The organism is Actinomadura rupiterrae, assembly GCF_024172125.1.
In the GTDB taxonomy this organism is placed as follows: Bacteria; Actinomycetota; Actinomycetes; order Streptosporangiales; family Streptosporangiaceae; genus Spirillospora; species Spirillospora rupiterrae.
Window position 1 is genome coordinate 223,952 of sequence record NZ_JAMZEA010000014.1, and the last position, 54,093, is coordinate 278,044.

48 protein-coding genes and 1 pseudogene are annotated in these 54,093 nt (G+C 71.8%); 20 read left to right on the forward strand and 29 right to left on the reverse strand.

Annotated features, from left to right (window positions below):
- Positions 1-78: 78 nt before the first annotated feature.
- The 9 genes from FHU30_RS39220 to FHU30_RS39260 all read left to right on the forward strand — a co-directional run bounded on the left by FHU30_RS39220 (position 79) and on the right by FHU30_RS39260 (position 5,018).
- Positions 79-510, forward strand: a complete 432-nt coding sequence (locus FHU30_RS39220) for a hypothetical protein (RefSeq protein WP_253882746.1) — start codon at positions 79-81, stop codon at positions 508-510.
- Positions 510-869 carry a cupin domain-containing protein gene (locus FHU30_RS39225; RefSeq protein WP_253882748.1) on the forward strand — a complete coding sequence of 120 codons (360 nt, stop codon included), beginning with the start codon at positions 510-512 and terminating at the stop codon, positions 867-869. Before FHU30_RS39220 ends, FHU30_RS39225 begins: the two co-directional genes overlap by 1 nt.
- Before the next feature lie 180 nt (positions 870-1,049).
- Complete coding sequence (locus FHU30_RS47455; RefSeq protein ID WP_253882749.1) at positions 1,050-1,448, forward strand: hypothetical protein; 399 nt, start codon at positions 1,050-1,052, stop codon at positions 1,446-1,448.
- A gap of 140 nt (positions 1,449-1,588) precedes the next feature.
- Positions 1,589-2,167, forward strand: a complete 579-nt coding sequence (locus FHU30_RS47460) for an aminotransferase class V-fold PLP-dependent enzyme (RefSeq protein WP_253882750.1) — start codon at positions 1,589-1,591, stop codon at positions 2,165-2,167.
- The gene (locus FHU30_RS39240) at positions 2,160-2,606 is read left to right on the forward strand and encodes an aminotransferase class V-fold PLP-dependent enzyme (protein ID WP_253882752.1); all 447 of its coding nucleotides are present in this window, start codon (positions 2,160-2,162) and stop codon (positions 2,604-2,606) included. The genes FHU30_RS47460 and FHU30_RS39240 overlap by 8 nt, the downstream gene beginning before the upstream one ends.
- A 179-nt stretch (positions 2,607-2,785) precedes the next feature.
- The gene (locus tag FHU30_RS39245; protein WP_253882757.1) at positions 2,786-3,343 is read left to right on the forward strand and encodes an NADPH-dependent FMN reductase; all 558 of its coding nucleotides are present in this window, start codon (positions 2,786-2,788) and stop codon (positions 3,341-3,343) included.
- On the forward strand, positions 3,310-3,495 hold the full coding sequence (locus FHU30_RS39250) for a hypothetical protein (RefSeq protein ID WP_253882758.1): 186 nt from the start codon (positions 3,310-3,312) through the stop codon (positions 3,493-3,495). The genes FHU30_RS39245 and FHU30_RS39250 overlap by 34 nt, the downstream gene beginning before the upstream one ends.
- Positions 3,496-3,527: 32 nt before the next feature.
- On the forward strand, positions 3,528-3,926 hold the full coding sequence (locus tag FHU30_RS39255; RefSeq protein WP_253882759.1) for a winged helix-turn-helix transcriptional regulator: 399 nt from the start codon (positions 3,528-3,530) through the stop codon (positions 3,924-3,926).
- Between the two features lie 123 nt (positions 3,927-4,049).
- The gene (locus FHU30_RS39260; protein WP_253882763.1) at positions 4,050-5,018 is read left to right on the forward strand and encodes a TIGR03557 family F420-dependent LLM class oxidoreductase; all 969 of its coding nucleotides are present in this window, start codon (positions 4,050-4,052) and stop codon (positions 5,016-5,018) included.
- Here FHU30_RS39260 and FHU30_RS39265 read toward each other — a convergent pair.
- Together FHU30_RS39265 and FHU30_RS39270 are read right to left on the reverse strand one after the other, a co-directional pair.
- Entirely contained in the window at positions 4,970-5,719 is a 750-nt protein-coding gene (locus tag FHU30_RS39265; protein WP_253882765.1) for a TfuA-like protein, read from the reverse strand. The two genes, FHU30_RS39260 and FHU30_RS39265, sit on opposite strands and share 49 nt — an antisense overlap.
- Complete coding sequence (locus FHU30_RS39270; RefSeq protein ID WP_253882767.1) at positions 5,716-6,921, reverse strand: YcaO-like family protein; 1,206 nt, start codon at positions 6,919-6,921, stop codon at positions 5,716-5,718. The genes FHU30_RS39265 and FHU30_RS39270 overlap by 4 nt, the downstream gene beginning before the upstream one ends.
- Positions 6,922-7,096: 175 nt before the next feature.
- On the opposite strand from FHU30_RS39270, the gene FHU30_RS39275 reads away from it, so the two are divergent.
- Both FHU30_RS39275 and FHU30_RS39280 read left to right on the forward strand, forming a co-directional pair.
- On the forward strand, positions 7,097-7,273 hold the full coding sequence (locus tag FHU30_RS39275; protein ID WP_253882768.1) for a hypothetical protein: 177 nt from the start codon (positions 7,097-7,099) through the stop codon (positions 7,271-7,273).
- A gap of 374 nt (positions 7,274-7,647) precedes the next feature.
- Complete coding sequence (locus FHU30_RS39280; protein WP_253882770.1) at positions 7,648-8,367, forward strand: Crp/Fnr family transcriptional regulator; 720 nt, start codon at positions 7,648-7,650, stop codon at positions 8,365-8,367.
- Between the two features lie 42 nt (positions 8,368-8,409).
- Here the strand turns inward: FHU30_RS39280 and FHU30_RS39285 are convergent, their stop codons facing one another.
- The 8 genes from FHU30_RS39285 to FHU30_RS39320 form a co-directional block, all read right to left on the reverse strand.
- A complete protein-coding gene (locus tag FHU30_RS39285) occupies positions 8,410-9,054 on the reverse strand; it encodes a biliverdin-producing heme oxygenase (RefSeq protein WP_253882772.1) in 645 nt (214 codons plus the stop codon).
- Positions 9,055-9,151: 97 nt separating this feature from the next.
- Positions 9,152-10,114 (reverse strand): COG4705 family protein, encoded by a 963-nt coding sequence (locus tag FHU30_RS39290; RefSeq protein ID WP_253882773.1) that lies wholly within the window; start codon positions 10,112-10,114, stop codon positions 9,152-9,154.
- A gap of 157 nt (positions 10,115-10,271) precedes the next feature.
- Positions 10,272-13,037, reverse strand: coding sequence for a DEAD/DEAH box helicase (locus FHU30_RS39295; protein WP_253882774.1), 2,766 nt, complete (start codon positions 13,035-13,037; stop codon positions 10,272-10,274).
- A gap of 175 nt (positions 13,038-13,212) precedes the next feature.
- Positions 13,213-14,079 carry a twin-arginine translocase subunit TatC gene (tatC, locus tag FHU30_RS39300; RefSeq protein WP_253882776.1) on the reverse strand — a complete coding sequence of 289 codons (867 nt, stop codon included), beginning with the start codon at positions 14,077-14,079 and terminating at the stop codon, positions 13,213-13,215.
- 68 nt (positions 14,080-14,147) lie between these two features.
- Positions 14,148-14,498 carry a twin-arginine translocase TatA/TatE family subunit gene (locus FHU30_RS39305; protein ID WP_253882778.1) on the reverse strand — a complete coding sequence of 117 codons (351 nt, stop codon included), beginning with the start codon at positions 14,496-14,498 and terminating at the stop codon, positions 14,148-14,150.
- Between the two features lie 25 nt (positions 14,499-14,523).
- Positions 14,524-14,745, reverse strand: a complete 222-nt coding sequence (locus FHU30_RS39310) for a hypothetical protein (RefSeq protein WP_253882780.1) — start codon at positions 14,743-14,745, stop codon at positions 14,524-14,526.
- Positions 14,746-14,767: 22 nt separating this feature from the next.
- Positions 14,768-15,781: a helix-turn-helix transcriptional regulator gene (locus FHU30_RS39315; RefSeq protein WP_253882781.1), complete on the reverse strand. Its 1,014-nt coding sequence runs from the start codon at positions 15,779-15,781 to the stop codon at positions 14,768-14,770.
- Positions 15,778-16,797, reverse strand: coding sequence for a helix-turn-helix transcriptional regulator (locus FHU30_RS39320; protein WP_253882783.1), 1,020 nt, complete (start codon positions 16,795-16,797; stop codon positions 15,778-15,780). The genes FHU30_RS39315 and FHU30_RS39320 overlap by 4 nt, the downstream gene beginning before the upstream one ends.
- A gap of 151 nt (positions 16,798-16,948) precedes the next feature.
- Here FHU30_RS39320 and FHU30_RS39325 point away from each other — a divergent pair, with 151 nt between their 5' ends.
- Complete coding sequence (locus FHU30_RS39325) at positions 16,949-18,031, forward strand: DUF3866 family protein (RefSeq protein WP_253882785.1); 1,083 nt, start codon at positions 16,949-16,951, stop codon at positions 18,029-18,031.
- A 36-nt stretch (positions 18,032-18,067) separates the two neighbouring features.
- Here the strand turns inward: FHU30_RS39325 and FHU30_RS39330 are convergent, their stop codons facing one another.
- From FHU30_RS39330 to FHU30_RS39375, 10 genes are all read right to left on the reverse strand, one after another.
- Positions 18,068-19,000, reverse strand: coding sequence for an FKBP-type peptidyl-prolyl cis-trans isomerase (locus tag FHU30_RS39330; RefSeq protein WP_253882787.1), 933 nt, complete (start codon positions 18,998-19,000; stop codon positions 18,068-18,070).
- 234 nt (positions 19,001-19,234) lie between these two features.
- Positions 19,235-20,593 carry a Pup--protein ligase gene (gene pafA / locus FHU30_RS39335; protein WP_026412979.1) on the reverse strand — a complete coding sequence of 453 codons (1,359 nt, stop codon included), beginning with the start codon at positions 20,591-20,593 and terminating at the stop codon, positions 19,235-19,237.
- Between the two features lie 227 nt (positions 20,594-20,820).
- Positions 20,821-21,594, reverse strand: coding sequence for a proteasome subunit alpha (gene prcA / locus FHU30_RS39340; RefSeq protein WP_253882789.1), 774 nt, complete (start codon positions 21,592-21,594; stop codon positions 20,821-20,823).
- Between the two features lie 21 nt (positions 21,595-21,615).
- A complete protein-coding gene (gene prcB, locus FHU30_RS39345; protein ID WP_253882791.1) occupies positions 21,616-22,464 on the reverse strand; it encodes a proteasome subunit beta in 849 nt (282 codons plus the stop codon).
- Positions 22,465-22,726: 262 nt separating this feature from the next.
- Complete coding sequence (locus tag FHU30_RS39350) at positions 22,727-23,890, reverse strand: endonuclease domain-containing protein (protein WP_253882792.1); 1,164 nt, start codon at positions 23,888-23,890, stop codon at positions 22,727-22,729.
- A gap of 133 nt (positions 23,891-24,023) precedes the next feature.
- Complete coding sequence (locus FHU30_RS39355; RefSeq protein ID WP_253882794.1) at positions 24,024-24,233, reverse strand: ubiquitin-like protein Pup; 210 nt, start codon at positions 24,231-24,233, stop codon at positions 24,024-24,026.
- 271 nt (positions 24,234-24,504) lie between these two features.
- Positions 24,505-26,022 (reverse strand): depupylase/deamidase Dop, encoded by a 1,518-nt coding sequence (gene dop, locus FHU30_RS39360; RefSeq protein ID WP_253882795.1) that lies wholly within the window; start codon positions 26,020-26,022, stop codon positions 24,505-24,507.
- A 192-nt stretch (positions 26,023-26,214) separates the two neighbouring features.
- Positions 26,215-27,978, reverse strand: coding sequence for a proteasome ATPase (arc, locus tag FHU30_RS39365; RefSeq protein ID WP_253882802.1), 1,764 nt, complete (start codon positions 27,976-27,978; stop codon positions 26,215-26,217).
- Positions 27,979-28,255: 277 nt separating this feature from the next.
- Positions 28,256-29,251 carry a tRNA (adenine-N1)-methyltransferase gene (locus FHU30_RS39370; RefSeq protein WP_253882803.1) on the reverse strand — a complete coding sequence of 332 codons (996 nt, stop codon included), beginning with the start codon at positions 29,249-29,251 and terminating at the stop codon, positions 28,256-28,258.
- A gap of 90 nt (positions 29,252-29,341) precedes the next feature.
- On the reverse strand, positions 29,342-30,424 hold the full coding sequence (locus FHU30_RS39375) for a site-2 protease family protein (protein ID WP_253882805.1): 1,083 nt from the start codon (positions 30,422-30,424) through the stop codon (positions 29,342-29,344).
- 794 nt (positions 30,425-31,218) lie between these two features.
- On the opposite strand from FHU30_RS39375, the gene FHU30_RS39380 reads away from it, so the two are divergent.
- The 5 genes from FHU30_RS39380 (at position 31,219) to FHU30_RS39400 (ending at position 38,592) form a co-directional block, all read left to right on the forward strand.
- Positions 31,219-32,208, forward strand: coding sequence for a RecB family exonuclease (locus tag FHU30_RS39380; RefSeq protein WP_301324286.1), 990 nt, complete (start codon positions 31,219-31,221; stop codon positions 32,206-32,208).
- Between the two features lie 546 nt (positions 32,209-32,754).
- Complete coding sequence (locus tag FHU30_RS39385) at positions 32,755-33,933, forward strand: sensor histidine kinase (RefSeq protein ID WP_253882806.1); 1,179 nt, start codon at positions 32,755-32,757, stop codon at positions 33,931-33,933.
- Positions 33,934-34,090: 157 nt separating this feature from the next.
- On the forward strand, positions 34,091-34,771 hold the full coding sequence (locus tag FHU30_RS39390; protein ID WP_253882808.1) for a response regulator: 681 nt from the start codon (positions 34,091-34,093) through the stop codon (positions 34,769-34,771).
- 522 nt (positions 34,772-35,293) lie between these two features.
- On the forward strand, positions 35,294-36,088 hold the full coding sequence (locus FHU30_RS39395) for an ABC transporter ATP-binding protein (RefSeq protein ID WP_253882809.1): 795 nt from the start codon (positions 35,294-35,296) through the stop codon (positions 36,086-36,088).
- Positions 36,089-36,099: 11 nt separating this feature from the next.
- On the forward strand, positions 36,100-38,592 hold the full coding sequence (locus tag FHU30_RS39400) for an ABC transporter permease (RefSeq protein ID WP_253882811.1): 2,493 nt from the start codon (positions 36,100-36,102) through the stop codon (positions 38,590-38,592).
- Positions 38,593-39,041: 449 nt separating this feature from the next.
- On the opposite strand, the gene FHU30_RS39405 is transcribed toward FHU30_RS39400, so the two are convergent.
- From FHU30_RS39405 to metH, 8 genes are all read right to left on the reverse strand, one after another.
- Positions 39,042-40,133 carry an ABC transporter ATP-binding protein gene (locus tag FHU30_RS39405; protein WP_308211478.1) on the reverse strand — a complete coding sequence of 364 codons (1,092 nt, stop codon included), beginning with the start codon at positions 40,131-40,133 and terminating at the stop codon, positions 39,042-39,044.
- 109 nt (positions 40,134-40,242) lie between these two features.
- Positions 40,243-41,334, reverse strand: coding sequence for an ABC transporter ATP-binding protein (locus FHU30_RS39410; RefSeq protein ID WP_253882812.1), 1,092 nt, complete (start codon positions 41,332-41,334; stop codon positions 40,243-40,245).
- Positions 41,334-42,347, reverse strand: coding sequence for an ABC transporter permease (locus tag FHU30_RS39415; RefSeq protein ID WP_253882813.1), 1,014 nt, complete (start codon positions 42,345-42,347; stop codon positions 41,334-41,336). The genes FHU30_RS39410 and FHU30_RS39415 overlap by 1 nt, the downstream gene beginning before the upstream one ends.
- Positions 42,348-42,450: 103 nt before the next feature.
- Complete coding sequence (locus tag FHU30_RS39420) at positions 42,451-44,217, reverse strand: ABC transporter substrate-binding protein (protein WP_253882814.1); 1,767 nt, start codon at positions 44,215-44,217, stop codon at positions 42,451-42,453.
- Positions 44,218-44,256: 39 nt separating this feature from the next.
- Complete coding sequence (locus FHU30_RS39425; protein WP_253882815.1) at positions 44,257-45,255, reverse strand: ABC transporter permease; 999 nt, start codon at positions 45,253-45,255, stop codon at positions 44,257-44,259.
- 492 nt (positions 45,256-45,747) lie between these two features.
- Positions 45,748-46,179 (reverse strand): hypothetical protein, encoded by a 432-nt coding sequence (locus tag FHU30_RS39430; protein ID WP_253882816.1) that lies wholly within the window; start codon positions 46,177-46,179, stop codon positions 45,748-45,750.
- Between the two features lie 377 nt (positions 46,180-46,556).
- Positions 46,557-47,222: an HAD family hydrolase gene (locus FHU30_RS39435; protein WP_308211479.1), complete on the reverse strand. Its 666-nt coding sequence runs from the start codon at positions 47,220-47,222 to the stop codon at positions 46,557-46,559.
- 130 nt (positions 47,223-47,352) lie between these two features.
- Positions 47,353-50,832 (reverse strand): methionine synthase, encoded by a 3,480-nt coding sequence (gene metH, locus FHU30_RS39440; RefSeq protein ID WP_253882817.1) that lies wholly within the window; start codon positions 50,830-50,832, stop codon positions 47,353-47,355.
- 163 nt (positions 50,833-50,995) lie between these two features.
- On the opposite strand from metH, the gene FHU30_RS39445 reads away from it, so the two are divergent.
- The 3 genes from FHU30_RS39445 to FHU30_RS39455 all read left to right on the forward strand — a co-directional run bounded on the left by FHU30_RS39445 (position 50,996) and on the right by FHU30_RS39455 (position 53,631).
- Entirely contained in the window at positions 50,996-51,454 is a 459-nt protein-coding gene (locus FHU30_RS39445; protein WP_253882818.1) for a universal stress protein, read from the forward strand.
- 181 nt (positions 51,455-51,635) lie between these two features.
- Positions 51,636-52,478 carry a PAC2 family protein gene (locus FHU30_RS39450; protein WP_253882819.1) on the forward strand — a complete coding sequence of 281 codons (843 nt, stop codon included), beginning with the start codon at positions 51,636-51,638 and terminating at the stop codon, positions 52,476-52,478.
- 316 nt (positions 52,479-52,794) lie between these two features.
- On the forward strand, positions 52,795-53,631 hold the full coding sequence (locus FHU30_RS39455; protein ID WP_253882820.1) for an oxygenase MpaB family protein: 837 nt from the start codon (positions 52,795-52,797) through the stop codon (positions 53,629-53,631).
- 169 nt (positions 53,632-53,800) lie between these two features.
- Here FHU30_RS39455 and FHU30_RS39460 read toward each other — a convergent pair.
- A pseudogene (locus FHU30_RS39460) lies at positions 53,801-54,093 on the reverse strand (cysteine--1-D-myo-inosityl 2-amino-2-deoxy-alpha-D-glucopyranoside ligase); the annotation flags it as partial.

Below are 54,093 nucleotides of genomic sequence, written 5' to 3' on the forward strand. Positions count from 1 at the left end.
AGCGGGACCTCGGAACGGGGTGCGCTATTCCTTTGAGGGAATCGCCAAGCCGCCTCCTGCGGCAGCAAACTGCTCCGCGTGAGCAACGAACTTGATGTGAAAGAGCTGGCCGAACGCTATATCGCCCAATGGAACGAGCCCGACGCCGCGGCGCGCTCCGAGCTGATCCGGGAGCTGTGGGCCGTGGACGGCATCCAGGTGCTGACCGATCCGCCGCAGGAGATCCGCGACGCCGCCGCGAGCCTCAACTTCCCGGTGCCGCACCTGGAGGTCCGGGGGCACGACGCCATGAACGCGCGGGTGACGCGCGCCTACGAGATGTTCGTCGCGGAGGGCGAGTACGCCTTCCAGGCGGCCGGTGAGGTCTCCGTCCTGCTGCCGAACGTGATCGGCGTCCGATGGGCGATGGTGACACGCGGCGGCGAGACCGTCGGCGAGGGCCTGGACGTCCTGGAGCTCGACGCGGACGGCAAGATCAGCACCGACTGCCAGTTCATCGGGAGGAACTGATGCGGTACACCAGGATCGTCCGCGGCGATGACGGCGGGTCGGTGTTCGAGGACGACCGGATCCCCCTGGACGAGCGGCATGTCGCGGACGGCGTGCCGCCCATGGCGGTGGGCGGCCTGCCCTCGGCGGCCGGGGTGCTGTTCCTCCGCAGCGCGGAGTTCGACAGCGCGCCGCACCCGGCGCCGCGCCGGCAGTGGGTCGTGATGCTGCGCGGGACGATCGAGGTGGAGGTCACCGACGGCGGCCGGCGGCGCTTCGGCCCGGGTGACATGGTCTTCGTCGACGACACCACCGGGAAGGGCCACGTCACCACGGGCATCGGCCCGGCGCCTTTCGAGGCCCTCTTCATCCCGGTCTGATCGCGGCCGGAACGGTCGCGAGTTTCCCCCATGAGGGGCTCGGGGGAGGCCAAAGCGGGCTCGATCCACGGGCTCCGGCAGGGCCGCTTTCCATGCCCAACGTCACTGCGGCCCAAAGTTCCGGAATATTGCGAAGCCCCCGGAGGTCGGTCGGACCGGTCGGCGGGGAGGGACGAAAGCGTGAGATATCTACGCAGGAGCGGCATCGTCTGGCTGCTGGCGGGATGCGCCTTCCCCGCCCTGGCCGGCTGCAGCGACCAGGGCGTGCGCGGCGGGAGGTCCGCGACGTCCCACGACCGGAATCAGAAGGGGAAGCAGTTCCGAGATCCGTTAGCCACCGGGCCGCCCGCGGCGGCAGCGGCGCCCGCCGATCCCGTCATCGGGATCGACCGGGCGGGGAACCAGATCCGGCGCAGCCAGATCATCCAGCAGTCCGAGGAGTACCCGGAGCGCTCGTCCGGCGAGGCCGGCGCGGTCTGCCAAGCCCTGCTCGCGAAGTTCCGGCTCACGGGCGGACGGGTGAAGCACGGCGACGAGTACGTCACCGCCTGCGTCCTCGGCATGATCGACGGCCACTGACACCAGCGGCAGAAGGCCGGCCGCCGCCGGGGCGGACTGCACCACCCTGGCGGCGTCCGGCCCGTTCGCTCGCCGACCACCGCTCCCACCTGGCCACTCGGCAACGCGGGGCGGTTTGCCGGGCCGATAGGATCGCCAGAGTGGATCTTGAGGAAGCGGTGCGGCTGTGGGAGCCCGAGCCGGGCTGGTTGAACTCCGCCAGCTACGGCATCCCGCCGGGAACGGCGTTCGAGGCACTGCAGGACGCACTCGCCGAGTGGCGGCACGGGGTCACCGGATGGGACGAGTGGGACCGTTCCACCAACCGGGCGCGCGAGGCGTTCGCGCGGCTGGTCGGGGTCGCGGGCGAGGACGTGGCCGTGGGGGCGTCCGCCGCGCAGCTGCTGGCGCCGGTCGCGGCGTCGCTGCCGGCCGGGTCGCGCGTCGTCGTCCCCGACATCGAGCAGACGTCGAACCTGTTCCCCTGGCTCGTCAACGACCTCGACGTGGTGACGGTGCCTCCGGCGGAGGTCGCCGGCGCGATCGACGGGCGGACGGACGCGGTCGCCTTCAGCCTCGTCCAGTCCGCGACGGGCGAGGTCGCCGCCATCGATGAAGTCGTCGCGGCGGCGCGGGAGCATGGGGCGCTGCTGGTCGCCGACGCCACGCAGGCGGTCGGTGGCTGCCGGTCGACGCGTCCCGGTTCGTTGTGCTGGCGGTGTCGACCTACAAGTGGCTGATGTGCCGCGCGGCACCGCGTTCTGCTACGTGAGCCCGGCCGTGCGGGACCGCATCCGCCCGCTCGCCGCCAACTGGTACGCCGGTGAGGGCGACGCGTCGTACGGCCCGCCGCTGCGGCTGGCGAAGGACGCGCGGCGCTTCGACATCGCCGTCCCCTGGTTCTCCTACGTCGCGGCCGCGCCGACGCTGGAGCTGCTCCTGGAGATCGGCATCGAGCAGATCCACGAGCACGACGTCGGGATGGCCAACCGCTTCCGCGCCGGGCTCGGCATGCCGCCGAGCGACAGCGCGATCGTGAGCGTCAGCCGTCCGGGCGCGTCCGAGCGGCTCCAGGCGGCGGGCATCCGCGCTTCGGTCCGCAAGGGCGCCGCGCGCCTGGCCTTCCACCTCTACACCACCAAGGACGACGTCGACGCCGCCATCGCCGCCCTGAGCTGACCCGCGAGCCCTTTCCGCTCCCATCCGGCCACCTTTCCTCGGGCTGCGGTCATCCCTCCCCGGCGGCCATTCGGATAGAGGGAACATCGGTGTTACCAATGGAGCCGAAAGTGCCTTCTACCGCCGCCTGCGGAGCCGCTGAACAATGGTCGGGAAATCTCCGGAACAAAGGGGCGGATATGACGAAGATCGCTATCATCGTGGGCACCACGCGGCCGGGCCGGGTCGGGCACCGGGTCGCCGAGTGGGTGCACGGGATCGCCGGGAAGCGGCCCGAGGCCGAGTACGAGATCGTGGACCTCGCCGACCAGGGCCTGCCGCTGCTGGACGAGGCGGTCCCGCCCGCGGCCGGCCAGTACGCCGGCGACCACACCAAGCGCTGGGCGGACGTGGTGAGGGCCTTCGACGGGTACGTGGTGGTGACGCCGGAGTACAACCACGGAATCCCCGCGGCGCTGAAGAACGCCTTCGACTTCGTCCACGCCGAGTGGAACGACAAGGCGGTCGGGTTCGTCGGCTACGGCGCGGTCGGCGCGGCGCGCGCGGTGGAGCAGCTGAAGCAGGTCGCGGTGGAGCTGAGCATCGCGCCGGTGTCCGCGCAGGTCACCCTGCTGATCCCTGGCGACTTCCCGGCCTACCCCGACTTCGCCCCGCAGGAGTTCCGCGAGGCCGAGGTCGAGCGCGTGCTGGACCAGGTGGAGGCGTGGTCGAAGGCGCTGGCGACCGTCCGCTCCTGACCCCGCGGCGCGAGATCTTCGGGCACTCGCTCGCGGTGTTCGGCGTCGACCCGTCCGGGCTGGACGAGCGGGACCACCGGGCCTCGCTGGAGCTGTTCGCCACCGACGTCGCGCCCGTGCTGCGCACCGCGCCGCCCGTCCCGCCGGATTGACCCCTATTCCCTATCGGTTATACGGTGAATAGGTGGCCGAAGGGAGCGCGATGCACGCCGGATCTCGACTGCCCGACGACGTGGAGCCCGACACCTGCGCGGCGTTCCGCGACGCCCTGGACCGGGTCGGCAGCAAGTGGGGCATCGCCGTCATCGCCGCCGCGGGCGAGGGGCCGATCCGCTTCGGCGAGCTGCACCGGACCATTCCGGGCATCAGCCGCCGCATGCTGACCCTGACGCTGCGCACGCTGGAGCGCGACGGGCTGCTGACCCGGACCGTCCACCCGACCGTCCCGCCGCAGGTCGAGTACACCGCGACCGACCTGGCCCGGGACCTGTTCGCCTCGACCCGCGCCTTGTCGGCCTGGGCCGAGAACAACCACGAGAAGATCGCCGCCGCGCGCGCCGCCTACGACGACGCGGCCACCTGACGCCCCTCGGGGTGCGGCGGTCCGCCCCGCGCCGAGGGTCCGATCAGGCCAAGGAATGGCAAGCATCGGCGCGAGCGGCGCGCGCGGTGTATGGGCGGCCCGGGGCCGGGTAGGCGGGCCGATATGAAGCTGGGATACAAGCTCGCGTCCGAGGTGTTCGGTCCCCACGACCTGCTCGCGCAGGCGAAGATGGCCGAGCAGGCCGGGTTCGACTTCGTCGAGATCAGCGACCACTACCACCCGTGGGTGGAGGAGCAGGGGCACTCGCCGTTCGCCTGGTCGGTGCTCGGCGCGATCGCGGCCGGGACCACCACGCTCGAACTGGCCACGGGCGTGACCTGCCCGACCGTCCGCTACCACCCGGCGATCATCGCCCAGGCCGCCGCGACCGTCGCGGTCATGTCGGGCGGCCGGTTCACCCTCGGCGTCGGGTCGGGAGAGCGGCTGAACGAGCACGTCGTCGGGGCGGGCTTCGCCGAGTCGGTCGGGACGCGGCACGACATGCTCCGCGAGGCGCTGGACGTCATCCGGCTGCTGTGGGACGGCGGCTACCAGTCCTACCAGGGCGAGCACTACGAGCTGGCCGCCGCGCGGGTCTGGGACCTGCCGGACCGGCCGCCGAAGATCGTGGTCGCGGCGGGCGGCCCGCGCGCGGCGCGGCTGGCCGCCGAGCACGGCGACGGCATGTTCACCACCGAGCCCGGCGCGTCCCTGAACGAGACCTACCGCAAGCACGGCGGCACCGGCCCGCACTACGCCGAGATGCCGCTGTCGTGGGCGCCGGACGAGCAGACCGCCGTCACCGCCGCGCACAGGATGGCGCGCTGGTCGAACGGCGGCTGGCCGGTCATGGCGGAGCTGCCCAACCCGCCCGGGTTCGCCGCCGCCTCGCAGACCGTCACCGAGGACGACATGCGCAAGGCGATGCCGTGCGGGCCGGACGTGACGCGCTACGTGTCGTCCGCGCAGACCTACCTGGACGCGGGGGTCGACCATCTCGTCCTGCAGAACTGGGGTTCCGACCCCAAGGGGTTCATGGAGTTCTACCGCAGCGAACTTGAAGGACGGCTGCGCGCCCTGTCCCCGTCCTGAGCAGGCCGGGCCTCACGCCACGGCTTGGCGGTCATGAACCGGACGAGGTCGTCGGTCTTGGTCCGGAACGCGCCGATGCCGGCCAGTTCCGCATCGGCGTCGGCGGGCGCCAGAGCCGAGTGCCGCAACAGCAGTTCCTTCGCCAGGCGCAGGGTGCGTTCCCCGTACCAGCGGTGCTTCAACGCGGCCGTGACCGCCTCGGCGGACGCCGCGCTGATCCGTTCGCGTGCGGCGAGGCCCGCCAGCCAGCCGCGCAGGTGGATCAGCGGCTCCGACAGGGGCGCGTGGGGCGCGGCGGCGCCGTGCAGCAGCGCCACTTCGTCGTCGTCGAAGTCGGGGTCTTCGGCGTAGCGGCGGTAGACGGCCCCGAATCCGGTCATGCCCAGGTGGCGCATCTCCGCCGCGCGGATCGCGCCCATCGACGACAGCCCCCACACGCGCCAGCCGGCCTCAAGGGCGTCCCGGATCTCCATGTGGCCGACCGAGGGGTAGCTGTGGAACGTCCCGTCCACGATGGCCAGCGCGCCCGGTTCCCGCCCTTCGGCGAGCAGCGCCGCGACCCCGCCGCGCCGCACCGGCGGCCGAACCTCGACGGTCGCGGGGAACAGCCCGGCATGCTCCGGCCCTTGAGCGGACGGCCCGTCGTGCACCAGGCCGTGGGCGGACGGCCCGACGAACACGACCAGCTCCGTGGCGTTCACAGGACTCCTGCCGTCTCGGCGAACCGGGCCAGCCTCGGGCCGAGGCGGCGCTGGCGCGGATCGAAGTGCTCCAAACGCGGAACGACGACCTTCACCACTGCCAGCGGCGAGTCCGGGCCGGACAGCACGACCCGCAGCACTTGGCGCATGCCGTTGCGTTCCAGCGCCGCCAGCAGCACCCGCAGCGCATCGGCGATACCGCCGACGGCCTGTTCACCGACCGCCGTGTAGGGAACGGACCGCGACCGGTCGGTGAGCCGTTCGCGGACCTGCGCGGTCGCGCTCCGTTCCGCCTCCTCGCCGCGGTCGGCGAAGTAGTGGAAGCGGTCGATGACGTCGTCGCGTCCGCCGTGGATGAACGACAGGCGCGACTGCGCGGCCTCGGCGAGCGCCCGCACCGCCGCGATCTCCTTCAGCGGGTGCAGTCCGGCGCCTTCGGCGATGGTGATGGGCGCGTGGTCGTCCTCGTCCAGGATGAACCCCTCGAAGAACGGCAGCCCGAAGTCGTTCGGGGTGTGGCGCAGCCCCCAGCGCAGCCCGGCCTGCTCAAGCCGCTCCCGCAGTTGCGCGAGATCGGGGGCGGCGCCGTCCAGATCGACGTACTCGGAGCGGTCGCGGAAGTAGTTGAACGATTTGACGTCGCGTTCGACCACCTCGCACAGGCCGTGCAGCGTCGCCTCCGCCACAGTGTTGCCGGACGCCAGCCCGTTGGTCGTGGTGCCGAAGACGCTCTGCGCCGGATTCTGCGCGTAGGGATGGAAAACCAGCTCGGCGGGGACAAGGAGTTCAGCCCCCGAGGCCAGGTCATGGGCCTTCACACAGGCGAGGGGCCCGTCCGGGTCCACGGGCCGTCCCAGCAAAGGGCAAAGGTCGACGAATTCGAACTCAGCGGCCTTTTGCCCGGCAATGCCACGCGGCGTGGAGAGCTCTTCTTCGACGTTCGCGTTGGGATATTGCGCCAGCGCGAACTCGATGGCCTCCATGTAGGCGCCGACGCGCGCCTCGTCCGGATGGACGCCTTTCCCTGCGTTCACGCACAGCGACCCGCGGGCGGCTCCGGGCCGGATCGAGGCGAACACCGGGATGCCGAGGCAGTCCAGCCAGGTCGTGTCGGTGACCCGCACGATGCCCAGCCGGGCGGCCATGTCCTTCGCCGCGGCGAGCGTGTCCGGGAGCGGCACGGCCCGCAGGCTGGAGGTCATCCTGTGCATGGTGATCCATCCAACCCTGCGCCCGGAGATTCCCGCCTCCGAACCTCGCCATGGCCGGTTACGGCCAGCGCCTCGCGCCGCCCTCTACGCGACCTGGCTGCACCGTCCAAGCGCCGCTTATCGTAATCCGGCACCACGACCGGAGCAGCGAACGGAGACCACACCGATGAACACGAACAGCGACGCTTTCTCCCTGGACCCGCGGACGACGGAACGCGTGGCGAATTTCCTCGACGACGCCGAGGTCCAGATGAACGCGCAGTCCTACGCGGCCACCGCAATCGAATACCACGGCTCGTTCACCCCGCTCCCCCACCCCGACGACACCACGCCCGCCTCCTGAGCCTCCCCTGGCGTGCCCGGGCAGCAGGGGGTTCCGGGCCGGGGATCTGACTGTGAGTCAGAGGACGCAGACGGGATGGGTCCCGGGAGGCACCATGAGGGTCGGGCGGGGTGTTCGCTGGGGGGAGCGGGTGCCCCGGTGGGGGCGCCCTCGATCGCCGAGGTGAACGTGGGAGGTTGCCAGGCAGTCGTCAGCAGCGCGCAGTGGCGCGGCACGCAGGGTCACCGGCGGCGCCGCGGCGACCGGTAGAAGCGGACCGGCGCCCGCGGCTCGGGCCTCATCGCCCCACTCCCCCCATCCGCCGCGGGCGCCGGTCTTCCCGTCCCGACACGCGAGCCCCCTTCCCCGGGGAGGCTCGGAGAACGGATGCCCCGTTGATCGACAGGAAACTCCCGGCGCGGCCCGACGACTTCTGGAGCGCGCTGACGGCCGCCGAGCGGGACGCGCTGCGCGCGGTGGCGCGGCCGCGGACGTTCGCGGCGCGGACACCGCTGTGCCTGCAGGGCGACGAGTCGGACCACATCATCGTGATCGAGTCGGGCTGGGTGAAGGTCGCCTCGTCCACCGAGGACGGCACGGCGGTGGTGCTGGCCGTGCGGGGGCCGGGCGACCTGGTGTGCGAGAGCGCGGTGCTCGGCGCGCGGCACCGGTCGGCGACGGTGACGGCGCTGTCGGTGGTGCGGGCGCGGGTGGTGCCGGCGGCGCGGTTCACCGCGTTCCTGGACGCGCACCCGCGGGTGTGGCGCCTGGTGAGCGGCACGTTCGTCCGGCGGCTGGACGACGCGGACCAGCGGGCGCGGGCGCACGTGGCGGTGCGCGGCGACCAGCGGCTGGCGCTGCTGCTGGCGCACCTGGCGGAGCTGTCGGCGCGGCACGTCCCGCCGGCGCCGGACGGCGGGGTGGACATCGCGCCGCCGCTGTCGCAGCAGGAGCTCGGCTCGTGGATGGACGCCTCGCGCGAGACGGTCGCGCGGGGCCTGAACCGGCTGCGGCAGGAGGGCCTGGTCCGGACGGGCTGGCGCCGGATCACGGTCGTCGACCCGGCGGGCCTGGTCGAGTTCGCCCACCGCCCCGCCGACACCGCCGACGACTGACCGCCGCAGCGCAGCGGTCGGGTCGACAGCTCGGCGGTGGGTTTACAGTGCGGCGGTGAGGTCGGCGTTGAGACGGTAGGCGCGGCGGACCTCGGCGATGAGGTGGGCGCGTTCGGCGGCGTCCCAGGGGGCGCGGTCGAGCTGGGCGCGGTAGCGGTCCTTGTAGGACTTGGGCTTGCCGGGGAAGGCGTAGAACCGGGCGCCGTCGGCTCCGTCCTGCAGGCCGAACACCTTGCGGATCTGCTGGCCCATGTACTGGCCGCCCGACAGGTCGCCCATGTAGCGGATGTAGTGGTGGGCGACGAACCCGCCGCGGCGCTTCCCGGCGGCGCGGATCGCGGCGACGTAGCGGCGGGTGGCGGCGGTCGGGACGGGCGCTCCGGGGCGTCCCTGGAAGTGGGCCAGGTCGGCGTGCAGGGCGTCGCGGCGGCGCAGGCCCGGCAGGTCGAACGCGGCCGTGACCGGGTCGGCGGCCCACCGGTCGGTGAGGTCCTCCAGGGCGTCGTAGATGTGGCAGAGCTGGCCGAGGTAGCGGGCGTAGGCGGCGCGGTCGAGGCGTCCTTCGACCAGGTCGGTGAGGAACGCCGAGCCCTGGATCTCGTCGTGGTCGCGCCGGGTCGCGGCGCGCAGCTCGGCGGCGAAGCCCTCCGGCCCGGCCCGGCGGGCGGTCGCGCGGTCGGTGCCCATGTCGTCCCCTTCCGGCGTGCCGTCCGCCCCGGACGGGCCTTACTGGCCCGGCCCGAGAACGGCGGCGCTTTTCCCGACGTGTCGTAGGTTACTTTCCCTACACCGCGTCGGCATACACCGGGTCTCCGGCGGGTCGCGGGACGACGGCGCCGTTGGGGGCCTGCGGGCGTCCGGTGCGGCGGTCGACCGGGAACGGCAGCGGCGGCAGCGGGACGCGCCGCACGAGGCGCCCCTGGCAGGCGACCAGCACCAGCAGCACCGCCAGCAGAGCCGCCGAGCCCCACAGGCTCCCCCACCCCAGCCCGCCCTGCCCGACCGGCTTGATCAGCGCGTCGCCGCCGGCGGCGCCCAGCGGACGGGTGAGGACGAACGCGGCCCAGAACAGCAGGGTGGTGCTGATCCCGGTGAGGTAGTGCGCGGCGACCAGCGCCAGCAGCACCGCGGCGATGATCAGGAACGCGTTCCGGAAGCCGAGGCCGGTGTCGTCGGACAGCCAGTCGCCGCTGGCGGTGCCGAGCGTGTTCGACACCAGGATCGCCGCCCAGTACAGCATCTCGCCGGTGCGGCTGGAGATCGCCTCGACGTCGCGGCTCTGGCCCGTCCGCCACCAGGCCAGGAACACCAGCCCGAGCAGCGCCGACAGCAGCAGCGCGCCCCAGCCGTAGCCGATGCCGTCGGCGGCGGCGCCGTGGCCGGGGCCGCGGTCGAGGAGGTCCGACACCTCGGTGCCGACCATGCTGGTGCCGAGCACCACCGCCCAGAACAGCGCCGGACGAAACCGCGGGGCCCGCAGCTGCAGCGCCAGGACGACCAGGAAGTACCCGAGGAAGATCAGCCCGGTCGCGGCGTACCCGACGCCGAGGGTGATCCCGAACAGGTCCCCGGCGGTCTCCCCCAGCGTCACCGCGACGATCTTCAGCACCCAGAACAGCGCGGTGACCTGCGGGAGCTTGCACATCACCGCGAAAGCGCGCGGATCGGCCGGCAGCTGCGCCATCCGCGCGGGCAGCCCGCCGCCGGTTCTCCCGGCGGCCGGGACTGAAGGGATCTCGGCGGGCATCGCACTCCGATCGGGACGTCGTCACGGCGACCGCGCGCGAGCGGCCGACCACGTACAGCGATCGAAGCTAACAGAAGGAGACCGGCCGGGCAGAGATTTCCTCTACATGTCTGTAGAAGACGGCCGGTCTCCCGAGAGTCCCCAGCGACGGGGGGGGTCAGGTGACGGAGGTGTAGGCGACGACGCCGCGGCGCATCGCGTCCATCGCGCGCCGCGCGGTCTTGCGGATGTGGCTGTTGGGTTCGGCGGCGTCGGCGACCTGCCCGAGCAGGTCCAGGAGCTGCTTGACGGCGCGGACGAAGTCGCCGGCGGTCATGTCGCCGTCCAGCAGCACCTCGTCGAGCTCGTCGCCCTTGGCCCAGCGGTAGGCGGTCCAGGCGAACCCGAGGTCGGGTTCGCGCAGGAACGACACCTGGTTGTCCTTCTCCACCGCGTCCAGCTCGCCCCAGAGGCGGATCATGCCGGCGAGGGCGTCCTGCGCGGCGCCGCCGGGGACCCGCGGCGCGGACGCGTCGTCGGGCTGCCGCGACTCGTACACCAGCGCCGACACGCACGCGGCGAGCTCGGCGTGGTCGAGCTTCTCCCACAGGCCCTCGCGCAGCGACTCGGCAGTGAGCAGGTCCAGCTCGTTGTAGATGCGGCCGAGGCGGCGGCCCTCGTCGGTGACGTCCTCGCCGTCGAGGTAGCCGAGCTGCTGCAGCACGCCGCAGACCCGGTCGAAGGTCCGGGCGATCACCTGCGAGCGGCCCTCGACGCGGCGGCGCAGCAGCTCGGTGTCGCGCTCCAGCCGGAAGTACCGCTCGGCCCAGCGGGCGTGGTCCTCGCGCTGGTCGCAGCCGTGCACGGGGTGCGCGCGCAGCTCGGCGCGCAGCCGCGCGATCTCCGCGTCGTCCCCGGCGGGGGTGTCGCGGACGCGGCGCCGGTCGCGGGTGTCGTCGGAGACCTTGTTGCGCAGCGTGGACGCCAGGTCGCGGCGCATCTGCGGGTTGCGGGGGCTGAACGACTTCGGCACCCGGATCCGGTCGACGGGCTCGACCGGGCGGGGGAAGTCGTGGATCGACAGCCGCTGCACCGACGCGCCGGCGGTCAGCACCAGCGGCGCCGCGCCGTCCGAGCGGCGGCCGAGGCCGGGGTCGAGCACGACGGCCAGGCCCGAGCGGCGCCCGGACGGCACGAGGATCACGTCGCCGGGACGCAGGTGCTCCAGCGACCGGGCGGCCTCGGCGCGCCGCGACTGCGACCTTTCCCGCGCCAGCTCGGCCTCCCGGTCCGACAGGCGGCGGCGCAGCGCCGCGTACTCCATGAAGTCGCCGAGGTGGCAGGTGGCGGCCTCGGCGTACCCGGCGAGCGCCTCCTCGTTCTTGCGGACCTGCCGGGCCAGGCCGACCACGGCCCGGTCGGCCTGGAACTGCGCGAACGACTGCTCCAGCAGGTTGCGGGCGCGTTCGAACCCGACCGCGCCGACCAGGTTCACCGCCATGTTGTAGGACGGCCGGAAGCTGGAGTTCAGCGGGTAGGTGCGGGCGCCGGCGAGGCCCGCCAGCGACGCGGGCTCCACGCTCGGGCCCCAGATCACGACCGCGTGGCCCTCGACGTCGATGCCGCGGCGTCCGGCGCGTCCGGTGAGCTGGGTGTACTCGCCGGGGGTGAGGTCGACGTGCGCCTCGCCGTTCCACTTGTCGAGCTTCTCGATCACCACGGTGCGGGCGGGCATGTTGATGCCGAGCGCGAGCGTCTCGGTCGCGAACACCGCCTTGATCAGCCCGCGGGTGAACAGCTCCTCGACGATCTCCTTGAACGTCGGGAGCATCCCGGCGTGGTGGGCGGCGATGCCGCGCTCCAGCGCCGACAGGAAGTCGTGGTAGCCGAGGACGTGCAGGTCGGCGGGGTCCAGGTCGGCGGTGCGCAGCTCCACGTGCGCGCGGATCTCCTCCGACTCCTCCCGGGAGGTGAGGCGCAGCCCGGCGTGCAGGCACTGCAGGACGGCCGCGTCGCAGCCGTTGCGGGAGAAAATGAAGGTGATCGCGGGCAGCAGCCCGGCGCGCTCCAGCCGCTCGATCACGTCGGCGCGCAGCGGCGGCCGGTACCGCTGCGGGCGCGCCTGCCGGCGGCGCCCGGTGCGGCGGCCCTGGTTGACCTTGTTGCGGCGGACCTCCTCCACCGCCATCCGGGTCAGCTGCGGGTTCAGCCTCGCCTTGCGGCCCTCGCCCCTGCCCTGCTCGACGAACAGGTCGTACAGGCGGGTGCCGACCATCATGTGCTGGAACAGCGGGACGGGCCGCACCTCGTCGACGATCACGGCGGTGTCGCCGCGGACCTCCTGCAGCCACTCGCCGAACTCCTCGGCGTTGGACACCGTCGCCGACAGCGCCACGATCCGCACCGACTCCGGCACGTGGATGATCACTTCTTCCCAGACCGCGCCGCGGAACCGGTCGGCGAGGTAGTGCACCTCGTCCATCACCACGAACGCCAGCCCGGCGAGGGTCTGCGACCCCGCGTACAGCATGTTGCGGAGCACCTCGGTGGTCATCACCACGATCGGCGCGTCGCCGTTGACGCTGTTGTCGCCGGTCAGCAGCCCGACCTTCTCGGGGCCGTAGCGGCGGACCAGGTCGGCGTACTTCTGGTTCGACAGCGCCTTGATCGGGGTGGTGTAGAAGCACTTGCCGCCGCCGAGCAGCGCCAGGTGCACCGCGAACTCCCCGACGAGGGTCTTGCCGGAGCCGGTCGGCGCGGCGACCAGGACGCCGCTGCCGCCCTCCAGCGCCCGGCAGGCCTCGATCTGGAACCCGTCCAGCTCGAAGTCGTACAGGGTCTGGAAGTCCAGCAGCGCGGGCCCGTTCCCCGCGGTCCGGGCCCGGTAGGCGCGGTACCGTTCGGCCGGGGACGGCTCGGCCGACTGCGTGTCGGGGGTGCTCATGCCTCCGAGCCTACGGTTTCGCCCGCCCGGATACCCAATTCGGGGCCGCACGACTTTCCGGACGGACGATCTTCATCCGGACCGTCCGCACCGGATGCCCTCCATCCGCACGATCCCGGACACGCCGACGCCACGCGCCCCAGACGGTCTCCGCGGGACGGTCCGGGTGGGACGGTCAGCGGTTGCGGCCGCGGCTGCCGTCCTCCAGTTCCGCGTCGATGCGGTCCAGGTCCAGCGGGGCGGCCTCGTCGTCCGACAGGCCCGCGTACGGGTCGGGGGCGTTCGCGCGGCGCCGGTCGTTGAGGTAGGCGAGGATCTCCGACACCTCGAACAGCACGACCGTCGGGAGGGCCAGCGCCAGCATCGTGAAGGGGTCCTGGCTGGGGGTGGCGACCGCCGCGAACACGAAGATCCCGAAGATCATCATGCGCCGGAACCGGCGGATCGCGCTGTGCGGCAGCACCCCGGCCATGTTCAGGATCACCACGAACAGCGGCAGCTCGAACGCCAGCCCGAAGATCAGCAGCATCGCCTGCGCGTAGCCGAGGTAGGACTCCACCCCGACCAGCACCGTGGAGCTGCCCGGCGCGAGCCCGATCAGGATCTTCAGGCCCTTGTCCATCGTGACGTAGGCCAGGGCCGCGCCCGCCACGAACAGCGGCACCGCCGCGGCGATGAAGGTGTAGGTCCAGCGCTTCTCGCGCTTGTACAGCCCGGGCGCGACGAACGCCCACAGCTGGTACAGCCAGATCGGGGAGGAGATGACCGCGCCCGCCAGCAGCGCGACCTTCATGTGGATGAAGAACCCGTCGAAGATCCCGTGGACGACCAGGTCGCACTTGTTGTTGATGCAGTGCTTGGGGTCGATCCGGGTGAACGGCTCGGTGACGAACTTCCAGATCGGGTCGAAGAACAGCCAGCCGACGCCGGTGCCGACCGCCAGGCCGAGCATCGCCTTGATCAGGCGGTTGCGCAGCTCACGCAGGTGCTCCATGAGCGGCATCCGGCCCTCGGGGTCGACGGGCCGACTCTTCATCTTCATGGTGGGCATTCAGGGGTCGGGGAGCGGCGCTCGGCCGGTCCGTGCGGAAAGCCGGGGGACCGGGACGGTCAGCCGTTGGCGCGGTACTGGCCGCGGTCGACGGGGACGCCCTCGATCGGCTCACCCGACGGCAGCGCACCGGGGCGGCGCTCGCCCGCGGCCGCCTCGCGCTCCAGCCGGGCCGCCTCCTCGCGCAGCCGCGCCGCACGGTCGCGGGCGTCCTCGCTCGGCGCCGCCGCGGGCGCCGGGGCGGCCTGCTGCGGCTTGTCGTCGTCGTCCTCGACCAGGCCCTTGGTCTCGGCCTTCAGGATCCGCGCGGACTTGCCGAGGGACCGCGCCAGCTGCGGCAGCTTCGCCGAACCGAAGATCAGCACGACGACGAACAGCAGGATCAGGATTTCGGGCGTGCCCAGATTCATGACGGTCCTCTTCAGCAGGTGGTACTCACGTCGATCGTACGCCCTCGCCGGGGCCGGCAGGGGCGCGCGCGTCCTGCAGATCCCTGACCTCGGCGCGCAGCGCGGAGTGTTTCGGCTGGAGTCTCCGGCGCGTCCGTTCCAGTTCACGCGCCAGACGGCGCACGCCCAGCCACACCCGGAAGGAGCACCAGGCCAGCACGGCCAGCCCGGCGAACCCCAGGACCACCGCCGCCGCAAGCCACGTCATGCCCGCCACCGTAGCCGACGCCTCACGCGATGTCGTAACGGGCCAGCGCGCGCGCCGCGTCGTCGCGGACGGCCCCGGCCAGCGCCGCCGGCGCCACGACCCGCCCCTGGTCGCCCAGCCGCAGCGCCAGCGCCCGCACCCACCGGGTGTCGGGGGTGCGCAGCACCACCCGCAGCCGCCCCTCCCCCAGCTCGGTCACCGACTCGCACGGGTAGGAGTCGGCGACCCACCGCCCGCGCGGCGTCAGCTCCAGCGTGACGGCCTCGTCCTGCGGCGACGGCCGGAACAGGCCCGCGTCCACGTCGATCGGCTCCGCCTCGTCCGGAACGTCGGCGGGCACGTCCAGCACGGCCAGGTCGGTGATCCGGTCCAGCCGGAACAGCCGCACCGCCTCCGCGCGGCGGCACCAGCCCTCCAGGTAGGTGGTGCCCTCCACCACCAGGAGCCGCATCGGGTCCACGTCCCGCTCGGTGTTCTCGTCCCGCGTCGGCACGTAGTACGTCAGGTGGACGCGGCGCCGCCCGCCCACCGCCGCCCGCAGCCGCGCCAGGGTGTCGCCGCGGGTCTCCACGACCTCCACCGCGACCTTCCCCGCCGCCTGCGCCGCCGCGCCCGCCGCCGCCTCCAGCTTCGCGATCAGCCGCGACAGCGCGTCCCGGTCGTGCAGCTCCGGCAGGCCCGCCAGCATCCGCAGCGCCACCAGCAGCGCCGCCGCCTCGTCCGCCTTCAGCCGCAGCGGCCGCGCGATCGACTCGGCCTCCGTCACGGTGATCTCCCCGCCCTCGTAGGACAGGTCGATCGGGCAGTACGGGTCCGGCGCGCGCAGCTCCACGCACCACAGCATGTTCAGGTCGTCGATCAGCTGCTTCTCGGTCACCCCGAACGCCGCGGCCGCCTCGTCCAGCGCCACCGCGTCCCGGTTCACCACGTACGGCACCAGCGCCAGCAGCCGCGCCAGCCGACCCGTCGAGGTCGCCCCGGGCCGCCGCGCGTCCCGCGCCGCGTCCCGCGCCGGCTCGGCCGTCTCCATGCTCATCGCCCCTCCCCCGCCCCGCCCGAGCCCGCACCGGCGGAACCCGCGCCGGCGGTCTCGTTGGACGCCAGCACCGACTTCAGATGCCCGATCACCGCGTCCCGCAGGTCCGGCGGGTCCAGCACCACCACGTCCGCGGCGAACCGCGCCAGGTACGGCGCGAACCGGTCCAGATCGCGGAACGTCAGCACGCCCTCGTCCCAGCCGTCCCCGACCGGCCGCACGTCCCGCGCCCACCGCCGCGGACCCTGCGCCGCACCCGACCGCAGCCGCACCGTCGCCGGACGCGGCTCGGCCGACGGGTCGTCCTGCCCGAACGCGATCGCCCGCACGTCCGCGCCGTCCGGCACCACCACGCTGCCCGCCGGACCGTCCGGACGGACCGGACCCGAGATCCGCGACAGCCGGAACACCCGCGGCTCGCCCCGGTCCCGGTCGTGCCCGACCACATACCAGCGGCCCCGGCGGCTCACCACGCCCCACGGCTCCAGATGCCGCCGCGCGCCGTGCGTCCGCCCCACACCCTGGTACTCGAACGTCACCGGACGGCCGTCCCGCACCGCCTCCCACAGCGGCGCGAACGCCGGATCACCCGTGTCGACCCGCGGCTCCACCCCCACCGCCGTCGGCACATCGGTCTCCACCCCGGCCGCGCGCAGCTTCAGCAGCGCCCCCGAGGCCGCGTCGGCCATGCTCGCCCGCTGCCACACCCGCGCCGCCAGACCCAGCACCGCCGCCTCGTCCGGCGACAGGTGGATCTCCGGCAGCTCGTAGGCCTGCGGCGGGATCCGGTACCCGATCTCCTCACCGCCGCCCCCGGACGCGTCGCTGCCGACCTCCAGAGGAACGCCCAGCTCGCGCAGCTCCTCCTTGTCGCGCTCGAACATCCGCTTGAACGCCTCATCGCCGTCCGGATACCCCGGAACGGCCCGCCGGATCTGCTCGGCCGTCAGGTAGCGCCGCGTGGCCAGCAGGCAGACCACCAGGTTGAGCAGGCGCTCGGTCTTGCGCCGCGACACTTCGCCACCACCTCTTCCACGTCCGAAAACCCGCACCGCGCGGGGCGCGGACCCGCCGTCCGCCACACGCCGGCCACGCCGCCCCGGCAACCTCCGCCGCCGGAGCGCGCCGCCTCGTCGCCGTCCCCAGGAGGACGCTACCGTCTCCGGTGTGATCCGATGGCGCGAAGGCACAGTACGAGGCATCCGGCGCGAATGGCCCGGAGCGGTCGAATTGGACGTCACGATCGGGGACGACGGCGACCGCCGCGCCCTCGCCTACCCCGCGCTCGTGGGCAGGCCCGAACCGGGCGACACCGTCCTGCTCAACACTACGGCCTTGGCGCTCGGTCTGGGGACCGGAGGCTACGCGATGGTCGTCGCCGTCCCCGACCGCCTCCCGCCCGACCCCCCGCCCGGCCCCGGCCACCTCGTCAAGGCCCGCTACACCCCGCTCCAGGCCACCGTCCTCGGCGTGGACGAGCAGGACTCCCCGCACCACGCCCTGCTCGCCGACGCCGACTCCCTCACCGGCATGCCCGTGATCGTCGCCGACCTGCACTCCGCGCTGCCGCCGATCCTCGCCGGCCTGCTCGCCGACCGCCCCGACACCCGCGTCGTCTACGTCATGCCCGACGGCGGCGCCCTGCCCGCCTGGTTCTCCATGACCATCGCCCGGCTCCGCGACGCCGGCGCCCTCGCCGCCACCATCACCGTCGGCCAGGCCTTCGGCGGCGACCTGGAGGCCGTCACCGTCCACACCGGCCTGCTCGCCGCCCGCCTCGTCCTCGACGCCGACGCCGTCGTCCTCGCCCAGGGCCCCGGCAACCTCGGCACCGGCACCCGCTGGGGCTACTCCGGCGTCACCGCCGGCGAGGCCGTCAACGCCGCCGCCGTCCTGTCCGGACGCCCCGTCGCGTCCCTGCGCGTCAGCGAAGGCGACGCCCGCGAACGCCACCAGGGCGTCTCCCACCACAGCCTCACCGCCTACGGCCGCGTCGCCCTCGCCCGCGCCGACGTCCCCGTCCCCGAGCTCGGCGGCCCCTTCGGCGAGCGCGTCGCCGCCCAGGCCGCCGCCCTCGGCGACCGGCACACCCTCACCCCCGTCGGCGTCACCGGCCTCCACGACGTCCTCGCCGCCGCCGAGCAGGACTGGGGCGTCCGCATGTCCACCATGGGCCGCGGCCTGGACGAGGACCTCGCCTACTTCCTCACCGCCGCCGCCGCCGGCCGCCACACCGCAAGCCTCCTGTAGGCGCGCGCCGTCCCGGTCCGGGGCGGGGGTCGGGGGTCAGAACGCGCCGAGGATGTCCACGACGAACACCAGGCTGTCGTCGGCGCGGATCCCCGCCTGCGGCAGCCCGCCCAGCGGCTTGTACGCCAGCTCCGGCGGCACCACCAGCAGCAGCCGGCTGCCGACCTTCTGCCCGACGAGGGCCTGGTCCCAGCCCTTGATCACCTGACCGGTGCCGATCGTCGCGGCGTGCGGGTGCCTCGCGGTCCAGGACGAGTCGAACTCCTGCCCGTTCCGCCAGAACACGCCCTTGTACTGCAGCGCCAGCAGCTGCCCCTTGCGGACCTCCGGGCCCGACCCCTGCACCAGCGACCGCACCTGCAGGGTCTTCGGCGCCGGGCCCTTCGGCACCGTGATCGACGGCGCCTGCCCCGCGCCGCCCGCGCTCACCTGCGGCAGCGCCGGATCGGTCACCGGCTGCGCCTTCCCCTGCGCCACCGCCGACGGCCCGAACACGCCCCGCACGTCCAGCACGTAGACCAGGGTGTCGTCCGGGCCGATCTGCCGGCCCGCGTCCCCCGCGTCCCCGTAGCCCTGCTTCGGCGGGATCTTCGCCACCACCCGCGACCCCGGCCGCGCCCCCTCGAACGCCTTCGCCAGCCCCGGCACCACGTCCCACGTCGGGAACGCCTCCGGCTGGCCCGTCATGTAGCTCGACGCCAGCAGCTTGCTGCCGTCCTTGCTCCACCGGTAGCCCACGTAGTCCGCGACCACCAGATCGCCCTTGCGCGCCCCCTGCCCCTTGCCCTTGGCCAGGGTCTCGGTCGCGAACCCGTCCTTCGGCGACCCCTTCGGGATCTTCACCTCGGGACGCTGCCCCGCCGCCCCCTTCACCGACACCTGCACGCCGGAACCGCCGCACCCGGCGGCGAACAGCAGCGGAACGGCCAGCACGAACGCCGCGGACACGGCGGAGAAACGACGGCGCATACAGGGGGTCCTTCACGGGGACGACACGGCATCCTGACTGGCCGCTCACCCTACCGGCCGGTCACCCCGCTTCAAGAGCCGCCGCACCGCCCCGATCTCCCCAAATACCCGCAAAGCCGCCCCAACGCGGCACAGAAGCCGCCTTCCAGGACGACACGAAACAGCCCGCGAACCCGCCCTCAAAGCGGACCCACGGGCCGTCCCACGCCCGGCACCAAGCCGGACCCGCCGCGATCACATGCCGGCGATGAGCTTGTCCACGCGCTCGTCCACCGAACGGAACGGGTCCTTGCACAGCACCGTCCGCTGCGCCTGGTCGTTCAGCTTCAGATGCACCCAGTCGACCGTGAAATCACGCCGCTTCTCCTGCGCCCGCCGGATGAACTCCCCCCGAAGCCGCGCCCGCGTCGTCTGCGGCGGCACCGACTTCGCCTCGAAGATCTCCACATCCCGCGCCACCCGCGCCACCGACCCGCGCTTCTCCAGCAGGTAGTACAGCCCGCGCTCCCGGTGCACATCGTGGTACGCCAGATCCAGCTGCGCCACCCGCGGCGAGCTCAGCGGCAGATCGTACTTGCGCCGGTACCGCTCGATCAGCTTGTACTTCGTCACCCAGTCGATCTCCCGGCCGACCAGGTCCAGATCACCGGTCTCCACCGCCCGGAGCGTCCGCTCCCACAGATCCAGCACCCGCTTGGCGACCGGATCGCCGCCCCGCCGGTCCACGAAGTCCTTCGCCTTCCCGAAGTACTCCTTCTGGATCTCCAGCGAACTCGCCTCCCGGCCGTTCGCCAGCCGCACCTTCCGCCGGCCCGTCATGTCATGGCTGACCTCACGGATCGCCCGGATCGGGTTCTCCAGCGTCAGATCCCGCATCACCACGCCGGCCTCGACCATCCGCAGCACCAGGTCCGTCGCGCCGACCTTCAGCAGCATCGTCGACTCGGACATGTTCGAGTCACCGACGATCACATGCAGCCGGCGGAACCGCTCCGCGTCCGCATGCGGCTCGTCCCGCGTGTTGATGATCGGACGCGACCGCGTCGTCGCCGACGACACGCCCTCCCAAATGTGCTCGGCCCGCTGCGACACGCAGTACACCGCACCGCGCGGCGTCTGCAGCACCTTGCCCGCGCCGCAGATGATCTGCCGCGTCACCAGGTACGGGATCAGCACGTCCGCCAGCCGCCCGAACTCCCCGTGCCGCCCCACCAGGTAGTTCTCGTGGCAGCCGTAGGAGTTCCCCGCCGAGTCGGTGTTGTTCTTGAACAGGTAGATGTCGCCGGCGATCCCCTCCTCCCGCAGCCGCCGCTCGGCGTCCACGAGAAGCTCCTCAAGGATCCGCTCACCGGCCTTGTCATGCGTCACCAGGTCGACGACGCTGTCGCACTCCGGCGTGGCGTACTCGGGGTGACTGCCCACGTCCAGGTAGAGCCGCGCGCCGTTGCGGAGGAACACGTTGCTGGAGCGACCCCACGACACGACCCTGCGGAACAGGTAGCGGGCCACCTCATCGGGTGACAACCGCCGCTGACCGCGGAAGGTGCAGGTGACGCCGTACTCGTTCTCAAGCCCGAAGATGCGCCTGTCCACACCAGGAGCCTATGCGTCCGGACGCCGACTTGGCAGCCTCCTCCGCCTCCAGTTTCACCGGACGGGACGCGGCGCCTCCGGCCGCCGGTAGAGCCGGAGGCCGCAGCGGGGGCGGCACCACGGCGCGCACCTTTACATTGTAGATCATTAGACGCGGGACGGCGAGGCCCGCCGAAACGGACCCCGCCGCACACCCACCACGCCCCGGGCCAGGGCAGATCAACCGATCAGGACTCCGAACCGCCGTCCCCGGCACCCGACGCCTCAGCCGAGTCAGCCGCACCCGACGCATCGGCCGAGTCGGACGCACCCGCCGCCGGCTCCTCCGACAGCAACCCCGACACCCGCGCCTCCGGCAACCGCCGGAACAAACGCTGCGCCCGGTTCCGGTCCAGCACCGCCACCTCCAGCGAACGCGCCTCCAGACGCCGCTCGCTGTCCTGCGCCTCCAGACTCCGCACCGCCACCCGCAAGGCCTCCGCCAGCGGCAGACCCTCCCGGTACCGGTCCTTCAACGCCTGCGACACCGCCTCCGCCTGACCACCCATCGCCAGGAACCCGTGCTCGTCCGCCACCGAACCATCGAACGTCAACCGGTAGATCTGGTCCTGCTCCGCATCCTCACCGACCTCCGCCACCACGAGCTCCACCTCGTACGGCTTGTTGGTCTCCGTGAAGATCGTCCCCAGCGACTGCGCGTACACGTTCGCCAAACCCCGCGCCGTCACATCCCGGCGGTCGTACTGGTACCCGTTCACATCCGCGTACCGCACACCCCCCAGACGCAGGTTCTCGAACTCGTTGTACTTCCCCACCGCCGCGAACGCGATCCGGTCGTAGATCTCACTGATCTTGTGCAGCGCCCGCGACGGATTGTCCGCCACGAACAAGATCCCGTCCTCGTACTGAAGGACCACCACACTGCGACCCCGCGCGATGCCCTTACGCGCGTAGTCCGCCTTGTCCTTCATCTGCTGTTCGGGCGACACGTAGAACGGCATGGACACCGGCCTGCATCCCTTCTATCGCAGCGGGGCGGTCGGACCGCCCGGCGCCTCGTAACGCTCCTCGACGACGCTGCGCGCCATCGCGCCCACCTCGTCCTCGCCCAGCCTCCGGTACCCGTCCGCCGTCACCGACGCCACCACCGGGAAGATCCCCCGCGGCAGATCCGGACCACCCGTCGCCGAATCATCGTCCGCCGCGTCGTACAGCGCCTGCACGCACACCAGCGCCGCGTCCGCCGCCGACAGATCCGGACGCCACAGCTTCTTCAACGACCCCCGCGCGAACGGCGAACCCGAACCGATCGTGTAGAAGTCCCGCTCCTCGTACCGCCCGCCCGCCGGGTCATACGAGAAGATCCGCCCCCGGTCCTCCATCTCGTCATAACCCGCGAACAACGGCACCACCGCGAGACCCTGCATCGCCATGCCCAGGTTCCCGCGCACCATCGACGCCAGCCGGTTCGCCTTACCCTCGATCGAGAGCGTCCGCCCCTCACGCTTCTCGTAATGCTCCAGCTCCACCTGGAACAACCGGGTCAGCTCCAAGCCGATCCCCGCCGTCCCCGCGATCGCGATCGCCGAGAACTCGTCCGCCGGGAACACCTTCTCGATGTCCCGCTGCGCGATCACATGCCCCGCCGTCGCCCGCCGGTCCCCCGCCATCACCACACCACCGGGGAACGTCACCGCCACGATCGTCGTCCCGTGCGGGATCTCCCCCGCCCCCGCACCCGACTCGGGCAGCACCCGCCGCCCCGGCAGCGCGTCCGGCGAGTACCCGCCCAGGAACTCGGTGAACGACGAGGTGTCCGGACTCCCGAACAACCCGGGCAGACGCCCGCCATACGCATTCTGCGACGCCACGCGACTCCTTCCCTCCAGCACGGCACCGGCTCCAGCCCCGCGAAACGACCTCACCGGCGCGGACACTAAGACCCTACTGTTCACCCCACGCCCACCGCATACCGCGCACGCCGCCACCCGCTCCGCCCACGGCGAACCCGCCCGACACGCCGCACCCGACCGCGCCGCCACCAGGCCGACCGCAACGGCCGCATTCAGAACACTCGGCCCCAGCCGACCATGAGGCCGACTGAAGCCGAGAAGCCTCCCGAGCTCTACGAACTCAACCGGACCGGCCAACCAGCGCCGTCGCGAACGGATCGGCGAACGGACCGTCGAACACCCACTCCGCCTCCCACGCCGCGTCCCGCAACGCCTTCCGATGCCGAACGTCCTCGGACCGCACCCGCTCCCAGCCGTCCTCGGCGACCCGAGCCGGATCCACATCCGGGAGCGTGAACGACAACCGCGTCCCACCCCCGGCAGCCGGAACCTCCGTCACCAACGACCCACCGAGATACGCCGCCGCGCGCCACAGAGTGCCCGGGTCGTCCCCCAGAAGGCCCATCCCCGAGTTGCAGCCCACGCACAACGCACCCCGGACGGCCATCGAGTCATGGCAATGGTCGATGTGCTCAGGCTCCCGATCCATACAGATCGCACACAGCCCGTTCTGCATCGCCACCAGAGCATCAGCCTCGGCCTCAGTGATCCCGTACTTGAGGCGAAGCTTGTAGTGGCGGACCGAGCCCCTCTGGTCGGCCCGCTTCACTCCCCGCCACGTCTCCAGCCGTCTGCGTGACTGGCCGAGAATGCTGGTCTTGCCGGTCTCCAGCCACAGCCTCCGCGAGTGCGAACTGCGGCCCTCCAGGTACTCCGCTGCACCTTCCACCCGTCCGACCTCGTCCTCGAACTGACCGAGGCCGTTGTTGCACTTGAAGCAGAGCATGCCCCGCACCAGGCCGGTGTCGTGATCGTGATCGACGTGGACGCCGGCGGCGCTGAGGCAGATGACGCAGATCCCGCCCTGTCGCGCGAGGAGAGCATCGGCCTGTCGCTCGGTGATGCCGTACCGGAGCTTGAGCAGGTAATTGCGGCCACTGCCGTGGTTGAGCTCACGGTTCTCGCGCGTGACCTGGGAGTGGCAGGGCTTGCAGTAGCCCGAGAGCCCAGATCTCGACGAACGGTTGCGCCCGAAGTCCTGGACCGACTTGACCTCTTCGCAGCGGGGGCAGTACTTCATGCCTTCCGGGACGATCCGGCGCCGCTGGAACTCCTTCATCTGGCGCCCCTCGGCCGCCGCCTTCTTGCGGTGAGATACCGCGTTCCGCTGCGCGAAGCAGTCACGACAGTAGAGCGACAGTCCGTCCTTGGACGCCTTCCGCTTCCAGAACTCGGTGACGGGCTTCGCCTGGCCGCAGTCACGGCACACCTTGGTCTGGTTCACCACTCCCACCCACCCCGGGGACGAGCCCCGACATCGAAGCGCGGATCGTTGTCGTGTTCGACTCTACCGTTTCACACGTTCGACGACCCTAGTCACTTCGAACTATCCGATTCTCAAATCGGACATATATGGATTACTCCCCGCCTTTCTGGACAAACCCACGCACGAATTCCTCCGCATTTTCCTCGAGCACTTCATCAATTTCATCGAGAATTGCGTCGACATCGTCGGAAAGCTTTTCCTGCCTTTCCTGGACGTCGCTCTCGGGGGCCGCCTGGGTCTCCTCGACCTCTTCGGTGCGGTGGGTGGTCTGCTTCTGACCGCCCGTGTCCTTCGTGGCCATGTCCCGTACCTCCACTTCGCCGGTAGCCCCAACCCTATCCCCGATCACTGGCGGCGAGCGGGCACCGACACCCAGGTCAGGCCGGGCGGACGGCGCGGGGGGCCTGGTGGGGTTATCGCCCGTCCGGGAACCCCTGAAACGGGCATAGCAGTCACGAATCGGCGGCGCCCGCGGGCGTTCTGTGACCGCGCTCACAAGGTCCTGCGCAGCGCCTGACAGAGGGCGTGGAAAAGCCCTCCCGGGGGCTCCCGGGAGGGCTGTCAGGGCGTCGTCAGCGGTGGCCGGTGAGGGTGGCCACCAGGTCGGCGGCGGTGCGGCAGCGGTCGAGCAGGGAGCCGACGTGCTGCTTGGTGCCGCGCAGGGGCTCCAGGGTGGGGACGCGCTGGAGGGACTCGCGGCCTGGGACGTCGAAGATGACCGAGTCCCAGGAGGCGGCGGCGACGGAGTCGGCGTACTGGCGGAGGCAGCGGCCGCGGAAGTAGGCGCGGGTGTCCTCGGGGGGTTCCTCGACGGCGTGCTGGACCTGGTCCTCGGTGAGGAGGTGGTCGATGCGTCCGCGGGCGGCGAGGCGGTTGTAGAGGCCCTTGCCGGGGCGGATGTCGGTGTACTGGAGGTCGACGAGCTGGAGGCGGGGGTGGGACCAGTCGATGCCGTCGCGGTTGCGGTAGCCGTCGAGGAGTTCGAGTTTGGCGACCCAGTCGAGTTCGCGGGAGAGCTGCATGGGGTCGTCGCCGAGGCGGTGCAGGACCGATTCCCAGCGGTCGAGGACGTCCTTGGTCATGTCGTCGACGTCGGCGCCGAAGCGGTCCTCGACGTATTTGCGGGATTGCTCGAGGTATTCCATCTGGAGCTGGACGGCGGTCATCTTGCGGCCGTCGCGGAGGGTGAGGAGGTGTTTGCAGGTGGGGTCGTGGGAGACGGCGCGGAGGGCGGCGACGGGCATGTCGACGGAGAGGTCGACGGTGAGGAAGCCGTCTTCGATCATGGCGAGGACGAGGGCGGTGGTGCCGAGTTTGAGGTAGGTGGAGATCTCGCTCATGTTGGCGTCGCCGATGATGACGTGGAGGCGCCGGTATTTCTCGGGGTCGGCGTGGGGTTCGTCGCGGGTGTTGATGATGGGGCGTTTGAGGGTGGTCTCGAGGCCTACCTCGACTTCGAAGAAGTCGGCGCGCTGGCTGATCTGGAAGCCGTCGCCGCGGCCGTCGACGCCGATGCCGACGCGGCCGGCGCCGGTGACGACCTGGCGGGAGACGAAGAAGGGGGTGAGGTGCCGGACGATGTCGGCGAAGGGGGTCTCCCGCTTCATGAGGTAGTTCTCGTGGCAGCCGTAGGAGGCGCCTTTGTTGTCGGTGTTGTTCTTGTAGAGCTGGATGGGGTGGGTGCCGGGGATCATGGCGGCGCGCTGGGCGGCGTCGGCCATGACGCGTTCGCCGGCTTTGTCCCAGAGCACGGCGTCGAGGGGGTTGGTGGTCTCGGGTGCGGAGTACTCGGGGTGGGCGTGGTCGACGTAGAGGCGGGCGCCGTTGGTGAGGATGACGTTGGCGAGGCCGAGGTCCTCGTCGGTGAGCTGGGTGGGGTCGGCGACCTCGCGGGCGAGGTCGAAGCCGCGGGCGTCGCGGAGGGGGTTCTCCTCCTCGAAGTCCCAGCGTGCTCTTCTGGCTCGTGCCGCCGATGCCGCGAGGTAGGCGTTGACGACCTGGCTGGAGGTCACCATCGCGTTGGCCCCTGGTTGGCCGGGTACGGAGATGCCGTACTCGGTCTCGATGCCCATCACCCGCCGAACACTCATATCGTCGAGCCTATCGGGGCGGGCGGGGTGGAGCCATGGGGCCGGGGTCCGGTGTTGCGGTGGGGTGGGTTTCGGTCCGTCCCGGCTGGGGTCGGTGGGGGCGGGTTTGGCTGGTGGTCCCGGGTGTGGACGCGCCGACGGCGCGGCCCTGGTGGGGCCGCGCCGTCGGTGTGTCGTGCCGGACCGGTCGTGTCAGAGGTACTGGCCGGTGTTGGCGACGGTGTCGATGGAGCGTCCGGCTTCCGCGCCCTGCTTTCCGGAGACGAGGGTGCGGATGTAGACGATCCGTTCGCCCTTCTTTCCGGAGATGCGGGCCCAGTCGTCGGGGTTGGTGGTGTTGGGCAGGTCCTCGTTCTCGCTGAACTCGTCGACGCAGGCGGCGAGGAGGTGGGCGACGCGGAGGCCTTTCTGGCCGGTGTCGAGGAACTGCTTGATGGCCATCTTCTTGGCCCGGTCCACGATGTTCTGGATCATGGCGCCGGAGTTGAAGTCCTTGAAGTAGAGGACTTCCTTGTCGCCGTTGGCGTAGGTGACTTCGAGGAAGCGGTTCTCCTCGCTCTCGGTGTACATCCGCTCGACGACGCGCTGGATCATGGCCTCGACGGTGGCGTCGGGGCTGTCGCCGTGTTCGGCGCGGTCGTCGGGGTGGAGGGGCAGGCCCGGGAGGATGTACTTGGAGAAGATGTCCTTGGCGGCCTCGGCGTCGGGCCGCTCGATCTTGATCTTGACGTCGAGGCGGCCGGGGCGCAGGATCGCGGGGTCGATCATGTCCTCGCGGTTGGAGGCGCCGATGACGATGACGTTCTCCAGGCCCTCGACGCCGTCGATCTCGCTGAGGAGCTGGGGGACGATGGTGTTCTCGACGTCGGAGGACACGCCGGATCCGCGGGTGCGGAAGATGGAGTCCATCTCGTCGAAGAAGACGATGACGGGGGTTCCGGCGGAGGCCTTCTCGCGGGCTCGTTGGAAGACGAGCCGGATGTGGCGCTCGGTTTCGCCGACGTATTTGTTGAGGAGCTCGGGTCCCTTGATGTTGAGGAAGAAGCTCTTGCCTTCCTGGCCGGTCTTCTCGGCGACCTGTTTGGCCAGGGAGTTGGCGACGGCCTTGGCGATGAGGGTCTTCCCGCAGCCGGGGGGGCCGTAGAGCAGGACTCCCTTGGGGGGGCGGAGGTGGTGTTCGCGGAAGAGGTCGGCGTGCAGGTAGGGCAGTTCCACGGCGTCGCGGATCTGCTCGATCTGGGGGCCGAGTCCGCCGATCTCCTCGTAGGAGATGTCGGGTACCTCTTCGAGGACGAGTTCTTCGACCTCTGCCTTGTGGATTTTCTCGTAGGCGTATCCGCTGCGGGATTCGAGCATGAGCGAGTCGCCCGGTCGCAGTGGGACGCCGCGGAGGGGTTCGGCGAGTTTGATGACGCGTTCCTCGTCGGCGTGCGCGATGACGAGGGCGCGTTCTCCGTCGTCGAAGAGTTCCTTGAGCATGACGACTTCGCCCTGCTCTTCGAATTCGAGGGCCTCGACGACGTTGAGGGCCTCGTTGAGCATCACTTCCTGGCCGCGTTGGAGTTCGTCGGTCTCCACGGCGGGGCTGACGTTGACGCGGAGTTTGCGCCCGCCGGTGAAGATGTCGACGGTTCCGTCGTCGCGGGCTTCGAGGAAGACGCCGAATCCGGATGGTGGTTGTGCGAGCCGGTCGACCTCCTCCTTGAGCGCCACGATCTGTTCGCGGGCTTCCTTGAGGGTCGCCACGAGCCTTTCGTTCTGGCCTGTCACGGCGGCCAGGTTCGCCTGTGCCTCGTGGAGACGTTCTTCCAGTACCCGTACCTGCCGCGGGGATTCCGCGAGCTTTCGGCGCAGCACGGAGATCTCCTCCTCCAGGAAGGACACCTGCGTTTGGAGGTCTCGAACCTCCTTTTCGTGCTGCGCCCTGCGCGCCCCAGCATCGTCACGAGCGGCCACGCCCCGTCACCTCCTCACGAAGAGCCGACGACCTACTGAGACCCTACCTATCTGGAGGGCTTCCGTAACCTGCCCATTCGGTGTTCGTGTCGTGTCGGGGTCTTCGGGGCGCGCGGGCGGGGCGGCGGGGCGGGGTGGTGGGCGGCGCGGGTGGTGGGGTGGGGGCGCGGAAAGTGCTGGTGGGGGTGTTCGCCGGGTTCGGCGGGTGGGGTGCGGGGTGCGGGTGGGCGGGGGGTGGCGGGGGCGCCGGGTGGGGTTGCGGTGACCTGATTGTGATCTAGGACTCGGCGTGGCCGGGCGCGTCGGCGGGGTCGTCCGCGGGGGTGTCGCCGGGGCCGGTGGGGGCGGTGGCGGTGCTGGTGGGGTCGGGTTGGGCGCCCTTGGCGGGGCGGCGGCGGCGCAGCGGCGGGGTGACGCCGTCGGCGAGGCGGCGGGCGGTGACGAGGAAGCCGGTGTGGCCGACCATGCGGTGGTCGGGGCGGACGGCGAGGCCCTCGACGTGCCAGGAGCGGAGCATGGTCTCGAAGGCGTAGGGCTCGGCGAAGGCGCCGTGGCCGCGCAGTTCCTCGACGATCCGGGACATCTGGGTGGTGGTGGCGATGTAGGCGCAGACGAGGCCGCCGGGGATGAGGGCCTTGGCGACGGCGTCGACGGTCTCCCAGGGGGCGAGCATGTCGAGGACGACGCGGTCGACCTCGGTCTCGGTGAGGGAGTCCTCGAGGGAGCCGACGGTGAGCTTCCAGGAGGGGTGGGGGCCGCCGAAGAACTTCTCGACGTTGGCGCGGGCGATGTCGGCGAAGTCGGGGCGGCGCTCGTAGGAGGAGAGGGTGCCGTGCTCGCCGACGGCGCGGAGGAGGAAGCAGCTGAGGGCGCCGGATCCGGCGCCGGCCTCGATGACGCGGGCGCCGGGGAAGATGTCGGCCTGGGCGACGATCTGCGCGGCGTCCTTGGGGTAGACGACGGCGGCGCCGCGGGGCATGCGGACGGCGAAGTCGGACAGCAGGGGCCGGAAGGCGAGGTATTCGGTGCCGCCGCTGGAGCGGAAGACGGTGCCTTCGTGGCTGCCGATGATGGTGTCGTGCTCGATGCTGCCCTTGTGGGAGTGGTACTGCTTGCCGGGCTGCAGGGTGATGGTGTTGATGCGGCCCTTGGGGTCGGTGAGCTGAACCTGGTCGCCGGGGCGGAAGGGGCCGTGCGGGATCCGGCCGGTCGCCGGGGCCTGCGCGGGGGTGGTGCTGGTGTCGCCGGCGGTCGGCGGCGTGGGTTCGCTCATGGGGGTCAAGGTTATCGGGCGTCCGGGACCGCTCGGCGCGTCCGGCGGGCGGCCCGGGGGCTCCGGCGGGGCCCGGGGCTCGGCGGGCGGTCAGATTCCGGCGAAGGCGCGGTCGACGTCGGAGACGGCGAGGACGCCGAAGACGCCGCCGTCGCGTTCGAGCAGCAGGTACTCGGTGGCCGGGGCGCGGCGCAGGGCGTTGATGAGGGCCTCGCCGGCCAGGTCGGCGGACAGGGCGAGGTCGGGTTCCAGGCCGCGGGACAGGTCGCCGACGGTGACCCAGGGGCGGCGCTGCTCGGGGGTGGCGGTGACGGCCTTCTCGCTGACCAGGCCGAGGGGGCGCCCGTGGTGGTCGGTGACGATCAGCGCGCCGGCCTGGGCCTCGTGGGCGCGGCGGACGGCCTCGGCGAGGGGCGTGTCGGCGGTGACGAGGGTGGCGCGGCGGGCGAGGCGGCGCGCCGACAGCAGCGGGATGCGGTCGCGGACGCGTTCGGCGCGCAGGGCGTGGGTGGCGCCGATCCAGATGGTGGAGGCGACCATCGCCGACCAGAGCAGCGCGAGCCAGCCGACGCCGCGTCCGGGCAGGGACGCGAGCCAGACGCCGGTGAGGAGGCAGGCGATCGCGACGCCGCGGCCGATCCAGGCGGCGGCGACGGCGCCGCTGCGGGCGTGCCCGGTGATCTTCCAGACGGCGGCGCGGACGAGGCGCCCGCCGTCCAGGGGCAGGCCGGGCAGCAGGTTGAACGCGCCGACCAGCAGGTTGGCGATGGTGAGCGCGTCGACGAGCAGGCTCGCGACGGGCGGCATCGGCAGCAGGTAATGGGCGGCGATGCCGGCGGCGGCGAGGACGAAGTTGACCAGCGGTCCGGCGAAGGCGATGAGGAACTCGCGTCCGGGTGTGGGGGCCTCGCGCTCGATGGAGGTCTCGCCGCCGAGGATGTTCAGCGTCACCGACCGGACGGGCAGGCCGAGGCCGCGGGCGGTGACGGCGTGGCTGAGCTCGTGGACGAACACCGACCCGTACAGCAGCAGGGCGTAGGTGAAGGCGACCAGGTAGCTGGCGGGCCGTCCGATGGCGTCGCTGACCTGCCCTTCGAACAGGACGGTGACCAGCAGCGCGATCGGGAACCAGCTGGGCGAGACGAACACCGGCACGCCGAACGGCCGTCCCATGGGAATCCCGGGCGGCCGCGCTCCCCCGCCGCCCCCACCGGACGGCGCCCCCGAGGCCCCGCTCCCCCCGGACGCCCCGCGCGCCCCCGAGGCCCCGGCCCCACCTGTCCCATCCGAGGCCGCGGCACCAGAGCCTGAGCCGACCACCGGCGCCCCAGTCCCGCCCCCAGGGCCTACGCCAGCAGCGCTCCTCGCCGGAGCCGCAGGGGCTACGTCAGCAGGAACATCCGCCTGGGCCGCAGGGACGGCGTCAGCAGAGTCATCCGCCTGGGCCGCTGGGGCGGCGTCAGCAGGGCCGCCCGAAGGGGCCGCGTCGCGAGGGCTGCCTGCTGAGGACGCCGGGTTGGCGTCGGCAGGGCTGCTCGCCTGGGCTGCGGGGGCGGCGTCAGCAGGGCTCCCTGCCGGAGCCGCTGGGGCTGCGTCGGCTGGGGTGTCAGAGGTGGTGGGCGGTGCGGGTTCGCTGGGCGGGCCTGCAGGGGTGGCTGCGGGCGTGGCGGGGGTGGCCGCCGGGCTTGGGGGCTCGGGCGGCGTGTTCGGGAGGCTGGTGCTGGACGGCGGGGTGGACGGCGGTTCCGTGGGGGTCGGCTGGGCGGGCGCCGCGGGCGGGCCGGCGGGCTCGCCGCCGGGGGTTCCGGACGGTCCGGAGCCGGTCGGGCCGCTGTCGCCGTCGGTCACGGGTGCGCTGTCAGTCACGTTGTCGATGCTACGGCCCCGGGGGGCGGGTTCCGCTCCTCGGGCGGTGCGTGGCCCGGCGGTGCGGGATTTCGTCGGCGGGGTCGCCTACCCTGCTGGGCATGACGACGACCGGGACCGGCAGTGGCACGGCCAGCGCGGCGGGCGCGGCGAGCGTTCCGGAGGCGGCGGAGGCGCCGGCGTCCGAGGCGTCCGGGACTCCGACCGCGGCCGGGACGGCGGGGGCGGTCGATCCGGAGGTGACGGGGTCGCTGTCGCCGTCGCGGGCGGGTGACTTCATGACCTGCCCGCTGCTGTACCGGTTCCGGGTGATCGACCGGATTCCGGAGAAGCCGAGTCCGGCGGCGGTGCGGGGCACGCTGGTGCACGCGGTGCTGGAGCGGCTGTACGACCTGCCGACCGGCGGACGGACCCCGGCGGCGGCGCTGCAGCTGCTCGGGCCGGAGTGGGAGCGGCTGTGCGCGGAGGAGCCGGAGCTGGCCGGGCTGTTCGAGGCGGACGCGGCGGGCGACGCCGAGCGGGAGGGCTGGCTGGCCGAGGCGCGGCGGATGGTGGAGTCGTACTTCTCGCTGGAGGATCCGCGGCGGCTGGAGCCCGCTGAGCGGGAGCTGTTCGTGGAGACGGTCCTGGAGTCGGGGCTGCGGCTGCGCGGCTACATCGACCGGGTGGACGTCGCGCCGACGGGTGAGGTCCGGATCGTCGACTACAAGACCGGTACGGCGCCGCGGGCGGATTTCGAGGCGCGGGCGCTGTTCCAGATGAAGTTCTACGCGCTGGTGATGTGGCGGCTCCGGGGTGAGGTGCCGCGGCTGCTGCAGCTGATGTACCTGGGGAACGGCGAGGTGCTGCGGTACTCGCCGGACGAGGCGGATCTGCGGGCGACGCAGCGGAAGGTGGAGGCGCTGTGGCTGGCGATCCGGCGGGCGACCGAGTCGGGTGAGTGGCGTCCGCGTCCGTCCCGGTTGTGCGACTGGTGCGATCACAAGCAGCGCTGCCCGGAGTTCGGCGGGACGCCGCCGCCCCTGCCGACCGTCCCGGTGAAGCGGGACCGGATCGTCTCGGAGCCTGCGCCCGGCCACGACGACCTCTGACCCCCCGCGCGGCCCCTGGGCACCTCGGGGAGAGCCCGGCAGCGAGGAGGCTGCGGCCTGACCCCCGCGCGGCCCCTGGGCACCTCAGCCAGTGACCCTTGCGCAACCCGGACGTCTGATCCCCGTGACCCCACGCCGCCCGGGGCGTCTGGTCCCGGGCCCCCCACGCCGTCCTAGGGCGTCTGATCCCGTGACACTCACGCCGTCCTAGGGCGTCTGATCCCGGGGAGGCCCGGAGCCTGACGCCCGCACGCGGCACCGGGGCGTCTGATCTCCAGGAGGCCGAGGTCCAGGCGTCCGCCCCCCCGGAGGCCTGGTGCCTGGGCCGCGGATGGTACCGGCGAGTCCTCGGGCGGCACCGGTGGGCTGATCCACGGCGGCTGATCCCCGGCGGCGCCGGGGGGCTGGTGGGGGGTTGCCTGGAGGGGACCTCCTTCTTGGGGAGGAGTGCGGATCGCCGCGCAGGAGGGCAAGAGACCTGGTGCGACCTCCTAGGGTGAAGACGTGTCACCCCGCATCCGTGGTCTTCGCACTTTCCGTGCATGGTTGGCGGCGCGGCCGCAGGCGGCCGACGCCGTGCTGGCGCTCGCGCTGCTGGCGGTGGGGCTGCCGGAGCTGTTCCTTTCGCACCGGTCGGCGGAGGAGGTGCGGTACTTCGCCGAGCCGGACGCGCGGCAGGCGGTGGTCGTGTCGGTGATCACGCTGGCGCTGGCGTGGCGGCGGCTGTTCCCGCTGGTGACGCTCGCGGTGGTGCTGGTCGGGGAGTGCATGCTGGCGGCGTGGGTGTACCCGCCGTCCATCCCGGACGTGGTGGCGGTGATGCTGGCGATCTACAGCGTGGCGGCGCACCGGGCGCTGGCGCACAGCGTGCTGGGCGGGGTCGCGGCGCTGGTGGTGTTCAACGCGCTGCTGTGGTCGTTCCCGGTCGATCCGGGGCTGATGACGTTCCTGACCAACAACACGCTGGTGGTCGGGGTGTGGGTGCTGGGGCGGAACCTGCGGATGCGGCGGGCGTACTTCGCCGAGCTGGAGGACCGGGCGGCGCGGCTGGAGCGGGCGCGGGGGTCGGACGCGCGGGCGGCGCGGATCGAGGAGCGGTCGCGGATCGCGCGGGAGCTGCACGACGTGGTGGCGCACCATGTGAGCGTGATGACGGTGCAGGCGGGCGCGGCGCGGCGGATCATCGACCGGGACCCGGGGGGCGCGCGGGAGGCGATGTCGACGATCGAGGAGGTCGGGCGGACGGCGCTGAGCGAGATGCGGCGGATCGTGGGGGTGCTGCGGACCGACCGGGACGAGCAGGCGGCGCGGGGGGAGCTGGCGCCGCAGCCGGGGCTGGGTGATCTCGGTGAGCTGCTGGACCACGTGCGGGAGACGGGGCTGTCGGTGCAGCTGTGGATCGAGGGTGAGGCGCGGACGCCGTCGCCGGGGGTGGACGTGGCGGCGTTCCGGCTGATCCAGGAGGCGCTGACGAACACGCTGAAGCATGCGGGTCCGCAGGCGCGGGCGTGGGTGCGGCTGCGCTACACCGGTGAGGACCTGACGGTGGAGATCGAGGACGACGGGCGCGGGACGGCGACGATCGTGGCGGACAACGGCGACAAGCCGGGGCACGGGCTGGTCGGGATGTACGAGCGGGTGGCTTTGTACGGCGGGGAGCTGCGGATCGGGCCGCGGGTCGGCGGGGGTTTCGGCGTGCGGGCGCGTTTCCCGCTGTCGGCGTGAGAGGGGCGGGCCCGCCGCAGGGTGTGATCTTGGTCGTGCGGGGTGGTGCGGGGCCGGTGGCGGTGCCGTGCCGGGGGCCGGGGCGGCGTAGGGTGACCGGTGGATCGTGGAGTGCGGGTAGGGCGTGGAGCGCGTGGACGGACGGGACGGTGGCGGCGTGAGCACGGTACGGGTGCTGCTGGTGGACGACCAGCCGCTGCTGCGGACGGGGTTCCGGCTCATTCTGGAGGCCGAGCCCGACCTGGCGGTGGTGGGTGAGGCGGGCGACGGCGCGGCGGCGGTGGAGCTGACGCGGTCGCTGCTGCCGGACGTGGTGCTGATGGACATCCGGATGCCGGGTGTGGACGGGATCGAGGCGACGCGGCGGATCATCCGGGACGGTGCGGCGTCGCACGACCCGAAGGTGCTGATCCTGACGACGTTCGACCTGGACGAGTACGTGATCGAGGCGGTGCGGGCGGGCGCGTCGGGGTTCCTGCTGAAGGACTCGCCGCCGGAGGACCTGGTGCAGGCGATCCGGATCGTGGCGGCGGGCGACGCGATCGTGGCGCCGAGCGTGACGCGGCGGCTGCTGGACCGGTTCGCGACGCGGCTGCCGGCGGTGCGGGACTCCGCTCCCCCGCCGGGGCTGGACACCCTCACCGAGCGGGAGCGGGAGGTGCTGTCGCACGTGGCGCGGGGGCAGTCGAACGCGGAGATCGCCGCCGACCTGGTGGTGAGCGAGACGACGGTGAAGACGCACGTGGGGAACGTGCTGGCGAAGCTGGGCCTGCGGGACCGGGTGCAGGCGGTCGTGTACGCGTACGAGACCGGGATGAGCCGCCCCGGCCAGCAGTGACCCCGGAGCGCGCCAGGCGCGGCCGTCGCGCCAGGCGCGGCCGTCGCGCCGACCCGTATCCGGCCGCCGGTGCCCGATGCGCCTCCCGGATGACCGGTACGCCTACCGAGTGACAAGCGCTCTCCGGGTGGCCGGTAGGCGGTCCCGGTAACCGGCGTGGCTCTCCGGTAATCCGCGGCGGGTCGTACCGGGGTATCCCCCGAGGGGCCTCCGTACCGGACGAGCAGGGCGTCCGTTTCGTCCTGCTGCGGCGTCCCTGATCGGTTTCCCTGGGGGACGGCTCCGGGGGGTCTACTCCCAGCGGACGATGGCGGCGCGGCGTCTCCTGCCCTGGGTGGAGTCGAAAGTCCGTTCCCTCGGGTCATGCCCCGCGGCGCTCGAACTCCTACTGTTTCGTGTGGACCGGATCACATTGATCCGATCCGCCCGTCCCGGGTCCGGCGGTGTCCGGCGGCGCGACGGCGTCCGGCATTCGACAGCGTTCAACTGCGTTCGACAGCGTTCGACCAAGAGGGAGCTCACGTGACTGATTCCGCCCGCTCGACGACCGACGCGGCGCCCGCGCCCGGGGCGGGGGACTTCGCCGCGCGCTCGCAGCGGATCTCCAAGGTGTACGGGTCCGGCGACGCCCGCGTGATCGCGCTGGACGGGGTGACGGTCGGGATCCCGCGCGGCCGGTTCACCGCGGTGATGGGCCCGTCGGGGTCGGGCAAGTCGACGCTGATGCACTGCATGGCGGGGCTGGACTCGGTGACCGACGGCGAGGTGTTCATCGGCGACACGAACCTGACCCGGCTGAAGGACAAGGCGCTGACGCGGCTGCGCCGCGACAAGATCGGGTTCATCTTCCAGGCGTTCAACCTGGTGCCGACGCTGACGGCGCTGGAGAACATCACGCTGCCGATGGACATCGCGGGGCGGCGTCCCGATCCGGAGTGGCTGGACCGGGTGGTCGACACGGTGGGGCTGCGGCCGCGGCTGAAGCACCGGCCGAGCGAGCTGTCGGGCGGGCAGCAGCAGCGGGTGGCGTGCGCGCGGGCGCTGGCGTCCCGCCCGGAGATCATCTTCGCGGACGAGCCGACCGGGAACCTGGACTCGCGGTCGGGCGCGGAGGTGCTGGAGTTCCTGCGCTCGTCGGTGCGGGAGATGGGGCAGACGATCGTGATGGTCACCCACGACCCGTCCGCGGCGGCGTACGCCGACCAGGTGCTGTTCCTGACCGACGGGCAGATCGTCGACACGATGGCGCAGCCGACCGCCGAGCGGGTGCTGGAGCGGATGAAGGGCTTCGAGCTGCCGGGGGTCTCGGCGCGATGAGTGCGGTTCCGATGGCGCGGGTGACCCTGCGCAACCTCGCGGCGCACAAGATCAGGCTGGTCCTGACGGCCGTCGCGGTGATCCTGGGTGTGGCGTTCGTGGCGGGGACGCTGGTGTTCACCGACACGATGAACAAGCGGTTCGACGACCTGTTCAACCGGATCGGGACGAACGTCGCGGTCGACGTCCGGTCGGTGAAGGTGGTCGACTCGGGGAACGACGGGGAGGCGCGTCCGCCGGTGCCGCAGGCGGTGCTGGCGAAGCTCCGGACGGTCGATGGCGTGAAGGACCCGGTCGGCACGGTCGACGGGTACGCGGCGCTGGTCGGCCGGAACGGGAAGGTCGTCGGGTCGGCGCAGAACGGCCCGCCGCAGCTCGGCACGAACTGGACCGGCGACGGGATCGCGCGGCTGGCGACGGGGCGCGCGCCCCAGGCGGCGGGCGAGGTCGTGATCGACAAGGCGTCGGCGAAGAAGGCCGGGTACAACCTCGGCGACGCGGTGACGGTGCTGGTGAAGTCCGGTCCGCAGCACGCGACGCTGGTCGGCACCGCCGACATCGGCGACATGATGGGCGCGACGCTGGTGGCGTTCGACACGACCACCGCGCAGAAGCTGCTGCTGAAGCCCGGCTACTACAGCGAGATCCGGATGGGCTCGACCGGCGCGGACGAGGCGACGCTGCGGGACCGGGTCGCCAAGGTGCTGCCGTCCGGGACCGAGGCGGTCACCGGCGCCAAGCTGCGCGATGAGAACAAGTCGCAGGTCGCGTCGTTCATGAGCTTCTTCCGGACGTTCCTGCTGGTGTTCGCGCTGATCTCGATCTTCGTCGGGGCGTTCATCATCTTCAACACCTTCTCGATGCTGGTCGCGCAGCGCACCCGCGAGCTGGCGCTGCTGCGCGCGATCGGCGCGGCGCGCTCGCAGGTGACGCGGGCGGTGATCGGCGAGGCTGTCGCGGTCGGGTTCGTCGGGTCGACGCTGGGGCTGCTCGCCGGGGTCGGGCTGGCGGAGCTGCTGCAGTCCACGACCGGGTCGGGCGGGTCGCTGACGTTCACCGTGACGCCGGTGATCTGGTCGTACACCGTCGGGATCGTGGTGACGGTCGTGTCGGCGTACTTCCCGGCGCGGCGCGCGGCGAAGGTCCCGCCGGTCGCGGCGATGCGCGACGACGTGGCGCTGCCGCAGCGGTCGATGCGGATCCGGCTGGCGCTGGGGTCGCTGCTGACGCTGGCGGGCGCGGCGCTGATGGGCCTCGGCCTGTTCGGGCACGTGTCGAACCCGGCGGTGCCGGTCGGCGCGGGCGCGTTCGCGGTGTTCCTCGGCGTGGCGCTGCTCGCCCCGGTGATCAGCAAGCCGGCGGTGCGGGTGCTGGGCTGGCCGTTCGCGCGGCTGCTGCGCACCCCGGGCCGGCTCGCGCGGCAGAACGCGCTGCGCAACCCGCGCCGCACCGCGGCGACCGCGTCCGCGCTGATGATCGGCCTGGCGCTGATCACGGCGGTGAACGTGCTCGGGTCGTCGATGCGGTCGTCGGTGGAGTCGCAGGTCGACAAGCAGTTCGGCGCGGACTACGTGATCGAGCCGAACGGCGCGGGCGGCCTGTCGCCCGAGCTGGTCGCGAAGGTGAAGAAGACCGACGGCGTGACCGCGGCGGGCGCGGTGTACTCGGGCAGCGCGAAGGTCTCCGGGAAGCGCGTGTCGTACTCGGCCGGTGACACCGCCGAGCTGCTGTCGGGGACGCGCGCGAAGTTCGTGTCGGGGTCGCAGACGCTCCCCCGGGACGGGATGTTCGTCGACGAGGACACCGCCAAGCACAACTCCTGGACGGTCGGATCGTCGGTACCGCTGCTCTTCCCCGACGGGAAGACCGAGACGCTGAAGATCGCCGGTATCTACGCCAAGAACCAGTTCCTCGGCGGCCGGGTCATCAACGAGGGCGCCTACCTCGCGCACACCGCCGACCCGTCGGTCGAGGTGATCATCGTGAACGCGAAGAAGGCGGGCGCGGAGACCAAGCACGCGCTGGAGCAGACGCTGTCGGCCCGTCCGGACGTGAAGGTGCAGGACCAGGCGACGCTGAAGGCCGACGCGCGCAAGCAGATCGACGGGTTCGTGTCGTTCCTGACGATCCTGCTGGTGATGTCGGTGATCATCGCCGCCGTCGGAGTGATCAACACGCTGGCGCTGTCGGTGATCGAGCGGACCCGGGAGATCGGGCTGCTCCGCGCGATCGGGATCAGCCGCCGGCAGCTGCGCCGCATGATCCGCGCCGAGTCGGTCGTGATCGCGGTGTTCGGCGCCGTCCTCGGCATCGGCATCGGCGTCGCGTTCGGCGCCGCGCTGCAGCACGCGCTGCGCAAGCAGGGCCTGAACGTCCTGTCGGTGCCGGTCGGGACGCTCATCACCTACCTGGTGGTCGCGGCGGTGATCGGCGTCCTGGCGGCGCTGTGGCCCGCCTGGCGCGCCGGACGCATGGACGTCCTCAAGGCCATCTCCACCGAGTGACAAACCCGCACCCCCACACCGCGGCCCCGAGCACCCGCCCGGGGCCGCGGCTTTTCCCATGCCCAGGGCCCTCGGCCGAAGGACGCGCCCGGGCCTCCGCATGGCTGCGCCCCCGATGCCCCACGCAACGGCGCCACCCGGGGCCACCACGCGACAGCGCCAACGGGGCTTCCGCGTGGCGGCGCGCCTGGCGGCCTGCGTGCAGTGGCGGCGCGCCTGGCGGCCTGCGTGCAGTGGCACTGCGCTGCGCCACGTTCGCGCGTCCGCCTGGGCCGCCGCTCGGGGCAGGCGTCCGGAGGCATGGCAGTCGCGGGGGCGGGAAGGGCGCGGGTGTGGGAAAGCGGCCGGCCCGGACGGACGGGGTCCGTGCGGGCCGGTCGCTGTGCAGGTGACGCGTGTTCAGCGGGTCGGGACGGGACGAGCTCCCGGTCGTCCCGTCCCGGGGACCGTCAGTCGACCTCCGGGGAGACCGCGGCCTTGGCGACCACGTCGGTCTCCGACACCGTGGTGTTCTCCGGGAAGTGGCAGGCGGTCATGTGGCCGGGCGACAGCTCGACCAGCGGCGGCTCGACCTGCTTGCAGATGTCCTGCGCCTTCCAGCAGCGGGTGTGGAAGCGGCAGGCGGGCGGCGGGTCCAGCGGGCTCGGCACGTCGCCCTGCAGGCGGATCCGCTCCCGGCCCTCGCGCTCGGCGGGGTCGGGGATCGGCACCGCCGAGAGCAGCGCGTTGGTGTAGGGGTGCATGGGACGCTCGTACAGGTCGTCCCGGTCGGCGATCTCGACCAGCTTGCCGAGGTACATGACCGCGACCCGGTCGGAGATGTGCCGGACCACCGACAGGTCGTGCGCGATCACCACGTAGGTGAGGTCGAGCTCGTCCTGCAGGTCCTCCAGCAGGTTCACCACCTGCGCCTGCACCGACACGTCCAGCGCCGACACGGGCTCGTCGGCGACGATCAGCTTCGGCTTGAGGGCGAGGGTCCGGGCGATGCCGATGCGCTGCCGCTGGCCGCCGGAGAACTCGTGCGGGTAGCGGTTGTAGTGCTCGGGGTTGAGCCCGACCAGCTCCAGCAGCTCCTGCACGGCCTTCTTGATGCCGTTCTCGGTCTGGATGTTCTGCAGCCGGAACGGGGCCCCGACGATCGCGCCGACGGTCTTGCGCGGGTTCAGCGACGAGTACGGGTCCTGGAAGATCATCTGGATGTCCCGCCGGAGCGGGCGCATCCGGCCCGGCGAGTACTTGGTGATGTCGTGGCCCTCGAACGTGATCTTTCCCGACGTCGAGTCCAGCAACTTCATGATCATCCGGCCGGTGGTGGTCTTGCCGCAGCCGGACTCCCCCACCAGGCCGAGCGTCTCGCCCTTGCGGACCGAGAAGCTGACCCCGTCGACCGCCTTCACGGTCGCGACCTGGCGGCGCAGCAGCCCGGCGGTCACCGGGAAGTGCTTGCGCAGGTCGGTCACTTCCAGCAGGGTCTCGCCGGTCCGGCCCGCGCCGGCCGGCGCCGCGGTGTCGCCCGCCGGGCTCTGCGATGTGCTCACGATGTCTCCGCGATCTTGCTAGGGGGGAGCGGGTCCCCCGGGTGTGCGCCGGGCTCCACGGGCAGGGCACGCCGGGCCGGTCCGGCACCGGCGTGCGCCATCCGCGGGGTCACAGCTTCGGCCGGATCTCGTCGGCGAAGATCTGCCGCCGCTTGTCCGCGTGCAGGTGGCAGGCCACCAGGTGCCCGGCCGCGGTCTCCCGCAGCTCCGGGCGCTCGCTGGTGCTGAGCCCGCCGGTCTGGTCGGAGTAGGGGCAGCGCGGGTTGAACGCGCAGCCCTGCGGCAGGTTGATCAGGCTCGGCGGGGACCCGGGGATCGGCTGCAGCCGCTCGCTGCGGTGCCGGTCCAGCCGCGGCATCGAGCCGAGCAGGCCCCAGGTGTAGGGGTGCTCGGGCTCGTGGAACACCTCGTTGGCGGTGCCCCGCTCGATGCACCGGCCGCCGTACATGACCAGCACGTCGTCGCTCAGCTCCGCGGTCACACCCAGGTCGTGGGTGATCATGATGATCGCGGAGTTGAACTCCTGCTGCAGGTCCCGGATCAGGTCCAGGATCTGCGCCTGCACGGTCACGTCGAGCGCGGTGGTCGGCTCGTCGGCGATCAGCAGCTCCGGGTCGCAGGACAGCGCCATCGCGATCATGGCGCGCTGCCGCATGCCGCCGGAGAACTGGTGCGGGTAGTCGTCCACCCGCTTGTCCGGCTTGGGGATGCCGACGCGGCCGAGCATGTCGATGGCGTGCTTGCGCGCCACCGCCTTCGACACGTCGTTGTGCACCCGGTACGCCTCGATGATCTGCGCGCCGACGGTGTAGAACGGGTGCATCGCCGACAGCGGGTCCTGGAAGATCATCGCCATGTTCCGGCCGCGGAGCCGGCGGACCTGCTCCTCCGACGCCGACACCAGCTCGGTGCCATCCAGCCAGATCTCGCCCGACACCTTGGCGTTGCGCCGGTTGTGCAGGCCGAGGATGCCGAGGCTGGTGACCGACTTGCCGGAGCCGGACTCGCCGACGATGCCGAGGGTCTTGCCCCGCTCCAGCTTGAACGACAGCCCGTCCACGGACTTGACCAGGCCGTCGTCGGTCGGGAAGTGGATCTTCAGGTCGCGCAGTTCGAGGAACGAGGAGGACGGCGCGGTACCGGCGTTGACCTCCGCGGGTCCGCCGTTGAGGGTCTCGGCGGGGCGCTTGGCGTCACTCATCAGCCCAGCCTCACTCTCGGGTCGATGACCGCGTACAGCAGGTCCACGATCAGGTTCGCCACCACGATGAACAGCGCGGCGACCAGCGTCACGCCGAGCACCACGGGCAGGTCGTTGCCGACGATGCCGTCGATGGACAGCTGGCCGAGGCCCGGGATGCCGAAGGTGTGCTCGGTCAGCACCGCGCCGCCGAGCAGCAGACCCAGATCCATGCCGAAGACCGTGAGGATGGGCGTCAGGGTCGAGCGCAGCGCGTGCTTGGCGATGACCGCCCGTTCCGCCAGGCCCTTCGCGCGCGCGGTGCGGATGTAGTCCTCACCGAGCGTCTCGAGCATGCCGGCGCGGGTGAGCCGCGCGTAGGTCGCCGCGTACAGGAACGCCAGCGTGATCCACGGCAGGATCAGCGACTGGAACCACGTCCCCGGGTTCTGCGAGAACGGCACGTAGCTGCCGCCGCCCGGGAGCACGTCGAGGTTGTAGGAGAAGATCTGCATGGACAGCAGGCCGGTGAAGTAGATCGGCAGCGACACGCCCGCCAGCGCGATCACCATCGCCGCGCGGTCCCAGATGCTGCCGCGCTTGAGCGCCGACAGGATGCCGGTCGCGACGCCGGACAGCAGCCAGATGATCGCGGCGCCGGCCGCCAGCGACAGCGTCGCGGGCGCGCGGTCCTCCAGCTGCGGCAGGACGGCCTGGTTGTTCTTGAACGAATAGCCGAAGCACGGCGCCGAGCAGTGCTCCTTGGACGGGCCGTTGTTGAAGTCCTGGCCCGCGACGACACCCTGGATCCACTTGCCGTACTGCACCCAGATCGGCTTGTCCAGGTTGAGCCGGTGCTTGGTCTGCGCGATGGCCTCGGCCGTCGGGGCCTTGCCGACGAAGGAGGCGGCCAACTGGTCGTTGGTCTGTCCGACGAGCTTCGGGATGCCGAAGAAGATGCCGAACACCACCACGCTGACGATCAGCAGCATGATGACGGCCCCGATGAGGCGCCTGATGAGATATGCGAACACTATGCGCGGCATCGCCCGCCGACCGGAGCTGACCGGTGGGTCACCTCCGGTCGGCGGGCGTCGCCTTCACCTGCCTTCAGGACTTCGAGTAGCGGGGCCGCTACTACTTCTTGACACCCATGTTCAGGTAGTCGTACATACCGCCGTAGCCCTGGGTGATGCCGACGTTGGTGACGTTCGGCGGACGGTAGAGCAGCGCCTTGGCGTAGATGATCGGGATGTCGACCGCGTCGTCCATGGCCATCTGGTCGATCTGGCCGTAGATCTTGGCGCGGGCCTCCTTGTCGGTGTTCCCGATCGCCTGGTCGAACAGGTCGTTGATCTTCTGGTTGTTCTCCTCGGGCAGGTTGTTGCCGCCGGAGGGCTTGATGGCCCGGCCGTCGAGGATCTGCGAGAGGAAGCCGTAACCGGTCGGCCAGTCGGCGGACCACGCCATCAGCATGATGCCGACGCCGTTGTCGTGCACGAACTTCGGAGCGCCGACGTACTTGTTGAAGTAGTCACCGGCCGGGTACTGCACGATCTCGGTCTGGATGCCGACCTGCTTGAGGCCCTGCTGCATGGCCTGCGCCATGGCGACTTCCTTCGGCCGGTCGGAACGGGCCGAGATCTTGGTCTTGAAGCCGGTCGGCTTGCCGCACTGCTGCAGCTCCGACTTGGCCTGCGCGAGGGTGGAGTCGTCCAGACCGCCGCCCTGCTTGTACTTCTGCGGGTACTTGTCGAACTTGGTGTACCCGACGATGCTCGGCGGCAGGATCGTCGTGGCGACGTCACCGCCGGCCAGCGGGCCGCCGTAGGCGGACTGCATGGCGACCTTGTCGGTGGCGTACTGCACGGCGCGGCGGCAGTGCACGTTGTCCAGCGGCGCGACGTGGAGGTTCATCGACGCGAACCGCAGGTAGCCCTGCAGCGGGTTGTCGGTGTTGGCCTTCTTGGTCTGGTCGCTGAGCAGCTTGCCCTGGGTGCCGGACTGCACGCCGACGCCGGCGGCGTCGACGTCGAGCGAACCGGCCAGCAGGCGGTTGTCGATGTCGTCACCGGACTGCTTGAGCTGCAGCTCGATCCGGTCCGGCAGCGCCTTGCGGATCGGGTCGGTGGACGGGTCCCAGTTGGGGTTGCGGGACAGCGTCATCGACTTGCCGCGCTGGTACGAGTCGATCTTGTACGGGCCGGACGAGACGATCGCCTGCTCGTACTTCAGGCCCTTGTCCTTGGCCTGCGGCACCGGGATCGTCTGCGCCATGCCGACCAGGTAGTCGAACTCCGAGAACGGCTTCGACAGGTGGAAGATGACGGTGCTGTCGTCCGGGGTCTCGATGGACTTCAGGCCCTGCGGGCTCTTGTCCTTGTAGGGACCCTTGTAGGCCGGGGTGTTGTCCTGGAGGTAGGCCTTGAAGTACTTCGGGCCGAGCTGGAGCTCGTCGGTGAAGTTGGACCGCTCGACGGCGTACTTCACGTCCTTGGACGTCACCGGCGTGCCGTCGTCGTACTTCACCCCCGAACGCAGCTTGTAGGTCCAGGTCTTGCCGCCGTCGGACGGCGTGCCCGGGCCCTGGGCGAGGTCCGGGACGACCTGGTTGCTCTCCGAGCCGGCGGCCGGCTTGAAGGTCAGCAGGCCGCGCCCGTACAGGCGGACGAAGTTCTGCGACCAGGCGTAGTAGGTGTTGCCCGGGTCCGGCGAGTCGAAGTCGTCGGAGATGGCGAAACGGAGCGTCCCGCCCTTCTTGTCCGACTGGTTGATGACCTTGTCGGTGGCCGCGTTGTACCCGGCTCCCTTGTTGGAGCCCCCGGAACCGCCACCGCAGGCTGCGAGGCCGGTGGTGGCGACCAGGCCGGCAGCGAGTGCCGCGATTGGTCTGATCTTCTTCATGTGCAGGCGCACCCCTTCACTTGAGGGTAAAACCCGAGGTCACTTAGCCCGGGGGTCGAGAGCGTCACGAAGGCCGTCACCCAGGAGGTTGAAGGCCAGGACGGTGATGAAGATGGCCATGCCCGGCACGACCATGAACCACGGGTCCGAGTTGTAGATCGGCACCGCGTCGGACAGCATGTGCCCCCACGAGGCGGTCGGCGGGTTGATGCCGACGCCGAGGAACGACAGCGCCGCCTCGAACAGGATGTTGGTCGGGATCAGCAGGGTCGAGTAGACCAGGATCGGCGCGACCAGGTTCGGGAGCAGCTCCTTGAACAGGATGTAGCCCGGCTTGGCGCCCATGCTGCGGGCCGCGTCGACGAACTCGCGCTCGCGCAGCGACAGCGTCTGCCCGCGGATGATGCGGCCGATGTACGGCCAGTTGAAGAAGCCGATCACGAAGATCAGCACGCCCTTGCGCAGGTCGTTGCCTTCGAGGCCGAAGGCCGAGCCGCCGCTGCCGACGACGCCGACCAGGGCGATCGCGAACAGCAGCAGCGGGAAGGCGAGGAACACGTCCATCGCCCGGCTGATCAGGGTGTCGACCCAGCCGCCGAAGTAGCCGGCGGTGACGCCCATGATCGTGCCGATCACGACCGACAGGATGGTCGCGAGGAAGGCGATCAGCAGCGAGATCTGCGCGCCGTACACGATCCGGGACAGCATGTCGCGGCCGTTGCCCGGCTCGACGCCGAGCCAGTGGTCGGCGCTGACACCGGAGTGCCAGAAGCCGCTCTTGGGGCGGTTGTACGTCGGGTCGACCAGGCCCTGGTGGTACTTCAGGGGGTCCTGCACCAGGAACGGCCCGAAGGCCGCGATCAGGATGAGCAGGATGATGACGACTCCGCCCGCCAGCGCCACCTTGTCCCGCTTGAGTCGCATCCAGGCGATCTGCCCGAGCGAGCGACCCTGGATCGCCTTGCCTTCCAAGCCGGCGAGGACGGCATCCGGCTGGGCCTCCTGTTGCGCCCCGGTCGCCTCGATCGGTGCGGTCACGCTCCGTACCTCCTACTTTTGGGCCACACGCCTGCGGCGGCGCCGCTCGGCAGCGGAGATCATCCGCTGTTCGTGCCCGTTACACCGCGTTTGCTGGAGGGAAAACTAGTGCTTCGGCCACGACTGTCCATCCGTGAAGCCGCTGATGCCAGTACCCGTATCTGACTTGTGATCTCGTCGTCATCTAGGGCACACGTGAGATGGACAACACATCGGACAAAGTGCTCAGAGCGTACGATTCTCCCCACCCGTCCGGGCAAGCGGAACACGGCTCCGACCGGCAAGCTTTATCGGACCGAGTCCGTTTTGAGATGAATCGTCCGCGGTCCCGGGCGCCGGGACGCGAAAACGGCGGGGCGCGCCCCCTCCCGGAGCGCGCCCCGCCGCGTACCCGCAGGTCACTCGGGCCCCGGCCGGCACATGCGGCACGGCGGCCCGGACGCGGCAAGGGCGGGGGTCCGGAACGTTCCGGACCCCCGCCCCCGCCGGTCGCTACTTGATCCCGCGGTTGCGGAGGATGTCCTCGATCTCGGCCAGATCCGGGTCGCCCGCCGTCGGCGCGGGTCCCCCGACCGCGCCCTTGGGTGCCTTGCCCGCGCCCGTCCGGCGCTCCTTCGGCGCCTTCCGGGACCCCTCCGGACGCTCACCCTCCGTCACCGAGCGGCGGCTCAAGGCCGCGCCGGACGCCAGGTAGAGCACCACCGCCAGGCCCGCCACCGCCACACCGGCCCACTTCACAGGGCTGAACACCAGGTCGGTGAAGAACTTGGTCACCCCGGTCATCGCCGCCGCCAGCGGGATCAGGCTCAGCGCCGCCCCGCGCGCGCCGGACGCCGCGCCGCGCCGCCGGTAGACGCCCCAGCTGGCGACCAAGCCGGCGAGCGTCACCCCCAGGCTGATCGCGAAGATTGCTGCGTCGCTCATGGCGGCCCCCAGGCTCGGTCGTGCTGCTCTCGGCTCCCATACTCACACGCCGGACGGCATGTGGCTCTCCTCCGCTCGAACGGTTTGCCCCGCGCCGCGCCTCCTCCTCACGCGTGATCCACCCCTACCCCACGTCAGGGACGCCCCGGCCCCCCGCGCCCTGCCCGAACACCGCATCCTCGAAGGGCCGGACGGAGCGGACGGCGAACCGGACCCCCGAAGGGCCGGACGAGGGCTGACGAGGAGCCGCCGAGGAGCCGGCGAGGGCTGCCGGCGACGGCTGCCGGTGAGGGGCTGCCGGAGGGGCTGAGAGGGTCGCTCGGGCGTTCGAGGGCGTCCAGGCGAACTCAGGGACAAGTCAGAGTGAAAGGCGCGTGTCAGGCGAACAGGGAGCGCAGGAACGGCACGTCCACCTCGGCGAGGGACGCCACCCGGGTGCGGCCCGGGGCGTCGCCGATCACGACGAAGCCGGGCACCGCGACCGTCCGGCAGCCCGCCGCCTCCGCCGAGGCGAGGCCGTTCGGCGAGTCCTCCAGCACGACGCAGCGCGCCGGGTCGGCGCCGAGGCGCGCGCACGCGGTCAGGTACGGCTCGGGGTCGGGCTTGGTGCGGGACACCTCGTCCCCGGCCAGGGTCAGGTCGAAGTGGTCGCGGCCGATGCCATCCAGGGCGGGCTCCAGCAGCGCGCGGTGCGTGGAGGTGACCAGCGCGGTCGGGAAGCCCGCCGCGCGGACCCCGACCAGCAGCTCCTTGGCGCCGGGCAGCATCGGCACGTTGGTGCGCATCCGGTCGAGCATCCCGGCCATCAGCCACCGCCCGACCTGCTCGGCCGGGACGTCGGTGCCGGCGCGGCGGACCATGTAGTCCGAGGCGACCGCGAGGTTGCCGCCGATCAGCTTCGCCTGGTCGTCCGGTGTCCACTCCCCGCCGAGGCGCTCCATCACCTCGGTCTCGGTCTCGTACCAGAGCCGCTCGGAGTCGATGAGCGTGCCGTCCATGTCGAACAGCACCGCCTGCGGAACCTGCCCTGCGCCCAGCGTCACGCCGCCTGCCCTTCCCTCGTTCCCGGAGGTCAAGGGTAGGTCAGGCGGCGTGACGCGCCGAATCGCGCGGGTGTCGGGCCGGTGTCGGACCGCCGATCAGGTGTTGAAGCTCCGGCGTGCCCGGTGCCGATCAGGTGTTGAAGTACTTGGCCTCGGGGTGGTGGACGACCAGGGCGTCCGCCGACTGCTCGGGGACCAGCTGCAGCTCCTCCGACAGCGACACCCCGATCCGCTCGGGCTGGAGCAGCCGGACCAGCTTGGTGCGGTCCTCCAGGTCCGGGCAGGCGGCGTAGCCGAAGGAGTAGCGGGCGCCGCGGTAGCCGAGCTTGAAGAAGTCCTCGATGTCGCCGGAGTCGTCGGCGCCGAAGCCCATCTCCTCGCGGATCCGCGCGTGCCAGAACTCCATCAGCGCCTCGGTGAGCTGCACCGACAGGCCGTGCAGCTCCAGGTAGTCGCGGTAGGCGTTCTTGGCGAACAGCTCACCGGTCGCCTCGGCGATCCTGGAGCCGACGGTGACGAGCTGGAAGGCGGCCACGTCGGTCTCGCCCGACTCGCGGGAGCGGAAGAAGTCCGACAGGCACAGGTGCCGGTCGCGGCGCTGGCGCGGGAAGGTGAACCGCTCGCGGTCCGAGCCGTCCTCGTTGAGGATGACCAGGTCGTCGCCCTCGGACACGGCCGGGTAGTAGCCGTACACGACGGCGGCCTCGATCAGGCCCTCGGTCTGGATGCGGTCCAGCCACATCCGCAGCCGGGGCCGCCCCTCGGTCTCGACGAGCTCCTCGTAGGACGGGCCGTCGCCGCCGCGGGCGGGCTTCAGGCCCCACTGGCCCATGAAGGTCGCGCGCTCGTCCAGGAACGCGGCGTAGTCGGCCAGCGCGATGCCCTTGACGATCCGGTCGCCGAGGAACGGCGTCTTCGGCAGCGGGTTGTCGGCGGCGACGTCGGACCGGGCGGGCATGTCCTCCGGCTCGGTGACCTGGAGCGTCGCGCCCTTCTTCACCCGGCGCTCGCGCAGCGGCGGCAGCGCCGCGCCCTCCACGCCGCGCTTGACGGCCATGAACGCGTCCATCAGCCGCAGTCCCTCGAAGGCGTCGCGGGCGTAGCGGACCTGCCCGTCGAACAGCTCGGCGAGGTCCTGCTCGACGTAGGCGCGGGTGAGGGCGGCGCCGCCGAGCAGCACCGGCCAGTTCTCGGCCAGGCCGCGGCTGTTCAGCTCCTCCAGGTTCTCCTTCATGATCACCGTGGACTTGACCAGCAGGCCGGACATGCCGATCACGTCCGCGCGGTGCTCGCGCGCGGCGTCGAGGATCGCCGACATCGGCTGCTTGATGCCGATGTTCACGACCTCGTAGCCGTTGTTCGACAGGATGATGTCGACGAGGTTCTTGCCGATGTCGTGGACGTCGCCCTTGACGGTCGCCAGGACGATGCGGCCCTTGCCGCCGTCGCCCTCGACCTTCTCCATGTGCGGTTCGAGGTAGGCGACCGCGGTCTTCATCACCTCGGCGGACTGCAGCACGAACGGCAGCTGCATCTGGCCGGAGCCGAACAGCTCGCCGACGGTCTTCATGCCGTCCAGCAGCACGTCGTTGACGATCTCCAGGGCGGGCCGCTGGGTGAGGGCCTCGTCCAGGTCGGCGTTCAGGCCGTCCAGCTCGCCGTCGACGATGCGGCGCTTCAGCCGCTCCCACAGCGGCAGCGCGAGCAGCTCGGCGGCGCGGTCGGCCTTCATCGCGGCGGTGTCGACGCCCTCGAACAGCTCCATGAACCGGTGCAGCGGGTCGTAGCCCTCCGAGCGCCGGTCGTAGACCATGTCGAGCGCGACCTTGCGCTGCTCCTCCGGGATCCGGTTCATCGGCAGGATCTTGGAGGCGTGCACGATCGCCGAGTCGAGGCCGGCGTCGACGCACTCGTGCAGGAACACCGAGTTCAGCACGATCCGCGCGGCCGGGTTCAGGCCGAACGACACGTTCGACAGGCCGAGGGTGGTCTGCACATCGGGGTAGCGGCGCTTGAGCTCGCGGATCGCCTCGATGGTCTCCAGCGCGTCCCGGCGCGACTCCTCCTGGCCGGTGCCGATGGTGAAGGTGAGGGTGTCGATGATGATGTCGCCGACGTCCACACCCCACTGCGAGGTGAGGTACTCGATCAGCCGGACGGCGATCTCGACCTTCTTCTCGGCGGTGCGGGCCTGGCCCTCCTCGTCGATGGTGAGCGCGACCACGCCCGCGCCGTGCTCGCGGACGGCCGGCATCAGCCGCGCCATCCGGGACCCGGGGCCGTCGCCGTCCTCGAAGTTCACCGAGTTGATCACCGCGCGGCCGCCGAGCATCTCCAGCCCGGCGATGATCACGTCGACCTCGGTGGAGTCGAGCACGACCGGCAGCGTGGAGGCGGTGGCGAACCGGAACGCCAGCTCCTTCATGTCCGCGACGCCGTCCCGGCCGACGTAGTCGACGCACAGGTCCAGCATGTGCGCGCCGTCCCGGGCCTGGTCGCGGGCGATCTTCACGCAGTCGTCCCAGCGGCGCTCCAGCATCGCCTCGCGGAACGCCTTGGAGCCGTTGGCGTTGGTGCGCTCGCCGATCGCCAGGTAGGAGGTGTCCTGCCGGAACGGGACGTGCTGGTACAGCGACGCGGCGCCCGCCTCGTGCCGGGGGCGGCGGGCGGCGACCTCGCGGCCGCGGACCCGCTCGACGACCTTGGCCAGGTGCTCGGGGGTGGTGCCGCAGCAGCCGCCGACCAGCGACAGGCCGAACTCGCGGGTGAAGGTGTCGTGCGCGCCCGCCAGCTCGTCCGGGGTGAGCGGGTAGCGGGCGCCGTCGGAGGTCAGCTCGGGCAGGCCCGCGTTCGGCATGCAGCTCAGCCCGATCCGGGCGTGCCGGGCCAGGTAGCGCAGGTGCTCGCTCATCTCGGCGGGCCCGGTCGCGCAGTTCAGGCCGATCAGGTCCAGCTCCATCGGCTCCAGCGCGGTGAGCGCGGCGCCGATCTCCGAGCCCATCAGCATCGCGCCGTTCTGCTCGATGGTGACCTGGCCGATGAGGACGGTGTCGGCGCCCGCGGCGGCGATGGCGCGCTTGGCGCCGATGAGGGCGGCCTTGGCCTGCAGCAGGTCCTGGCAGGTCTCGACGAGGATCGCGTCCGCGCCGCCCTCGATCAGGCCCTGCGCGTTCAGCTGGTAGGCGTCGCGCAGCTCGCCGAACGACACGTGCCCGAGCGTCGGCAGCTTGGTGCCGGGGCCGACCGAGCCGATCACCCAGCGGGGGCGGTCCGGGGTGGCGAAGTCGTCGGCGACCTCGCGGGCGAGGCGCGCGCCGGCCTCGGCCAGCTCGTAGATCCGCTCGGTGATGCCGTACTCGCCGAGGTTGCCGAGGTTGGCGCCGAAGGTGTTGGTCTCCACGCAGTCCACGCCCGCGTCGAAGTAGGCGCGGTGGACCGACCGGACGATGTCGGGGCGGGTCACGTTGAGGATCTCGTTGCAGCCCTCGTGCCCCTGGAAGTCGTCCAACGTGGGTCCGGCGTCCTGGAGCATCGTCCCCATGCCCCCGTCGGCCACGACGACGCGATCTTTCAGGGCCTGGCGCAGCGAAGCGGCGGTGGGAGTGCTCATGGGGCCCCACCTTATCGGGCGAACGCGGGCCGCCCGCCTGTGATCCCCGTGACGGATGGGTGATCGGACCGCTAACGTTCGGCCAGTGTCTACCAACGGGTAACGACCACTGGCAGCGTGACGCCGCAAGGCGGGCGTGACGCCCACAGACAAGGGAGCGGCCGTGAGCGCCTACCGCACCATCCTCGTCGGCACCGACGGGTCGGACTCCTCCTTCCGCGCGGTCGACCGCGCCGCGCAGCTCGCCGCCGCCACCGGCGCGACGCTGCTGCTGGCGACCGCCTACACCCCGATGCCCGAGCGGGCCCGGCAGTCGGCCGCCGACCAGCTCGGCGACCTCGCCTACAAGGTGCAGGGCTCCACCCCCGCCGACGACGCGCTGCGCGCCGCCCGGGAGCGGGCCGTCGCGCAGGGCGCCACGGACATCGACCAGGTCGCGGTGGAGGGCGACGCGGTCGACGTGATCTCCCGGGTGGCCCGGGACCGCAAGGCCGACCTGGTGGTGGTCGGCAACCGCGGGCTGAACAGCCTCGCCGGCCGGCTCCTCGGCTCCGTCCCGGCGAACCTGTCGCACCGCTCCCCCGTGGACGTGCTGATCGTGCACACCACCGACGGGAAGTGACCCGATCGTGACGCGCCCGGGCCCGCCGGGCGACCCCCGGCGAGGTCTGGACCGGCAAGGGGTGGGGTAGTTCTGGGTCAGGACGTAGGCTGACACCTACCGATCATGATCGGGGCCCCCGAACCCCGGGAATGGACGGTCCCCCGGTGACGCTTTACCGGGCGTCGGAAGGAGGCAGCGCGTGATCGAGCTTGAAGGCGTGCCGGAACTGGTCGACCCGGTCGTCGTGGCCGCCTTTGAAGGGTGGAACGACGCGGGCGAGGCGGCCAGCGGGGTGATCACCCACCTGGAGAACGTCTGGGACGCGACGCCGATCGCCGAACTGGACCCCGACGACTACTACGATTTCCAGGTCACCCGCCCGATGGTGGAGATGATCGACGGGGAGACCCGCGGCATCTCCTGGCCCACCACCCGCATCTCCCGCGCCCGGCTGCCGTCCGGCCGGGACGCGGTGCTGGTCCACGGCATCGAGCCGAACATGCGGTGGCGGTCGTTCTGCCGCGAGATCGTCGACAAGATCGGCGAGCTGGGCGCGCGGCAGGTGGTGCTGCTCGGCGCGCTGCTGGCCGACGCCCCGCACACCCGCCCCGTCCCGGTGACCGGCGCCGCCAACGACTCGGCGATGGTCGAGTCGCTGAACCTGGAACCCGCCCGCTACGAGGGCCCGACCGGCATCCTCGGGGTGCTCCAGGACGCGTGCGCCAAGGCCGAGCTGCCGACGGTGTCGCTGTGGGCGGCCGTCCCGCACTACGTCGCGCAGCCCCCGTCCCCCAAGGCGACCCTGGCGCTGCTGCGCCGCGTGGAGGACCTGCTGGACGTCGCCGTCCCCCTCGGCGACCTGCCCGAGGAGTCGCGCGCCTGGGAGAACGGCGTGAACGAGCTCGCCGAGGAGGACTCCGAGGTCGCCGAGTACGTCCGCACGTTGGAGGAGCAGAAGGACGCGACCGAGCTGCCCGAGGCCAGCGGCGACGCCATCGCCCGCGAGTTCGAGCGCTACCTCCGCCGCCGCGACGCCGGCTGACCCGCCCGGCCCCCCGGCCCGCGCACGCGAGCCGTCCGCGCCCGAGCCGTCCGCGCCCGGGGCATCTGCGCCCGGGGCATCCGCGCGAGAGCCGTCCGCGCGCGGCCGACGCCCGGGCACGCGGCGGACGTCCGGGCACGCGGCGGGCTTCCGGCCCGAGGCGGGCGCGGGCCGGGAGGCCGGTGCGGGGGCGGACGCTTTGCCGGCGGGATGGCGGGAGGGGGTTGCACGCGGGGCGCGGGGTGCGCAAGCATTCACTTACCGGCCGTCCGGACACGTGCCCGGGCGGGCCCCGCTCCCTGCGGAAGGACTCCGCGTGACCTCCCAGGCCCCCGCCGCCGTCCGCGACCGCGACGCGCTGCGGCTGCTCGCCGCCGAGCCCGCCGTGATGCTCGCCGCCGGCCGCGCGCTGCTCCTCCAGGTCGCCCACCCGAAGATCGCCCAGGGTGTCGCCGACCACAGCGACCTGCGCGAACGCCCCCTGGACCGGCTGTTCGGCACGCTGGACTTCCTCACCATCGTCGCGTTCGGCACGGACGAGGAGGCCGCGCGCCTCGGGCAGGGCCTGCGCCGCCTGCACGACCGGATCACCGGCCCCGGCTACTCCGGCAACGACCCCGCCCTCCAGGCGTGGGTCAACGCCACCCTCACCGACGCGGCGCTGTACGTGTACGAGGAGATCCTCCGCTCCCCCAGCGGCGACCTCGGCGCCGCCTACGTGCACCAGGCCCGCTACGTCGCCGAGGTCCTCGGCTGCCCCGAGGACGCCCAGCCCGCCGATCGTGAGGAGTTCCGCCGCTACTTCGACGGCATGATCGCCTCGCTGGAGGTCACCGACACCGGCCGCGAGGTCATGCGCGAGGTGCTGTGGTCCCGCAAGCTCCGCTGGCTCTGGCCCGCGATGTGGTTCAACCGCTTCGTCACCGCCGGACTGCTGCCCGAGCCCATCCGCGTCCAGTACGGCCTGCCGTGGGGACCGCGCCGCGACCGGTTCCTGTGGTTCCTGCTGCGCACCGGCGCGTTCTTCTACCGGCTCGTCCCCGGACGCCTCCGCCGCGCCGGCGTCCCGCTCCTCCTCTGGCGCTCCCGCCACCGCATAGCCCGCAAAGCCGACCGCGCCCGCCAGGCCCGAACCCTCTCCACGCCCGAATGATCCCGCGGCCCCGCTGACCGCCCGCCCGCCATGCCCACGTGGGCCCTGTGACCACGAGGGCTCTCTGAGCGCGTGGGCTCTCTGAGCGTGTGGGCTGTGTGGCAGCCGAGGGGTGGACGGGTGGCGTGCGAAAGCCCCGTCCATTTGGACGGGGCTTTCGGCTCGTGCGTCAGAGGGCGATGCCGAGGAGGGTGTCGGTGAGGGCGCGGACCTGGGCGGGGGCCTTGGCGTCGTCGCCGGTGCCCGCGAGGGCGGCGTCGGCCCAGGCGTCGACGGCGGCCAGCGCGCCCGGCGCGTCCAGGTCGTCGGACAGGCGCTCCCGGACGGCCTCCAGCACCGGGTACGCGGACGGCCCCGCAGGCGCGTCGGCGGCGGCGCGCCAGCGCTCCAGGCGCGCGGTCGCGGCGTCCAGCTGGTCGGCCGTCCACTCCCAGTCGGAGCGGTAGTGGTGGGCGAGCAGCG

What these genes read in the sequence shown, in the direction of transcription:
- dop (WP_253882795.1), bottom strand. Translation starts at nt 26,022, where the DNA reads ATGAGTGTTCGGCGGGTGATGGGCATCGAGACCGAGTACGGCATCTCC.
- prcA (WP_253882789.1), bottom strand. Translation starts at nt 21,594, where the DNA reads ATGCCGTTCTACGTGTCGCCCGAACAGCAGATGAAGGACAAGGCGGAC.
- FHU30_RS39285 (WP_253882772.1), bottom strand. Translation starts at nt 9,054, where the DNA reads ATGGGCACCGACCGCGCGACCGCCCGCCGGGCCGGGCCGGAGGGCTTC.
- FHU30_RS39245 (WP_253882757.1), top strand. Translation starts at nt 2,786, where the DNA reads ATGACGAAGATCGCTATCATCGTGGGCACCACGCGGCCGGGCCGGGTC.
- FHU30_RS39275 (WP_253882768.1), top strand. Translation starts at nt 7,097, where the DNA reads ATGAACACGAACAGCGACGCTTTCTCCCTGGACCCGCGGACGACGGAA.
- FHU30_RS39355 (WP_253882794.1), bottom strand. Translation starts at nt 24,233, where the DNA reads ATGGCCACGAAGGACACGGGCGGTCAGAAGCAGACCACCCACCGCACC.
- FHU30_RS39225 (WP_253882748.1), top strand. Translation starts at nt 510, where the DNA reads ATGCGGTACACCAGGATCGTCCGCGGCGATGACGGCGGGTCGGTGTTC.
- FHU30_RS39260 (WP_253882763.1), top strand. Translation starts at nt 4,050, where the DNA reads ATGAAGCTGGGATACAAGCTCGCGTCCGAGGTGTTCGGTCCCCACGAC.
- FHU30_RS39310 (WP_253882780.1), bottom strand. Translation starts at nt 14,745, where the DNA reads ATGACGTGGCTTGCGGCGGCGGTGGTCCTGGGGTTCGCCGGGCTGGCC.
- FHU30_RS39270 (WP_253882767.1), bottom strand. Translation starts at nt 6,921, where the DNA reads ATGACCTCCAGCCTGCGGGCCGTGCCGCTCCCGGACACGCTCGCCGCG.
- FHU30_RS39370 (WP_253882803.1), bottom strand. Translation starts at nt 29,251, where the DNA reads ATGAGCGAACCCACGCCGCCGACCGCCGGCGACACCAGCACCACCCCC.
- FHU30_RS39305 (WP_253882778.1), bottom strand. Translation starts at nt 14,498, where the DNA reads ATGAATCTGGGCACGCCCGAAATCCTGATCCTGCTGTTCGTCGTCGTG.
- FHU30_RS39330 (WP_253882787.1), bottom strand. Translation starts at nt 19,000, where the DNA reads ATGCGCCGTCGTTTCTCCGCCGTGTCCGCGGCGTTCGTGCTGGCCGTT.
- FHU30_RS39420 (WP_253882814.1), bottom strand. Translation starts at nt 44,217, where the DNA reads ATGAAGAAGATCAGACCAATCGCGGCACTCGCTGCCGGCCTGGTCGCC.
- FHU30_RS39380 (WP_301324286.1), top strand. Translation starts at nt 31,219, where the DNA reads ATGACGACGACCGGGACCGGCAGTGGCACGGCCAGCGCGGCGGGCGCG.
- FHU30_RS39315 (WP_253882781.1), bottom strand. Translation starts at nt 15,781, where the DNA reads ATGAGCATGGAGACGGCCGAGCCGGCGCGGGACGCGGCGCGGGACGCG.
- FHU30_RS39290 (WP_253882773.1), bottom strand. Translation starts at nt 10,114, where the DNA reads ATGCCCGCCGAGATCCCTTCAGTCCCGGCCGCCGGGAGAACCGGCGGC.
- FHU30_RS39410 (WP_253882812.1), bottom strand. Translation starts at nt 41,334, where the DNA reads ATGAGTGACGCCAAGCGCCCCGCCGAGACCCTCAACGGCGGACCCGCG.
- FHU30_RS39375 (WP_253882805.1), bottom strand. Translation starts at nt 30,424, where the DNA reads ATGGGACGGCCGTTCGGCGTGCCGGTGTTCGTCTCGCCCAGCTGGTTC.
- metH (WP_253882817.1), bottom strand. Translation starts at nt 50,832, where the DNA reads ATGAGCACTCCCACCGCCGCTTCGCTGCGCCAGGCCCTGAAAGATCGC.
- tatC (WP_253882776.1), bottom strand. Translation starts at nt 14,079, where the DNA reads ATGAAGATGAAGAGTCGGCCCGTCGACCCCGAGGGCCGGATGCCGCTC.
- FHU30_RS39430 (WP_253882816.1), bottom strand. Translation starts at nt 46,179, where the DNA reads ATGAGCGACGCAGCAATCTTCGCGATCAGCCTGGGGGTGACGCTCGCC.
- FHU30_RS39400 (WP_253882811.1), top strand. Translation starts at nt 36,100, where the DNA reads ATGGCGCGGGTGACCCTGCGCAACCTCGCGGCGCACAAGATCAGGCTG.
- FHU30_RS39295 (WP_253882774.1), bottom strand. Translation starts at nt 13,037, where the DNA reads ATGAGCACCCCCGACACGCAGTCGGCCGAGCCGTCCCCGGCCGAACGG.